Genomic DNA, 45,219 nt, shown 5'->3' with positions numbered 1-45,219 from the left:
GGCCTGCCGCCGCTTGCCGCCGATCCGGCGGCGAGCACTGCCGCCCTGTTCCAGGCGAAACGCATGGCGAGCGCCGGCAAGATGGCACATCTGATGGGGATGACCGACAGTTTCGGCGCGCGCGTCAAGGCGAGCGGCGTGCGGCTACCGGCGGCCGAAAACATCGCCTCCGGCCAGCAGAGCGTCGATGCCGTGGTGACGGCCTGGATCAACTCGCCGCATCACCTGGAAAACATGCTTGGACGTTATGACGGCCTTGGCGTCGCCGTCGCCCATAATACATCTTCCAGGAACCTGCCCTATTGGGCCATGGTGCTTTCCAGCTGAGGTGATTCCGCCTGCAGCAGTTCAAGTGATGCAGCGTCTTTTGCGCGTCTAACGACGCTTGGCGCTGCCGCGACGAGGCCGGCATGGATACACGCAGCAATCACAACGCGCTTGCTTTTGACGTGACGCACCGGCTGGTGCTGGCGATCGCCATTCCGATGACGCTCGGCTTCATGACGACGCCGCTGCTCGGGCTGACGAACACCGCCGTGGTCGGCCGTATGGGCAATGCGGAAGCGCTGGCCGGGCTGGCGATCGGCGCCATGCTCTTCGATCTGATCCTCGGCAGCTTCAACTTCCTGCGCGCTTCGACCACAGGCCTGACGGCGCGGGCCTATGGCCGGCGGGATCAGCACGAGCAGCAGGCGGTCTTCTCCAGGGCGATGATTTCGGCGCTCGGCTGCGGACTGGCGTTGCTCTGTCTTTCGCCGCTGCTGATGGCGGCGGGGTTGAGGTTGATGGGGGCGGAAGGAGCGATCGCCGAGGCAACCGGCACCTATTTCTCGATCCGCATGCTGGCAGCACCGGCGGCGCTGGCGAATTACGCCATCCTCGGCTTCGTGCTCGGGCGCGGACAGGGCAATATCGGACTGCTGCTGCAGGCCATCATCAACGGCATCAACATCCTGCTTTCGATCTATCTCGGCCTGACGCTCGATTGGGGCGTGGCGGGGGTCGCCTGGGGAACGATGGCCGGCGAAACCGTCGGCGCGCTCGCCGGGCTTTTCATCGTGCTGCGCGGCTTCGGCAAGGCAGCGCGGCCGGCATGGTCCGAGGTCTTTTCCCGGCACCGGCTGGCCGAGCTTTTTGCGCTCAATCGCGACATCCTGATCCGCACCTTCGTGCTGATCGGCGCCTTCACCATCATGACGCGGATCGGCACCAGCTTCGGCGCGGTGACGCTTGCCGCCAATGCCGTGGTGATGAATTTCTTCCTGCTATCAGGCTATTATCTCGACGGGCTTGCCAATGCCGCCGAACAGATCATTGGCCGGGCAATCGGCGCACATTACCGGCCGGCCTTCGACCGCGGGCTGAAGCTGACGACCTTGTGGTCCTTCGGACTGGCGGCGATCGGCTCCGCCTTCTTCTTCCTCGCCGGACCCTGGCTGATCTCGGTGCTGACGACCTCACCGGAGGTACGGCAGGCGGCCGAAACCTATCTGCCCTGGGCGGCGGTGACGGGACTGACCGGCGCGCTCGCCTTCCTGATGGACGGGGTCTTCATCGGCGCCACGTGGTCGGCCGACATGCGCAACCGGATGCTGATATCTTTTGCCGGCTATCTCTTGATGCTCGCGGTCTTCGTGCCGCTCTTCGGCAATCACGGCCTGTGGTTGGCGATGAATGCCTTCCTGCTCTTCCGCGGCATCTTCCTGGCGATGCTGGTGCGGTCGAGGGCCGATCAGACCTTCCGCGCCGCCCAATAATCCAGCCGGGTATCGCGCAGGTCGCGGATCGAGGCGGCTTTTTCGCGGTCCAGCAGTTTCGAGAGGCCGCGGACGATATCGCCGGCCAAGCCGGGGCCTTCATAGACCATACAGGAATAGAGCTGGACCAGATCGGCACCCGCCCTGATCTTCTCCAGCGCCGTCTCGGCCGACGAGACGCCACCGACGCCGATGATCGGCAGATCAGGGCCGACGCGCTTGCGCATCCTGGCGAGCACGGCCGTCGACTTTTCGAATAGCGGCACGCCGGAAAGGCCGCCCGCCTCCTTCGCCTGCCGCTGATCCTTGAGGCCATCGCGCGACAGCGTGGTGTTGGAGACGATCAGACCATCCAGCGCATGCGAGAGCACTTCCGCGGCGATATCGTCCATGCCTTCCTCGGTCAGATCAGGCGCGATCTTCAGAAAGACCGGGATCTTCCGGCCGGATGTCGCCGTCATCTCATCGCGCGCCGTGAGCACTGCGGACAGCAGTACCGCAAGGCTTTCGCGCCCCTGCAGGTCGCGCAGGCCGGGGGTGTTCGGCGAGGAGATGTTGGCGGTGAAATAGCGTGCGACGGAATAAAAGCGGCGGATGCCGGCGACATAGTCGGCGATGCGATCCTCGCTGTCCTTGTTGGCGCCGATATTGACGCCGATCATGCCACCGCCGCTTAGCGCGGCGAGGCGCCCGAAGGCGGCATCATGGCCTTCATTGTTGAAGCCGAGACGGTTGATGACGCCTTCATCCTCCACCAGGCGGAAGATGCGCGGGCGCGGATTGCCGGATTGCGGCTTCGGCGTCACCGTGCCGATCTCGGTAAAGCCGAAGCCGAGCTTCAGCAGCGCCTCCGGCACCTCGGCATTCTTGTCGTAGCCGGCGGCCATGCCGAGCGGATTTTCGAAGGTAAGGCCGGCAACGGTCTGGCGCAGGCGCGGATCGGGCGTGAGCTGGCAGGCGGGCACGAGGCCGGATTTCAAGGCGGCGATCGACATGCCGTGCGCCGTTTCCGGATCGAACAGGAAGAGACCCTTGCGGGCGAGACGCTTGAAGGGGTCGATCATGGCTGCAGCTCCGGGAAAATATGGGCGCTGACTTCGTCGAGAGGCAGCGGCGCCTCCCAGAGCACGGTTGCAAGCGGCAGGTCGGCGTAGAGATGTGGGAAGAGATCGCCGCCGCGCGAGGGCTCAAAGACCAGCTTGTCGCCAAAGCCGCGGCCATCGACGGCAATCAGCAGCAGGCCGGACTGGCCGGCAAAGTGCAGGGCAGCGGTCTGCTTCACCTGGTCCGCCGTCGAGAAATGGATGAAGCCATCTTGGAGATCGATGCCGGCGCCATGAAAAATGCCGGTTTGTCTGGCTTGCTGCCAGAGCGTTTCCGTCACGATCTTGTAAAGGGTCGGTGTCAGGGTCATCATGGCCTCACGATGGGCTGTTCCTTGGTCACGAGGGCTTTGCCGGAAAGAGGCGGCGATGTCCACGCCCCGGCGCGAAAAACGGGACCGCCACAAGCAAAATCCGGAGGATGAGACGATGAAGGTTTTGATTCTGACGCTTGGCGTTTTTCTCATGCCGTTGGCGGCCGCGGCGGCCGAACCCGATGCCGGCCGCTTCCAGCTGGAGAAGAGCGGCGATCATTTCGTCCGGCTCGACCGGCAGACCGGGGCCATGTCGATCTGCCAGGACAAGGACGGCGCCCTCGTCTGCCGGATGGCAGCCGACGAGCGGGCGGCCTATGAGGACGAACTCGACCGGCTGGCAAAGCGGGTGACGGCGCTCGAACAGGGCAATGTCGCCCAGCGCGCGCTGCCGAGCGACGCCGAGGTCGACCGTTCGATCAGCATCATGGAGCGGATGATGAAGAGTTTCATGGGGATGGTGAAGGAGTTCCAGGCTGAGGAAAACACCAATCCCCTTCCGCAGAAGACCTGATCTGATATAGTCATGTCAGCAAGCTGGCATGCAACGCGGAGGGATGGCGTCGCATGCAAGGCATGATCGGGCTCTTGGGAGGGAGTTTTCGATGCAGGAACAGACCATCATCATTGCGGACGATCATCCGCTTTTCCGCGACGCGCTGCGCCAGGCAGTGATCGGCATGGAAGGCCGGCAGTCGATCGTCGAGGCCGGCGATTTCGCTGCCGCACGCAGAGCGGCAGGCGCCCATGCGGACGCCGACTTGATGTTGCTCGACCTCGCCATGCCCGGGGTCAGCGGCTTTTCCGGCCTGATGGCGCTGCGCTCAGAATTTGCCAGCCTGCCAATCGTCATTGTCTCGGCAACCGATGACGCGACGACGATCCGCCGGGCGCTGGAACTCGGCGCTTCCGGCTTCATTTCGAAATCCTCCGGCATCGAGGATATTCGCCGCAGCATCCAGACGGTGCTTGCCGGCGACATCGCCACGCCGGAAAGCTATCGCGACGGCCAGGAGCAGGATCCCGATGTCGCCGACCTGATCCACCGCCTGCATACGCTGACGCCGCAGCAGAGCCGGGTGCTGACCATGCTTGGCGAGGGGCTGCTGAACAAGCAGATCGCCTACGAGCTCGGCGTCTCCGAGGCGACGATCAAGGCGCATGTCTCGGCGATCCTGTTGAAACTCGATGTCGACAGCCGGACGCAGGCGGTGATCCAGCTCGGCAAGATCAACATGGCGATGGTCGCCTGAGCGCAGCATGCCATAACAGGATTTTATTCCTCTTCTATCTTTACTCAGGCGGCGCGGTCGGTTAATATTCCGCCGGGTTGGAGCGCGGCGTTGAATGAGCCGCGACGGAATCGCGCATGCTGTCACACGACCAGATCTGGGAAGCGCTCGACAGGCTTGCCGAACGGCACGAGCTGACGCCATCCGGACTTGCGCGCCGCGCCGGCCTCGACCCGACCTCCTTCAACAAATCGAAACGGCTTTCCGCCGATGGGCGCCTGCGCTGGCCCTCGACGGAATCGATCGCCAAGGTGCTCGACGCCACAGGCGCGAGCATGGAGCAGTTTATGGCCTTCATGCGGCCGGATGCCGGCTCGGGACAGCAGGAAGGCGCATTTCCTCAGCGAGGCGGCTCCATTCCGCTGCTCGGCTTCGCGCAGGCGGGCGCGGGCGGCTTCTTCGACGATGGCGGTTTTCCGGCCGGCCAGGGCTGGGACGTGGTGGAATTTCCGGCGGCCCCGGCACAGAAATCGGGCGTCTATGCGCTGGAGGTGCAGGGCGAGAGCATGATGCCGCTCTACCGCGACGGCGATGTGTTGATCGTCGAGCCGGGGGCGCAGGTGCGCCGCAACGACCGCGTCGTCGTGCGCACAAACGAGGGCGAGGTGATGGCCAAGGTGCTGCTGCGCCAGAGCCCGCGATCGATCGAGCTGATGTCGCTCAATCCCGAACATCCCAACCGCATCCTCGAGCTTTCCGACGTCGCCTGGATCGCCCGCATCATCTGGGCCAGCCAATAGGAAGATATTCCATGCGCCCTGCCGCCTTCATTACAGGTATCACGGGGATGGTAGTGGTGGTCGGCCTGCTGATGGCGGGCGAAGCAAGGCTTGGTGGCGGCACGGCCGACGAAGAAACGGCGTCCGCAGGGGAGACGGAAACCGCACCGGCGAATGCTGCCCCGGACGCCGGCAAGCCCGCGACGATGTCGGACGACCGTGCCGAAATGATTGCTCGCTCGGTCGAACCGGCGGCCCCACCCGCTCCAGACCCGGGCGACGGGGTGACATCCAAACCGGCCGATCTGCCGCAACAAGCGGAGACGGCGACCGGGAAGACGGGAGGTCCGACGACGAAAAGGGCGATGGAGCTGGCGCGGCCGGCGGTCGACAATGCCGGCATCCTTTCCTTTGGCGAGCGGAGGCTTCAGCTTGCCGGCATCGTGCCGACGCCGGTCGACAGGATTTGCGGGCCGGCGGACCGGCAATGGCCCTGCGGCATGATGGCGAAGACGGCGTTGCGCCTGCTGTTGCGCAACCGCAGCGTCGCCTGCGACCTCGAGAGTGCGGAATGGAAGGAAACGGCGACGACTGCCTGCCGGCTCGGCACACAGGATCTCGGCTCATGGCTTGCCGAAAACGGCTGGGCGGAAGCAGCGGCGGGTTCGCCGCTTACGGAGATCGCCGAGACGGCCAGGCAGGCCAGAAAAGGCATTTACGGCGACGATCCGCGCCGCAAATGAACCGGCAGCCTTGGCAAGCGATCGGACAGCCCGGATCGGGCCGATCCCTTGTAATGGCTGTCGCCAATTCCTAATCTGGGCTGATCGAAAAAGGAATCAGAGATGAATAAGCCGCTTTCCGCCCATGATGCGCTGATCTACGTGATGGTGATGGCATCCGCCGTCGACAGCACGATGAACGACAGGGAACTGGAAAGGATCGGCCAACTGATCGGATTCCTGCCTGTTTTCCGGGATTTCGATGACGACAAGCTGATTGCGGTGGCGCGCGACTGCGCCTCGCTGCTCGCCGGGCCGGAGGGCCTCGACGTCGTGCTCGAAACCGTGCGCGACACCCTGCCCGCAAAACTTTACGACACGGCCTATGCGCTGGCCGTCGAGGTGGCATCGGCCGATCTCTCGGTCAAGGCGGAGGAGTTGCGGCTGCTCAGCCTGCTGCGCGACCGGCTCGGCCTCGACAAGCTCACCTGCGCGGCAATCGAGCGCAGTGCGATTGCCCGGTTCCGCAAGGGCTAGGGGCTAAAGCGCGTCTCGCGTCTTTTAGCGGCTTCAATAGAGCCCGTAGGGAAAGTAGCGCAGATAGATTTCCTGGAGGCGGCCGTTGCGCGACAGCGTGGCGAGCGCGTGGTCGATGGCGGATGTCAGCACACTGTCTTTCTGCCGCAGCATGATCGTCATGCCCTCGCCGAGAAATTGCTCGGAGAGATAGGGACCGTCGAACAGCGCGCAGCATTTTGCCGAGGCCGGCGAAGAGACCCAGAAGGAAAGCTGCAGCGCATCGGCAAAGGCGGCATCGACCTTGCGATCCCTGAGCGCCGCCAGCAGAGCGTCCTTTGTGTCGAATGGCTCGGCCTTGATCGCCGGGAAGAAGGCTGCCAGCATCGCCTCGTGCACCGTACCCCTGACCACACCGACCGGATGTTTCGACAGGGCGGCAGCGGTCTTTCCGTCGAGCGGCACGGCGAGATTGCGCACGAAGCGCGCCGGCAGCATCAGGTAAGGTCTGGAAAAGACGAATTGCCGGCGCAACTCCGGGGTCACGGCAAAACCAGCGATGACGGCATCGCCCTGCGAGGCGGCGAGCGCGTCCCTGAGGTCGGCGAAGGGGAGTGCCTGGATCTGGCACTTGTCTGAAATCTCCAACTCGCTGCAGATTTCGCGGGCGAGGTCGACATTGAAGCCGGAGAGCTTGCCGTTCTGATCGGTGAAATTGAAGGGCGGGAAATCGACCGACGTCAGGAAGCGCAAGCGCACCAGCGAGGAGAGATCGGGCCTCGCAAGACGTTCGCGTGCATCGAAGAGCAGCGGCAGCGAGGGGGACGCCTGCTGGGCGGATGCGGAAAAACTCGAAAGAAGCACGCCGAGAAACAGGCCGAACGCGAGAGAACCCTTCAGAGTCAGGGATGCTAGCTTGGATTGCATCATCGTGATCTTGGTCTCTGGGTTGAGCGCGAAGCATTGCGGCGTCGGCGAGATGTATCAGAGTCATGCGTGGTGGGGAATATGCGTGGAGGTGAGCCGGATCGTGCTGAGGGCACGTCCCCTCGCCCCGTTTTTTACGCGGAGAGGGTTAGGCTGTGGGCAGCCATCGGCGTGGACCGACAGCCGTGGCAACGCACCCGAGACGACAATTCAGCCCCTAAAAATCACAGTCATCCGCGGCCCTCTGTTAGCGCGGAATTAAAGAATATCGCCTTTATTTGTCGCGACGACATCGGACCCCGCCAGCCGATCGCATGATGCAAGCGTCAGCCCAAACGTAATCCCTAAACCGCAATATTGAAGCAGCGTTTTTCTGCAACAATTGATTTCAAAAGCACCGGGCGCGCAACACGCCCCGTCAATCGGGTGACATTTCCATGCTGAAACATCTGAAAATCCGCACAAAAATCATATCGGTCGTGGCGCTGCTCGGGCTGATCACCATGGCCGGGCTGATCTATGTCATCTCCGAGTTCCGCCGCGCGGATGCGGCCTACAGCGCCTTCATCGATCATGAGGCGCAGGCCTCGATGCTGAGCGCGCGCGCCAGCGCATCGGCGGTGGCCTCGGTGTTGCAGGTCACCCTGCTTGCCGACATGAAGCCCGATACGCCGGCATTCCAGACGGCGCTCGCCACACCGAGCAAGCTGCCGCAGGCGCGTGACCGCATGAAGCAGGCTCTGGCGCTGGTGCCCAGCCGCAAACCGGCGATCGATGAAATCCAGGCCGGAATCGATGAGATCGAAACCCTGGCAAACAAGATCACCGAACAGAGCAAAGCCAAGGACAGCGCCGGCGCGCTTTCGAATGTTGCCCTGATCAATGCCAAGCTCAATGCGCTGACGCCGAAAATGATCGCCAACAATGATGCGATGATGACGATGCTCAACGATGGCGGCGACGCGCTCTCGGCTTCCGTCAACGGGCGGATCGTCTTCTGTTTCGTGCTGATCGGCATCGCCGTTCTCGCCGCCGTCGGCTTCAGCGTTTTCGTCGCGCAGATAGGCATCGCCGGCCCGATGGCACAGCTGCGCCAGCGCATGACGCGGCTTGCCGAGGGTGACACAACAAGCGATGTCAGCGGCCTCGACCGCGGCGACGAAGTCGGACAGATGGCAAAGGCCGTTTTGGTCTTCCGTGACAATGCGATCGAGCGGGCCCAAATCGAGGCACGCGCCGAAGCCGACCGCAACGTCAGCGACAGCGAGCGCCGCGAACGCGAAGCGCAGAAGGTCCGCGAAGCATCCGAACTGGAACGCGCCGTCACCGCACTCGGCGACGGCCTGCGCAGCCTTGCCGCCGGCGATCTCGCCTCGCATATCGACGAACCCTTCGTCGCGCATCTCGATGCGCTGCGTGCGGATTTCAACAACTCGGTCGAGAAGCTCAACGAAACCCTGCATACGGTCGGCGCCAATGCCCGGGCGATCGGCGCCGGCGCCAATGAAATCCGCTCTTCCGCAGACCAACTTTCGCAGCGGACGGAACAGCAATCTGCCTCCGTCGAAGAAACGGCAGCGGCGCTGGAGGAGATCACGACGACGGTGCGCGACGCCGCCAAGCGGACCGAGGAAGCGAGCCAGCTCGTCGCCCGTACCCGCCTCGGCGCCGAGAAATCGGGCGAGATCGTCCGCAAGGCGGTCTCCGCCATGCAGCAGATCGAGAAATCCTCGGGCGAAATCTCCAACATCATCGGTGTCATCGACGACATCGCCTTCCAGACCAACCTGCTGGCGCTCAACGCCGGCGTCGAAGCTGCCCGCGCCGGTGAAGCCGGCAAGGGTTTTGCGGTCGTCGCCCAGGAAGTGCGCGAGCTCGCCCAGCGCTCGGCCAAGGCGGCCAAGGAGATCAAGGCGCTGATCACCACATCGGGCGAACAGGTCGTTGCCGGTGTCGGCCTCGTCGGCGAGACCGGCAAGGCGCTGGAGGTCATCGTCTCCGAGGTGCAGGAGATCAACCACCACGTCAACGCCATCGTCACCGCCACCCGCGAACAGTCGATCGGCCTGCAGGAGATCAACACCGCCGTCAACAACATGGACCAGGGTACGCAGCAGAACGCGGCCATGGTCGAGGAACAGACCGCGGCCAGCCATGCGCTCGCCCAGGAGGCAAACGCCCTCGACGAGCTGCTGCGCCAGTTCAAGCTCGGCCAGGCGGCCCCGGCGCCGCGCGCTGCCGTAGCTGGCACTAACGCCCGTCCGGTCGCCTCACCAGCCCACGCCCTGACCCGCACCGTCGCCAAGGCCTTCGGCGGAAGACAGGCAGCCGCTACGGCTACCGTTCAGGAGGAATGGACGGAGTTCTGAGAGGGCCCTTCGCAGGGACGTTAAATGAAGAGGGCGGTGCAGTGATGCGCCGCCCTTTTTTATTGGGCGGAACGGCATAAGTGGGAGCAAGTGGCTGCCCCTCACCCTAACCCTCTCCCCGCTCGCGGGGCGAGGGGACGTGCCCTGCGAGAGGTTGGTGGGGAACGGAGAGGGCCGCGACAGGTCCCCTTCGCCCCGTTTACGGGGAGAAGGTGCCGGCAGGCGGATGAGGGGCCCTCACACGGCACGCCCTCACATAATCTTATCCCGCAACCCCAACCGCAACGCCACGTCCCAGCGCCCTGAACACCGTCGAGACGATGCCGGCGCGGTCGAGGCCGGCGTGGGCGTTCATGGCTTCGGGCTTGGCCTGTTCCATCCAGATGTCGGGCATGACGAGCGAGCGCAGCTTCAGGCCGTTGTCGAGCAGGCCTTCGGTGGCAAGGAAATGCATCACATGGCTGCCGAAACCGCCGATCGAGCCTTCCTCGACGGTGATCACCATCTCGTGGTGGCGGGCAAGCTGGCGGATCAGGTCGTGGTCGAGCGGCTTGGCGAAACGTGCATCGGCGACCGTCGTCGAAAGCCCCGCAGCATCGAGATCCTCGGCGGCCAGCAGACAATCGGCAAGCCGGGTGCCGAAGGAGAGCAGCGCCACCTTGGTGCCTTCCTTGACGATGCGGCCCTTGCCGATCTGCAGGATTTCGCCGCGCGCCGGCATGTCGACGCCGACACCTTCGCCGCGCGGATAGCGGAACGAGATCGGCCCGCCATCATAGGCAACAGCCGTGCGCACCATATGCTTGAGTTCGGCCTCGTCGGCCGCCGCCATCACCACGAAGCCAGGCAGGGTGGTGAGGAAGGCGGTGTCGAAGGAGCCGGCATGGGTCGGTCCGTCGGCGCCGACGAAGCCGGCGCGGTCGATCGGGAAACGCACCGGCAGTCCCTGGATCGCCACGTCATGCACGACCTGGTCGTAAGCGCGCTGCAGGAACGTGGAATAGAGGGCGGCGAACGGCTTGTAGCCTTCTGCCGCGAGGCCGGCAGCGAAAGTGACGGCATGCTGTTCGGCAATACCGACGTCGAAACAGCGCGACGGAAAGGCCTCGGCGAGCTTGTCGAGGCCGGTACCATTAGGCATGGCGGCGGTGATGCCGACGATCTTATCGTCGAGAGCGGCTTCCTGCACCAGCGCTTCGGCAAAGACGCTGGTATAGCTCGGCGCATTCGGCTTGACCCTTGCCTGGGCGCCGGTGATGACGTCGAACTTGTTGACGCCGTGATATTTGTCGGCCGCGGCTTCCGCCGGCGGATAGCCCTTGCCCTTCTGAGTGACGACATGGATCAGCACCGGTCCGCGACCATTGTCGCGCACGTTGCGCAACACAGGCAGCAGGTGGTCGAAGGAATGCCCGTCGATCGGGCCGATATGATAGAAGCCCATCTCCTCGAACATCGTGCCGCCGGTGACGTAGCCGCGCGCATGCTCGACGGCGCGGGTGATCGCCCGGTCGATATTCTTGCCGAGATAGGCCGTCAGCTTCTTGCCGAAGTCACGGAAGCCCATATAGGTGCGCCCCGACGCGAGGCGGGCGAGATAGGCGCTCATTGCGCCCGTCGGCGGCGCGATCGACATATCGTTGTCGTTGAGGATGACGATGAGGCGGGCGTCGAGGGCGCCGGCATTGTTCAGCGCTTCATAGGCCATGCCGGCCGACATCGCTCCGTCGCCGATGACGGCGATGACGCGGCGGTCTGATTTGTCGAGGTCGGCGGCAATCGCCATGCCGAGGCCGGCCGAGATCGAGGTCGAGGAATGCGCGGCGCCGAACGGATCATATTCGCTCTCCGCCCGACGGGTGAAGCCGGACAGCCCGTCTTCCTGGCGCAGCGTCCGGATGCGGTCACGCCGGCCGGTGAGAATCTTGTGCGGATAACATTGATGGCCGACATCGAAGATCAGCCGATCATCAGGTGTGTCGAAGACGCTGTGGATGGCGATCGTCAATTCGACGACGCCGAGACCGGCGCCCAGATGGCCGCCGGTGCGCGACACTGCATCGATCATTTCGTCCCGGACTTCGCGGGCAAGCTGCGGTAGGTCGCGATCCTCGAGCTTGCGCAGGTCGGCGGGATAGATGACCTGGTCGAGCAGGGGGGTCTTCGGCAGTTGTGTCACGGGCGGGCGCTCTTTCTTGCTTTTCCTTGTTCCGCTTTATTCGATTAGATTGCGGCAAAACAAGTGCATTTCAGGAACCGAAGCTTTTCACCTTAGAGCATGATGCCGAAAAGTGTGAGCGGTTTTCGGGCAACATCATGCTCCCACTATTAAAGCATGGTGCCGGAAAGTGTGAGCGGTTTTAGGCGGATATCCTGGTCTATTTCGTTCATTTCGTGTCGTTCAGCCTTCCGGCAAAGGCACGAATTCCTCTTCGTCACCGGGAACGATATCGAACCGGCCGGTGCGCCATTCCTCCTTGGCCTGTTCGATCCGCTCCTTCGAGGAGGACACGAAATTCCACCAGATATAACGTTTCGAATTGAGCGCTGCCCCTCCGAAGAGCATCAGGTGACAGCCATCGCGGCCGGCTTCCAACGTGATCGCATCACCCGGCCGGAAGACCAGCAGCTGGTCGGCAGCGAAACGGTCGCCTGATATGACGACCTCGCCCGACAGCACATAGACGGCGCGCTCCTCGTGGCCCGCGCCGAAGGGAAATTTGGCGCCCGGCTGCAGGTCGAGATCGACATAGAGCGTGTCGGAGAAAACGCCGACGGGCGATGTCATGCCTTCGAACGAGCCGATGACCACGCGCCCGCGCACGCCTGCTGTCTCGATCAGCGGCATGGCGGACTTTTCCGTGTGGGCGAAGGAAGGATCGATCTCCTCCTTGTCGTCGGGCAGCGCCAGCCAGGTCTGCAGCCCCGACATCAGCAGCGGATGGCCGCGCAGATTGTCCGGGGTGCGCTCGGAATGCACGATGCCGCGGCCGGCCGTCATCAGGTTGATATCGCCGGGACGGATGACCTTTTCGGTGCCGAGGCTGTCGCGATGGCGGATCTCGCCGTCGAACAGATAGGTGACCGTCGACAGCCCGATATGCGGATGCGGCTTGACGTCGAGCGCCTCGTCCGGCTTCAGGATCGCAGGCCCCATGCGGTCGAAGAAGATGAACGGCCCGACCAGCCGTCGCTGCCGACTGGGAAGCGCGCGGCGCACCTGAAAACCGCCGATATCGCTGGTGCGCGGGATGATCAGGTTCTCGATCGCGTCGCAGGCGAAGGCATCGCCGGGCAGGGGATCTTTACCGGGAAAGAAGGACATCAGGGATCTCCGATCACTACAGTGCCGCGCGTCTTTCAGACGCACAAAGGATGCTATAGTTTTGAATTGCTGCATAATTTGTCCTTAAATCGACCTCGATTTAAGGAATGAGGCAGTCGCGCATCGACCAGGGATAGCAATTAGCGCGCCGCACGTCCAACGGGACGTGCCAAGGACGCCCTAACTTTGAAGCGCGCCGCACGGATGGCTCAGATTGCGGTGAAGCCATATCGACGAAGAGATGGGCGCCGTTGACGAAACTCGACTCATCGCTGGCGAGATAAAGGGCAGCCCGCGCCACGTCTTCGGGCTCGCCGATCCGCCCCTGCTGCGCGGCAATGGCGGCATCCGAAACGTCGACGCCGAGCGCCTGCAGATCGGCCACCTCGCGCAGGCCATGCGGCGTGCGGATGAAGCCCGGGCAAACGGCATTGCAGCGGATGTTGCGGTCACGGAATTCCACCGCGATGGCGCGGGCAAACATATGCACGGCACCCTTGGTCGTGTCGTAAAGCACTTCCATCGGCGTGGCGGCGACCGCCGAGATCGACGAGGTGCAGACGATCGATCCGCCGCCGCTCTCAATCATCTTCGGCAGCACGGCCTTGGTCATCAGGAACATCGAGCGCACATTGACGGCATGCAGCCAGTCCCATTCCTGAAGCGTCGTTTCCAGGAAAGGTTTGATGACGATGGTGCCGGCATGGTTGAAAAGCACGGTCACTGCGCCGTAGCGTTCTTCGACACCGGCGACGGCGGCAATGACGGCTGCTTCGTCCGAGACGTCGGCCGTCCAGTATTCGGCCTCGCCGCCGGCATCACGGATGGCTTGGACGGTCTCGGCTGCTGCATCACCATTGCGGTCGATGATCGCAACGCGCGCGCCTTCCGCCGCAAAAAGCTTCGAGGCGGCACCGCCCATGCCGGTCGCGCCGCCTGAGATAATGGCGACCTTGCCCTTCAACCTGTCCGTCATTTCCTTGTCCCCTCATCGTTTTGGATGGGGATCATAGATCGGTCTGAAGCCGATAGCCAAGGCCTTCGAAAGGGAGTTTGCTGCGCCTCAGGCGCCGTCCAGCGGCTCGACACCCTGCGGCTTGCCGGCGCGGTCGAGCCTGATCTTCTCGATGCGGTTCTCGGCGGCCGAAAGCAGCGTCTCGCAATGTTTCTTCAGCGCTTCGCCGCGCTCGTAGATCTCGATTGATTCATCCAGCGCCACATCGCCACGTTCCAGCCGGGCGACGATGCTTTCGAGTTCGGCGACCGCCTTTTCGAAGGAAAGGCCGGACACCTCCGGCTTGGCGCTGTCAGTCATTCTCAACCCTTCATCATTCTCAGAATATGCATGCCCGCCGATTCGGCGAGTCCCTCGAGATCATAACCGCCTTCGAGCAGGCTGACGACCCGGTTCTTCGCGTGCCGGTCCGCCAGTTCGAGCACACGCCCGGTCGCCCAGTCGAAATCCTCACCGGTCAGGTTGATCTGCGCCAGCGGATCGCGGTGATGTGCGTCGAAGCCGGCGGAGATGATGATGAGATCCGGCCGGAAATCGTCAAGCGCGGGCAGCACGCGTGATTTGAACGCCTCGCGGAAGTGGTCGCTGCCGACATTCGGCGAAAGCGGCGCGTTGACGATGGTGTTGTGCGTACCCTTCTCGTCCTTGGCGCCGGTGCCGGGATAAAGCGGCATCTGATGCGTCGAGCAGAACAGCACCGAGGCATCGTCCCAGAAGATATCCTGCGTGCCGTTGCCGTGATGCACGTCCCAATCGACGATGGCGATGCGCTCGGCGCCATGCGTCTTCTGCGCATGCCGGGCGGCGATTGCCGCATTGTTGAAGAAGCAGAAGCCCATCGCCGTCATCTTCTCGGCATGGTGCCCCGGCGGGCGGGCGGCGACGAAGACATTGTCGGCCCGGCCGGTAAAGACGTCGTCGACCGCCGCCATCGCCCCGCCGATGCCGGTCAGCGCCGCCTGCAAGCTCTTGCTGCTGGCATAGGTATCGGCTTCGATCTGGTTGATCTCACCCTCTTCCTCGGGAATCTCCCGCATGATGGCGATGAGATGTTCTTCGGGATGGGCAAGCAGCACCGCATCCTCGTTCGCCTGCGGCGCCTGCCGGCGCTCCAGCCGCTCGAAATTCGGATGTTCCAGCGCGACATTGATGGCGCGGATCCTGTCCGATCGCTCCGGATGGCCGGCGGGCGTCACATGTTCCAGGAAGATCGGGTGTTCATAAAGACGGGTGCTCATGAAGACACTCTATCGGTCGCTTATGTCATGTGCCACAGCAGATGGGGCATCATCGGTCGATTTCAACAAGCGCTCTGCCGCCGTCCAACCGTTCGCCTGTCACAACTGTCTCAGTTACGCCGTTTCCGTCGAACAGCTCCATTGCAACGGAGCCGCGCCTTTCCGGTGCGTGAAGGACACTGTAACACTTTGAACTATTGCGTAATTTTATCCTTAAGCCAGTTCCGATATAAGCTATTATGAAGTAGTGTTGCCATGGGAACTCTGTAAGGCAGATCTGTTGATGAGTCAGTCGAAACGTCCTGATGTGGCGGAAATACGTGTGCCGTTTCGCGATGTCGATATGACCGGCCAGATGTTTCTGGCCTCCTATATTTCCTATGCAGAGTCCGTTCTTGCGAGCTTCTGGTCCTCACGGCCCGATGTCGATGACGAACCGGTCTATAGCCCCAGCAAGGTTTCCTGCATGCTGCACCGTCCGCTGCACTACGATGAGCTGGCAACCTTCACCGCCACCGTCGACAAGATCGGCATGCATTCCATCGGCCTCCTCGTTGCGATCGACACCGGGGAGGAGCGTGCCGCCGAGGTCGAGATCATCTGGCAGGCCCGCACCCGCGAGGACCAGTCGCCGGCCTCGCTGCCGGAGGAAACGCGCGACTGGCTTTATCGGTTTTTGGATTAGGGGCAAAGCAGAGCCGATCGACCAGCCAGAATTGCCACTAGGTGCTTTTGCCTCGGAGGCGTGGCTCGCTGAGTATATTGATCTCGACGCTTGGATAAACGCGCTCTTCCAGCAATTTAAGGGATCCAACCTTCATTGCCTTGGGCAATAAGCCTGCGTCGAAGTTGACTGCTGGTAGCCTGTCTTCTGCAAAAAATCTGAACAGTGTTATGTGCGCTATTCGGGGCGGGGTGGCACGCCACTGTTCGAAGCAGATGGCATGTGAAATGGCCGAACGAAGCCTGCGCAATTCCGGCGGCTCCTCTGCCTTTACGAAGATAGCGGCTTCCGAAGCAGCCACCTCATGAAAATGGAGCTCAAATGGCGGGGTCTCTTCGACCAATCTCTCCACGATTTCCTTCCATCTTTTCCCATTCAGCTTCCAGACCTCATCGTTTGGAATACTGAATTGGGCCGCGGCGTTGACCAGGGTGACGACCGTCATGTGCAGGCTCTTAGCCGGGACGCGTGAGAGCGGCGCATCGCTGTCTCGCTCGATCCTGTCCTGCAAGTTGCAGAGCTTTGACAGAGCTTCGCCATCGGGAAAAAACTGCAGGTGAAACGCGCAGCACTGCTTAAACCACAGCGTATCGACCTTCGTGCGGATCACAGCAGCAGGTCCTTCTATCCAACACGGGCACGCCGCGCCGTGAGCGTGCAATTCCCATGTCTTGCTATCACATCACGAAACCGCTCGCCAATGATGGCAGGCGCCTGCCAGGCATCCGCGATGGTGATGGAAGTCTTGGAGACATTCGTTAAGATGGCGGCACCTTATCCGCCATCATGGACAGCAAACCAACGCGATCCGGCTTCGACAGCGTCTTCAGGATTCGACTCGCCCTCACAGGCCCAGGCGACAATTCCATCGGGACGGACGAGCAGGGCGGTCAATCCCAGCCGGTCCTTCACGTCGCCCCTGACATATTTGACCCGGTCACCCCAACGGCGTGCGATCGACCGGAGCGGTGCGCGGTCGCCGAAGTCGATCAGCAGACCGGTGCCGTCGGCGAGCAGGGCGGCGAGCCTGGTACCGTCGGTCCATTCGAAGTCGGAGGCGCTGCGGCCGGCCAGCGCGTGGCCGTCGCCGAGGTCGTAGCGCATCGACGCATTCCAGACCCGGTCGGCGAAATAGGTGGCCCCGTCGCGGGTGGCGATGAGATCGCGGATGATGGATTCCATCGCACGGGCGTGGGGGCTTGGCCGCATGATCGAGACCTGCGCCCGCGACCAGGCGAGAATCTGTTCACCGATCGGATGCCGTTCGCTGAAATAGCTGTCGAGCAGTCCGTCCGGCGCTTCACCGCGGACGGTGGCGGCCAGTTTCCATCCAAGGTTCATGGCGTCACCAAGTCCGAGATTGAGCCCTTGCCCGCCGAGCGGCGAATGAATATGGGCCGCATCCCCGGCAAGCAGCACCCGGCCTCTCCGATATTCTGTCGCCTGCTGGGCGCGGTCGGTCCAACTGGTGGCGACGTGCAGCGCGGTCAGCGTGACATCGGTCTGCGATATCCGCCGCAGCACCGCTTGCACATGCGCAAGCGTGATCGGTCCGGTGCGGTGAGATGCGCCGCCATCGAACTCCACCATGCCGAAATGGCCCGGCTGCGTCTGGAAATACATGCCGGTCGGCGTCAGCTGCCGGCCGAGCTTCAGCTTTTCCCGATCGGCCAGATCGACCTGCACGGAATAGCCGGTAAACTCGGGATCGGTTCCGACGAAGGAAAAGCCGCCCAGCTTGCGCACCACGCTGCGGCCACCGTCACAGCCGACCAGCCAACGGCCCTCAAAACTCTGATCTCCAGCTTGGATCGTGACCCCGTCGGCTGATTGTGCGAAGCCTTCGACGCGCACACCCCGCCTGATCTCGACGCCGATGGACTGCGCGCGGTCGGCAAGGACGGTCTCGACCCGTTCCATTTCTGCCGCCATATTGCTGTCGGCGGGGCTCGGCAGTCGGTAGGCCCACATCGAGGGATCGATCCTGTCATAATCGAAGGGGATGCCGGCGAAGTGTCCGGCCTGCTTGCGCGGTTTTCCCTCTGGCTTTGCCTGACGCCCGGGCGCTTCAAGGGAATCGAGCAGGCCGCGCCTGTAGAACGCTTCAATCGTCGGCAGCGTCAGGCCGCGCATGCCGAAGGGCAGCTTTTTCAACGGCGAGTGCGGGCTTTCCGCCTGCTCCAGCACCAGCACGGAGACACCTGCAAGCCTGAGCTCGCAGGCCAGCAACAAGCCGACCGGCCCGGCGCCCGCAATCACGACATCGAAGAGAAAAGACGTTGGGTGGCGATTATTCATGAACGGCTCCTTATGGTCGTTCGACCGGAGCAGTTCGTCATTCTGACAACCACACGGACGAACGGTGGGCGCTTTCAGCGTCCGACGTTCGTCGCGGGGTCTCATGCCTGGGGCAGGGGACAGAGCTTCCGTTTCCAGAAGGACTTGGGCTTACCAAACCAAGTCTGCCTTTTCCGACACCGGCAGCATATCGGCATGCGGCTCGATCGGCAACGGGTCTGTAACAATCCGCGCCTGGAGCCAGTCATTTCTCAAGGCGCGGCGCGGTCCGAAAGCGAGTGCAGATCGAGCACCGCCTCGGACGGTGCTTCCTCCTTCAATTGAACCACCCTCAAATTGTTTGTCGTTCCCGGTCGGCCGAAGGGGATGCCGGCAACCACCACGATATTGTCATGGGGTGAGGATAATCCGGATCTGCTCGCCATCTGCCGGGCGTAGTCGATCGTGTCTTCGTAGGTAACGATCTCCTTGGAATGGATACTGACAGCCCCCCAAAGAAGACAAAGTTGCCTGGAAACCAGCTCGTCAGGCGTAATGGCAAGAATGGGCAACGATGGTCGCTTGCGGGCAATTCGGGCGGCGGTTGTGCCGCTGGATGTAAAGGCCGCGATCAATGGCGCGTTGATGGCGGTTGCCAGGTCGGCAGCGGCGGACGCCACGGCGTGGGGCGGTGACGGTTCGATGTCCGGCTCCGACGCGGCAATCAGCGAGCGGTAGAGCTTGTGGCCCTCGGTACTCCGGATGATGCGGTCCATGATCTCCACCGTCTCGCGGGGAAATCTGCCAGTCGCGGATTCGGCAGACAGCATCACGGCATCTGCTCCGTCATAAATCGCCATGGCGACGTCGGAGGCTTCCGCCCGTGTCGGCGTCGGCGCGGCCACCATCGAATCCAGCATCTGGGTGGCGACAATGACGGGTTTGACGGCAAGGCGGCAGGCGCGAATGAGTTCCTTCTGACGGCCGGGAACCTCCTCTGGCGGAATTTCGACGCCGAGATCGCCGCGCGCCACCATGATGCCGTCTGAGAGACGAATGATATCGTCGATCTGATCGAGAGCCGAAGGTTTTTCGATCTTGGCGATCAGCCCGGCTCGTTGACTGACGAGCGCGCGCGCCTCGATCATGTCGCTGGCCTTCTGAACGAAGGAGAGGGCGACCCAGTCGACCCCGAGTTCCAGCCCGAATTCCAAGTCGCGCCTGTCCTTCTCAGTCAAAGGCGAGATATCGAGAATTGCCCCGGGAATATTGACGCCCTTGCGGTCGGAAATCACCCCGCCGACCACGACCTCCGTCGTTATCGTTTCAGCTCCGACGCCATCGATCCGAACCCTGACACGACCGTCATCAATCAGCAGGTCGTCGCCCGGTTTGACGGCTGCGAATATCTCGCGATGAGGGAGCGGAATGGAATCCGCTATGCCCTCGTCTGTTCCTAGAACGAAGCGGATCCGATCGCCTTTCGAAACCGAAATTGCGCCGTTTCGAATTCGCCCCACACGGATTTTCGGACCCTGAAGGTCCTGCAGGATACCGATCGGTCTTCCCGCTTCTCTTTCCAAGGCGCGGATCGATCTGAAGACAGCTGCATGATCCTCGTGTGAGCCGTGGCTGAAGTTGAGGCGAAACGTGTCGACGCCCGCTTCGAACAGTGACTTCAGCATGTCGGGAGACGCGCTTGCCGGCCCGACAGTCGCCACGATCTTGGCCCTGCGATTGCGATGCATCGAAATTTCCTCAGGCTTGGTCGCCGTTTCAGACGATGAGTATGGCTCGGATATCGTTGACATTGGTCAGGGTAGGCCCGGTTTTGACCAGATCCCCGATCTCGTCGAAGAATGAATAGCTGTCGTGCGAAGCGAGATAGGCTCGGGCATCAAGGCCCTTCTTACGGCCGCGCTCCAACGTGTCGGGCGTGACGACGGCCCCCGCTGCATCTTCGGTGCCATCGATGCCGTCGGTATCGCCAGCAATCGCCCATATTCCGGCATGTCCCTTGAGGGCCACCGCAAGGCCGAGAAGGAATTCGGTGTTGCGGCCACCGCGCCCCGCGGGCTCGCAGCCGATTGTAACCGTCCCTTCGCCGCCCGACAGAAGGACGGCGGGCCCGCGAACCGGAAGCCCCTTGGTCTTTGCGGATAAGGCGATGCCTGCCATCACCGTACCGAGTTCGCGCGCCTCTCCCTCGATGGCGTCGCCGAGGACAAGTGTTTGCAGGCCCGCGTTGGCGGCGGCTTTCGCTGCACTATCCAGGGCGAGCGAGGGGGCAGCGATGATGCGGACATCGCTTGCGAGATCGGCGGGTTTCGGCGTCTCGTCGCCGCTTTCGAGGACGGAGCGTGCCGTGTCGGGCAGAACGATCCTGTAGCGGGATATGATGCCGCGAACCTCGTCGATCGTGCTTTCATCGGCGATCGTCGGGCCGGATGCGATGGATGCAGGATCATCGCCCGGCACATCGGAAATGACCAGGGTAACGACTTTCGCGGGCTGGGCGGCCAGCGCGAGACGGCCTCCCTTGATACGCGAGAGGTGCTTGCGAACGGCGTTCATCTCGGTGATCGTCGCGCCGCTTGCCAGAAGCGCGCGATTGACGCTCTGATTGTCCGCCAAGGTCATGCCGCCCGCCGGAGCGACCAGAAGCGCCGAGCCGCCGCCGGAGACGAGAGCAACAACGAGATCGTCCGGTGTCAGCCCGCGAACGGCTTGCAACACATCGGCAGCCGCCCTTTCGCTCATCGCATCCGGAACGGGGTGCGATGCCTCGATGATGCGGATGCGACCGACAGGCACCGCGTGACCATAGCGTGTCACGACAACACCGGAGAGATCGACATCCGGCCAGGCGCTATCGAGAGCGGCCGCCATGGCCGCCGATGCCTTACCGGCGCCGACGACGATGCATCGGCCCTTTGGCTTGTCCGGGAGGTTTTCGAGAACCGCCCGCTGCGGACTGGCGCTTTCGACCGCTGCATCAAAGATCTGATGCAGCGTTGCCCATGCTTTCTGATCGGTCCAGGACATCGTCGGATCGTTCAGACGTTCGATGCGTGGATCGCATCGACGACCGCGTCGGTGACTTCCTTGGTATTGGCCGTTCCACCGACGTCAGGCGTCAATATGCCGGCCCCCGTCACGCGTTCGACGGCCCGCATCAGGCGTGCGGATGCATCTGTTTCACCGAGATGGTCGAGCATCTGCGCCGCTGTCCAGAAGGTCGCCACCGGGTTTGCGATGCCCTTGCCCGTGATGTCGAAAGCAGAACCATGGATCGGCTCGAACATCGACGGGAAGCGGCGTTCCGGATCGATGTTGGCGGTCGGCGCGACGCCGAGGCTGCCTGCGAGCGCGCCTGCAAGGTCCGAGAGGATGTCGGCATGAAGATTGGTGGCGACGATGGTGTCGAGGCTCCTGGGGTTGAGGGTCATGCGGACGGTCATGGCGTCGACGAGCATCTTGTCCCAGGTGACATCGGGGAATTCCTCGGCCACCTCGGCCGCGATTTCATCCCACATCACCATGCCGTGCCGCTGGGCATTGGACTTGGTGACGACGGTCAAGAACTTGCGCGGCCGGGACTGGGCGAGCTTGAACGCATAGCGCATGATGCGGGTGACGCCGACGCGGGTGAAGATGGCGACCTCAGTGCCAACCTCTTCCGGCAGCCCCCTGTGTGCACGGCCGCCGTGACCGGAATATTCGCCTTCGGAGTTTTCGCGGACGATAACCCAGTCCAGATCGCCCGGGCCGCAGTTGCGCAGCGGCGGCGTGATCCCGGGCAAAATTTTCGTGGGGCGAACATTCGCATACTGGTCGAAGCCCTGGCAGATAGGCAGCCGCAGACCCCAGAGCGTGACGTGGTCGGGAACATCAGGCGCTCCGACGGCGCCGAAATAGATGGCGTCGAATTTCTTCAGCTGCTTCAAGCCGTCGGTCGGCATCATGACGCCGTGCTTTTTGTAATAGTCGGATCCCCAGTCGAAATTCTCGAGATTGAACTTGATCCCGCCCTCGCGCTTCTCGATAGCAGCCAGGACACGTGTACCGGCGGCGATGACTTCAGGGCCGATGCCGTCGGCGGGGATGGTGGCGATTGCATATTCACGCATTGGTATTCTCCGATTGGGTCAGCTGTGGTCAGTGTTGACTGGCGGCGCGGGTATCAGCTGCTTTAGCGCCGGACCGTGCCAGGACGAGGGTGAGGATTGCCGAGATCAGCAGAAGCCCGGCGACGAAGTAGAGGCCACCGGCGAAACTCCCGGTCGTATCCTTGATCCACCCGATCATCGACGGACCGACGAAGCCGCCGAGGTTGCCGATGGAGTTGATGGTGGCGATACCGGCCGCCGCAGCCGGGCCGGAAAGGAAGAGGGTCGGCATGCTCCAGAGCGGCGGCTTCGAGGAGCTGATGCCGATGTTGACGAGGGTGAGAGCGATCAGAACGGTGAATACGCTGGTCGCACCCGTTGCGAAGGCCAGTCCTGCGGCTGCCAGCAGGCAGGCTCCGACGACGTGCCATGTCCGTTCGCCGGTCTTGTCGGAATGACGTGCCCAAAGAACCATGGCAATGACGGCGAAGATACCGGGAATAGCATTGATGAAGCCGACCTGGAGTGCCGATAGGCCGAACTGCTTGATGATCTGCGGAGCCCAGATGCCGAGGGTGTAAAGCCCGGCAGAGGTGCCGAAATAAACCAGGGCGAGGGCAATCACGCGGATGTCGGCCAGTCCTGCCAGGATGCTGTGGCTGGCCTTGCTTTTGCCTGCCTGCTCCGCATTCATCGTTTTGACGAGCCAGCTGCGCTCTTCGTCCGTCAGCCATTTCGCCTTTTCCGGACGATCGGTGAGATAGAACAGGACGACGACACCAAGGATGATGGCTGGGGCTGCCTCGATCAGGAACATCCACTGCCAGCCGGCAAGGCCGAGAAGGCCGTGCATTTCCATCAGCGCGCCGGAGATCGGCGAGCCGAGGACCGTGGAGAGCGGTGCTGCGGCCATGAAGATCGCGGTCACCGCGGCGCGGCGGCGGGCGGGGAACCAGAAGCTGAGATAGAGGATGATGCCGGGGAAAAAGCCCGCTTCGGCGACGCCGAGAAGGAAGCGCAGGACGTAGAAGCTGGTCGTCCCCTGCACCAGAGCCATGAGGCCCGAGACGATCCCCCAGGTGATCATCACCCGGGCGATCCAGATGCGGGCGCCGACCTTGTTGAGAATGAGGTTCGAGGGAACTTCGAAGAGGAAGTAGCCGACGAAGAAGATGCCCGCACCGATGCCGAAGACGGTCGACGAGAAGCCGAGGTCCTGGTTCATCGTCAGGGCGGCAAAGCCGATATTCACGCGGTCGAGAAACGCGATGAAATACAGCAGCATGATGAACGGTACGATGCGGAATGTGATTTTGCGCAAGACGCGCGTTTCCAAGTCGTGGGTCACGACGGTCTCCTCCCAGATTGGACGATAAACGAAGCGCACCTCCTGCGCTTGCGAATATCTATGACCACCGCCGGCTTGATCCTCAAGCGACACAAGAATATATAAAAATTTGATATAATCGAACTCTGGAGCAGACGTTCGTGGACCTGAACCAGCTTCGATGTTTCGTGTCGGTAGCGGACGAGCTTCATTTCGGGCGGGCTGCTCAAAAGCTTGGCCTCCTGCCGGCATCGCTATCTCGGCACATACGCCTGCTTGAAGAATCCCTCGGGACGCGGCTGATGGCGCGAACGACACGCAGCGTGTCGCTGACGGAGGACGGTCTCGTCCTCCTGGAGGGCGCGCGGGAGATCCTGGCCAAGACCGAAGCTCTTCAGCAACGGTTCAACATTTCCCGCCAGGCAAAAGCGGATGTGCTGCGGATCGGGGCGATCGACAGCGCGGCAGCAGGGCTCGTCCCCATGCTGTTGCACGATTTCCGCCAGCAGTGTCCCGACGTCTCGACGCAGTTGTCGGAAGACAAGACGATCAGGCTGATCCCGAAACTCCTGTCGGGTTCATTGGATTTGGCATTCATCCGCGCCCCCGATATCGTCGACCCCAAGCTGAAGACGATGTTTCTCTTCCATGAGACCGCGGTCGTCGCCATGTCCGAGAACCATCGACTGGCTTCGAGAGCCAGCGTGAGAATCGAAGACCTCGCCGACGAACCGTTGATCGTCCCGGAGCGCCGGTCGCGCCCGCATAGCCATGACCTGACGATGAAGCTGTTCATCGAGGCGGGACTGCAGGCACGGGTGGCCCAACTCGCGGAAGAAAAGCAGACGATTGTCAATCTCGTGGCCGCGGAGATCGGGCTGGCGATCGTACCCCAATGGACATCGCGGCTCGCCGTCAGCGGCGTCCGTTACATCGCTCTCGATATCGGAGGGACGGCGGCGATGAACAAGCTTCCCCTATCAGTCGCGTGGTTGAAGGGCGTCCGTGACCCGGGACGAGACCGCATTCTCGCCATGCTTCAAGACAAGCTGGCCCACTATGCCGAGCTTGCCTGACAATCGAATTCAATTGCCGCTGCGTGGTTTGACGATGGGCGCCAACGAGCACGCTTGTTCGAAACCGCCCTTGATGCTAGGAAAATCGCATGGACAAAACCGTGATCAGCACCTTCGTGATGATGATGCCGCGCTCATAGCGTGGCGGGTTTCTTGCGTCCAGAATGCACCAGCGACCGCCCTCGAGGCGGTCTTTTCATGGGTCGATCCGTCTCGCGGGCATTAACAGCCTTCGAAAGGAAACGCCGATGAACAAGATCTACATCACCACCTCCATCCCCTACGTGAATGCCGCGCCGCATGTGGGCTTCGCTCTCGAGCTCGTCCAGGCCGATGCCTATGCCCGCCATTTCCGGCTTCTCGGCCATGACGTGCGCTTCCAATGCGGAACCGACGATAACAGCCTGAAGAATGTCCGGTCGGCGGAAGCCGCGGGACAGGAGGTGAGGGACTTCGTCAATGCCAACGCCGACAGGTTCGAGCGCCTTGGCGGCCTGCTCGATATATCCAACGAGGAATTCGTCCGCACGTCGCGCGATCCGAGGCATATCGCCTGCGTCCACGCCTTGTGGAGGGCATGCGCTGAAAATGGCGACCTCTATCGCAAGGCCTATGAGGGCCTCTATTGCGTCGGTTGCGAGCAATTCTACGAGCCGTCGGAACTCGATGACGGGCGCTGCCCGGAACACGGCATTGCCCTTGAGACCATCCGTGAGGAGAACTGGTTCTTCCGCCTCTCGCGATACGGCGACCGGCTGCTTGAGCTCGTCGAGACCGGGGGGCTTCGGATCGTTCCAGCCCATCGTCGCAACGAGGTCCTTGCCCTTTTGCGGCGCGGCCTGACCGACATCAGCGTGTCGCGCAGCGCCGAACGGGCGCGCGGCTGGGGTGTGCCCGTCCCCGATGGGGATGAGGTCGTCTACGTCTGGTTCGATGCATTGGCGAACTACCTCACAGGTCTCAGCCATGGGTCCGATCCAACCCTGCTGCAGCACTATTGGAACGGCGGCCAACGCATCCACGTCGTCGGCAAGGGCATCTCGAAGTTCCACGCCATCTACTGGCCGGCCATCCTGCTTTCCGCAGGCCTGCCGCCACCTTCGTCGATCCTGGTGCACGGCTACGTCACGGTGGACGGCCGGAAGATCGGCAAGTCGGCCGGCAACGGCATCGATCCGGAACGCATCATCCAATCCTACGAAACGCCCGACGCACTGCGATATTACCTGCTCCGGCATATACGCTCGGGTGACGATGGCGATTTCTCAGACGAGCGTCTGGAAGCCGCCTGGTCGGGAGAGTTGGCAGGGCAGCTCGGAAATCTCGCCAACCGGGTCCTTGCCCTTCTGTCGACCTCGTTCAACGGCATCGTTCCGCCAGTGCCAGACAGCGAGCTTGTGGAGGAGGCTGCCCGCCTTCCGGAGAAGGTGGCTCGAGCCTTCGCGGCCTACGAGCTCCATGTCGGCCTCGCGGATATTTTCGAGTTCATCGGTGCGGCGAACAGGCGGTTTGCACAACGCGCGCCATGGGCCGATGCGAAAGCCCTGCTTGCCGATCTCACGCCGGACAATCGGAAGGCGACCGCTACTCGTCTTGGCGCTTCCCTGGCCGAGCAGGTCCACGGCCTTGCGATCATCGCCCGCTGCCTCCTGCCGTTCCTGCCAAGCTCGGCCGCAAAGCTGCATTCAAGGCTCGGAATACCGTCTCCTCGCCTCTATCGGGACCCCTTAATGGTGGCTGGAGTCAAAACCGCCCCGCAAGCCGTCCTCTTTCCGCAAAGGGCGGCGGCTTGAAGGGGACCAACCCGAGATGCTCTGCGCTGCAACCAGCCAGCGCAGAGTTTTGACGTGAACCAGAGTGTCATGAAAGTTTCATATTCAGGCTATTTCCGGAAGCGGGAAAATAATCTACTATTTTAGTCAGGAAACGAGATTTCCTGAAACATACGAAGGATACTGATTGGAGATATTTCTTGTGGTTACCGTGCTCGTTGGAGGCTTCGCACTGATCTTTGCGCTGATCGCAAGGGCAGAAAGAGGCGCCACCACCCAGACCACCGCAAACACCAAGCGCAGGTGGGGCAATTCGGAAGGCTCCGGCGATGGAGGTGGAGGCTGGTTCGATGCCTCAGGCGACGGCGGCTGTGATGGCGGTGGCGGAGATGGCGGAGGAGGAGACTAAATCAAACTGAAATCGATAGCATGCCCGACCGCCTCAAGGCGGTTTTTTGTTGCCCGGATTCCAGTCCGTATCGAGACGGCCATACCGCGGGACCATCAGACGGAGCTGTCGAAGGCTATTTGACGGGCAAGTGGACCAACTGACCCACAATCACAATTCCTACGCCAACTGCGAGTATCTTGCGCCAAAATCCAAGTCCAGGTAGTAGTGGATTTGATTTTGGGGGAAATCGCTATGGTAAAATCTGAAGCCGGCAGCCCGTATATTTACGGCGTCGACGCACTACGATTTGTATGTGCACTCATGGTAACGATGTTTCATCTTGGATTTGCTTCCTGGGCTTCGCCCTTATATCTAAGACCTTACAAAATGCCCCTGATAGAGAATATCGCCCAACCTGGATGGGTTGGTGTCGAATTGTTTTTCGTCATATCAGGGCTCGTCATCGTCAACTCTGCCGCTGCAGCCACTGCGATGTCGTTTCTCAAGGGGCGAATTCTGCGGCTCTATCCAGCAGTATGGATATGTGCGTCACTGACGCTGATCGTCATTGCAACTCAAGACGTTAATCGCCGCATCATCAAGAACTATCTGCGGTCGGTCACCCTCTACCCTGGCGGGCCATGGATCGATGGGCAATATTGGACCCTGGCATGTGAGATCTGTTTCTACGCCCTTGTCTTCATCATGTGTGCGATGGGTCAGAAGGCAAGGATGCCTGCTCTGGCGCTCGGCTTGTCACTGGCCAGCACGGTGTTTATCGCTCTGTTATACGCCCTTCCCGATTCAGACATCCTGGCCATATTCACGGAGACCGCCTGGCGGGCCATCCCTTTTTACTATGGCTGCCAATTTGCCATTGGCATCTACATCTGGCTTTTGTCTCAAGCTCGGATGAGCCGAATTTCCTGGGTGGGTTTGATCTGCGCCTTGGTGACGGGGGCGGCTCAGATATACATGGCAGGCGAAAATACCAGCGAGCGCACTCTTGCCGCAGCCGGTCATTCCTTCTCGCCGCTTCCCGCAGTCGCAATCTGGGTGGCGGGGCTGATATCAATCGTTGCAAGCGTGACCTATGCCAAGCAGATCAGTCGTCTGCCGACCGCCCTCCTTCAATCGGTCAAAACCCTCGGCTCGATGACCTACCCGCTCTATCTGTTGCATTTCGCGATCGGCGTCCAACTTCTCGACTGGCTGACTGATCTGGAGATGACACCGCTGTTGGCGCTGGCTTTGGCCGTTGCGATCGTCTGTGTAATGTCGCTGGCGGTGTGCAAATGGGGAGAGCCTCCCATCCGCAGCGTTTTGCGATTGGTCTTTGACAGGCTTGGGCAACGTGTTGCGGTCTTTCAGACGAAAGAGTCTCGGGTCTAGGTGCGCGAGCCCTTCATAGCGTCTGCGCTGTGAATGTGTCTTTCCGCCCACGTCGGCGCAGCTGTGCGGTCGGGTTCAATCCAAGGGCATCACAAAGGTGAAGCGTGTCTCGTTGTCACCGGAACTGACCGTGATCGCCCCGCCATGGGCGCGGGCGATTTCCGAAGCGATATACAAACCCAGCCCCAATCCTCTTTGACTTGTGCCGGCTTCGCCTTTGAAGAAAGGCTGGAAAAGCCGTGTCATCGCATCGCTGGAAATAGGAGCGCCGCCGTTGGCGATCCAAAGCTCCAGTCTTCCGTCGACGGTTGCCGCAGATAGCCGCACCGGTTCGTCCGGCGTCCCATGGGTCAGGGCATTTCCCAAGAGATTGGACACCAGCTGGCCAATCCGGCTGCTGTCGCAACTTATAGGGCCGTCTAATTCGATGCTCACTTCAATCCTGCGGTCGAGGTGACTATAGCGGAGTTCTTCGATGACCTGCCGCAGGATCGGCTCGACCTCCTCCGCTCGCCTGTCGAGCACGATGCCGCCACCCAATCGTGCACGCGCGAAGTCAAGCACGTTGTCGATCAGGCCAGACATGCGAACGACGCTGCCCTGCATCAAATCGAGAACTTTAGTCGAGCGATCGGTCTGCTCTTCCTTTCGCAACATACGCCCCGCAGCGGCAATCGAGGCAAGCGGGTTGCGCAGGTCATGCCCAAGGATGGCGATGAACTGCTCCCGCAACTCGGCGGTTTGCTGTTCGAAGTCGAGCTGGGATTTGACGATGGCACCGGCCGTGTCCGCCGCCGCGCGCGCTTCGACCAGTTCCCGTTCATAACGGCGACGCTCGGCAGCCTGGAACATCGTCACACGGGTGAAAAGCAGGGCGCCGTCTTCTGCACGTCTTTCCATGGCATTGGCGAGCACAGGCAGTTTTCTACCGTCCGCCGCCACAAGATCGAGGGCAACCTCGTTGAAAAACCCTTGCATGCGCAGCAAAGGCGCAAAATGGGTTTCGTAGAATATACGGCCCGAGGTGTTGAGCAGGTCGTGAAGTCGTTTGCCGAGGAGTTGCTCGGCAGGGATGCCGATCCAGGTCGACAGCGTTTTGTTCACCTTGGCGATGCGCCCGTCCGGCTGCAGCGAAAGATAGCCGCATGGCGCGTTTTCGTACAAGTCCTCAAGGTCTTCCGCCGGCATGGAGATCTGCGTGTCGGGACCGCTCATCAGACGAACCGCCGGATTGCAGAGATGACCTCGTCGGGAGCGCTGAGGTTAGGGCAGTGGCCACTTGCGTTCAGCACGACCAATTGACTATTCGGGACCTGCTGATGGACGAATTCGCCGACCTCTTCGGAGGCGATGATATCATCGCGGCATTGAAGGACCAGCGTTCTGGCGGTGACGCGCGGAAGGTCGCGGCGATTGTCTGAGGTGAAGGTCACCCGCGCGAACGCCTTGGCGATCTCAGGATCGGTGCGGCAGAAACTGTTTGTCAGCTCTTCGCTAAGTTCCGGTCGATCCGGATTGCCCATGATGGCGGGCGCCATGGCGGCAGACCACCCCAAGTGATTGTCGTCCAACGATGTCAGGAGTTCGTCTATCTCGGCCGCGCTGAAGCCGCCGATATAGTCATCGTCGTTGATATAGCGCGGCGACGGCCCGACAAGGATCAGGCTTTCAAACAGGTCCGGTGCCTTAAGCGACGCGATGACGCCAATGATCGCGCTGACGGAGTGCCCGACGAAGACTGTTTGTGTCAGGCCAAGCGCGCGGCAAATTTCCACGAGGTCATCGGCATAACCAGACAATGAAGAATACTTTCCGGCATCATAGGCCGTGAGATCGGATCGTCCCGCGCCAACATGATCGAACAGCACTGTCTTGAAGTCGCCTTCAAAAGCCGGAGCCACGAAGCGCCACATATTCTGGTCGCACCCGAATCCATGCGAAAAGATCATCGCACGCTGGCCATCGCCCCGGACTTGAACATGATTTCGATCGATGACGGTCATCTCGCCCTCTTCCCTGCTTTCATAGCATGTTCAGCCTGTTTTGGATTGAGGAAAGATTATCCAGGCGCCAGCCGTTTGCTGCATACCTCAGTCCGTCACTTTCCGGAGCTTGAAGAAGAACCGCCGAGGGTCGTCGCGAACGCACATCATTCCGGCAATCTCGCCATCGTCAATCCTCCGGAAGTAGTCCACGATCGGCTGTTTGTCGTAGATCATCGCAGCCGTTTCGATGCCGTCAAAGGCCTGAAGCCGTAACGAAGCGGTCGTGCCTCTCGCTCGAAGCATCTTCTGCAGGTATGAGAACCAGCTGCGCGCGACGAATGTCCGGCCAAAGGGCGCTATCTTGATCGCCAGCCTGATGGGTAAGAAGCTTGGCTCGAGCGCCACCAGTCGGCCCGGTCTCCACGTGAAGAGCAGGGCGTCCGCCCGCATGTCGGAATGGAAGCGCTTGCCAAACCAGTTGAGATTCTCGAGCACGCCGTCCAGTGGATGATCCGACGGAATGCCGACGCCGCTCCAAAGGCCGACCAGGTCCTTCGGCTGGACAGGATTCAGCGAGCGGAACCAGGCAGCCATCTCCTCCTGCTGGTCGCCTCGCATGATTTCTCCTTCACGGATGTTCGTTGCGACAAATGAAAAGAAGGTTTGGAAGTTCCCGCATTCATCCGGACCGGAAGCGACTTCTGGTGAAGGGCTCCATGTCTTTAAGCGCAACGGCCCCCGAAGGGGCCGTTGGGGTATTCCCAGACAAGACCGGTCTATGCGTCAGGCGCGCGACGGCAGCAGGGGATAGCCGACCATGACGGCGCGGCCAAGCAGGGCTGCGACGAATGCCTTGATCACATCGCCGGGAATGAAGGCCATCGAGCCGACGAAGGCTTTCGTGAAGCCGAGGCCGGCGACGGTGGCGAGATAGGTGATGCCGAAAGCGTAGAGCACGACGATGCCGCCGGCCATGGCGGTGAGGAAGAAGCTCACCGTCTGTACCAGGCCGGATTGCTGTTCGTTGACCAGCCGTTCGCTGAGATAGCCGGTGACGAAGGCGGCAAAGATCCAGCCGACCAGGAAGCCGGCCGTTGGCGACGCGAAGATGGCAAGCCCGCCGCGGCCGCCGGAAAGCACCGGCAGGCCGATCGCGACCAGAACCAGCACGATCAGCACGGCAATCGCGCCGCGCCGGGCGCCGAGCACGACGCCGGCCATCATGACGCCGAGGGATTGGGCGGTGATCGGCACCGGAATGAAGCCGAGCGAGATCGGCGGCAGCAGGCCAAGCGCCACGATGATCGCGGCAAAGAGGGCGGTAAGAACGAGGTCGCGAGTGCTCATCATGAATTCCGTGTTTATCAATCGTTAACTCACATGCCGCCGAATTCCGCGCGCGTCAATCGCCGCGGCGATATTATCCGCATCCTTAAGGGTCAGGATGATCAGCGGCGCAAGCAGCGTCGTCGGCCGGACCTTCAGCCCGCGTGCCTTATGCGCCTCGCGGATCGCCTGATAACGGCCGACGATCTCCGGCACGAAACGCAGCACCAGCCCCAGCGCCAGGCCGATATCGTCGGCCTGCACCCAGCCGGTGCGTTCGAGCGGGCGGGCAAGCGCCGTCACTTCGTCGATGAACGCGGTGATCGACGTCGTCGCCGTCACGGTGGCGGCAAGCAGCATCAACGCCGTCAGCCGCAGCAGCGGCACGAGCGCCTGCTGCCAGGGATTGAAGATGAGGTTGAAAAGCGCCACGACCGCGATCGTCAGGAAGACCGGCCGCAGCCGCCTGAGCCCATCGGCAAACGGCAGGCCGATCATCCGGTAGAGAACCGCCGTCAGCAGTACGGCGATCGAAAGCAGCAGGATGTTGTCGCTGATGAACAGCACGACGCCGAAGACCGTCAGCGACAACAGCTTTACCCGCGGCGAAAGCCGGTGCATCACGCTGTTGCCTTCGACATAGAGCGATTGCATCAGGCGGCGATCTCCTTGTAGCGGGCGATCGCCTCGGCAGCCGGCGCATCGGCGGCAAGCCGCCCTTCATGAAACAGCAGCACCCGCTCGAAACCGGCGATCAGTTCCAGGTCGTGCGTGATGATGACGGCGCTTTCCGGCAGCCCGGCGATAATCCCTTCGACCAACGCCCGGTTCTTGAGGTCGAGCTGGTTGGTCGGTTCATCGAGGATGAGAATGCCCGGTCCCGTCGCCAGCACCGAGCAGAGGGCCGCCACCTGCAGCTCGCCGCCGGAAAGCTCATGCGCGCGGCGATCGGCCAGCGCCTCAGCGCCGAAGCGGGCCAGCACGCCCTCGACCTTCGCCTCGATTTCCGCCTTGGTTAAGCCGCGCCGCTTCAGCCCGAAGGCGATGTCGTCTTTGACGATCGGCAGGATGATCTGGTTCTGCGGCGACTGGAAGATGAAACCGACATCGGCCACAGCAGCCTTCTCATCGCTCGTGTCGCGGCCGTTGACGGTGACGCGGCCGACCGATGGTTTGGTCAATCCGTTGATCAGCCGCGCGAAAGTGGTCTTGCCCGAACCGTTCAGCCCGATGACACCGATGCGTTTTCCACTGATGCCAAGCGTCAGCGGCTGCAGCGCCACCCGTGCCCCGAAACTGACCCCGGCGCCTTCGAAACGAATATCCAAACCCATCCCTCGCATCCTCGCGATCCCGCTTCTATACGGGGAATCTCCGGTGATGAAAGAGTAAATCTCCTTGTCGATATCGGGTGGCTAGGAAGATTTTCCGGATTATGATGCAGTCATGACGAATCTGCTTTCCAATTCCGACGCCCGCCGTGTCTTTCTTGCCAAGCAGGGCCTCAGCGCCCCGCCGAACCGCGCCTTGACCAAGGCCGGCCTGTTGCAGCTCATCCATGAACTGGGTTTCGTCCAGGTCGACAGCATCCAGACGGTGGAGCGGGCGCATCATCAGATCCTGTTTTCCCGCAACCAGACCTACAGGCGCGAGCATCTGACCGCGCTGCTCGAAAAGGACGGCGCGCTGTTCGAGCACTGGACGCACGACGCCTCCATCCTGCCGAGCGCCTTCTTCGTCTATTGGAAGCACAAGTTCCGCCATCAGGAGCAGGTGATCGTCGAGCGCTGGCGCAAATGGCGCGGCGAGGGCTTCGAGGCGGCGTTCGCGGAGACCTATGAGCGCGTTGAGCGCGACGGCGCGATCCTGGCGCGCGACATCAAGGCCGACGGCCACGTTTCCGGCGGCTGGTGGAACTGGCATCCGAACAAGACGGCGCTCGAATATTTCTGGCACACCGGCAAGTTCGCCATCGCCGGCCGCTCGAATTTCCAGAAGATCTATGACCTGGCGGAACGAGTCATCCCGGCCGAGTTCCGCGAGCCGGAGGTGAGCCGCGAGGAGTTCGTCGACTGGGCCTGCCGCAGCGCGCTTACCCGGCTCGGCTTCGCCACCCATGGCGAGATATCAGCCTTCTGGAACCTGGTCTCGCCCGATGAGGCCAAGGCCTGGGTATCAGCCCATCGCGACGAACTGATCGAAGTGTTGATCGAACCGGCGCTTGGCGGCAAGGCGCGCCCATCCTGGGCTTTTACCGATTTCCTGTCGACACTCGACACTTACCCCGGCGCTCCGCCGCGCGTCCGCGTGCTCAGCCCCTTCGACCCGATGATCCGCGACCGCAACCGCACCGAACGCCTGTTCGGCTTCTTCTACCGCATCGAGATCTTCGTGCCCGAGCCGAAGCGTGAATATGGCTATTACGTCTTCCCGCTGCTCGAAGGCGACAGGCTGATCGGCCGCATCGACATGAAGGCGGATCGGAAAAAGTCGACGCTCGACGTCAAGCGGCTGTGGCTGGAGCCCGGCGTCAAGCCGTCGGCTGGGCGGCTGGAGCGGCTGGAGGCGGAGCTTGATCGGGTTGCGCGGTTTGCGGGTGTGGAGAAGGTCGTGTTTTTGGACGGCTGGAGGGCATGATTCCGCTAGACCGGTGCAAAGCCTTGCGAGGCTACATTAGTCACGCGATCGCGCAAACCAAGCTTGTTCCCGTCGACACATTGCCACTACTGCGCATCAACAAGACACCTCCTGTGCATAGATCCTTGCAAAGCAATCACAAGGAAGCTCTTGACCCTATTGGGTCTAGCGGTGGCGCAATCTCATCGCAGGTTCTGCGGCAAACTCAAGCAACATGAGGCATCGCCACTCGCCGCGACAAGTCCTCGCGCGATCGTCAAATCGCAGTCAACAGCGTCTGAATTAGGTCGCAATGTGTCCACGCACTAATCCCCGAGTTGTGGCTTCCATCGTCCAGCAACATCAGCGAAGCGATGAATGGTCAATGCGAAAGAGTTGAAAATCTGTCTTTGACGGAGATGGAATACGCTGAAGTCCCGGCCAAGAGCCGCCTCTCGCCAACTCCGCGTAAAGTGGCGCCTCACGTGGATCAACGGACAACGGAAATCTGCAGACGGCGACATAGTCGAAAGGCGCGAGTGCCGAGCGGCGAACCTCGCTGGCGTGCGACGTAAAGGCCTCAAACATCCGTTTCATTCCTGGCGAGGCGCGGTGGAATGGAACGGCAGCGACAGAAAATCCGTCGGGCGCCGCAAATACAACCGGCAACGCCAACCCCTGCGGCACCGCTATGCGCCCGGGTTGCTGGCTCGAAAGAACGGAAAAGTCCTGATCAGCGCAGTCACTGTAAGCCATATAGTCGATGGCATCGTAATGGGATTCCTGCTGCGGTATTATGAATCGCAATGCGGCAGTCGTTCCAAGGACAAGAATGACGGCTGCCGCAACAAGGGTGCGAACCTGTTTGAGCCTGCCGGACGCGTCTGCGGCCGACATTGTGACGAGTTCAAGCGCAAGCGGCAAGAACAGTGGAATAAATGCGAACGCGAAGCGTATGTTTCGCGTCTGAAGCAGCGTCAGCACGAGGCTTGCGACGGCGATGGCAAACATGATCGCAATACCCGCATGCTGCTTGCGCGCCCCACCAATCACGGCCGGCAGCGCCATGATTGCGATGCAGGCAAGGACCGCGAGCATGAAGACGATGAAGAACTGGCCTTGCTGGAGAAAATAGACGAAGCTGTGCTCCTGCCCGACCCTGTCCAGCCAATCCGCCTTGGAGAGAGGGTCGATCATCCAATAGGGACCGGACAAGCAACGGGGGAACAAGATGGCAGTTGCTGCTGCGACGAATGCTGTCGGAAGGGCAAGCCCAATCAGCTTCACATTAAAGGTTTGCTTTGCCAGCAAGGCTGTTCCTGTAGCCAGAGAAAGGGAGCAGCCGATCGCGAGCAGAATATAGGGAGCAGAAACGGCGTCGCACTGCATCGAGAGAATTCCCGATGGCCCAATGAAAGCGAATGCGGCAGGCAACGTCAGAACCAGAATTGTTACTGCCGCGGCAAAAAGCACCTGGCGCGTGCCGCGGACATCGAAGACAAAGCAAAGAACAAGGCCGAGAAAACCGAGCGTTACAAACGGCAGCCCCTCGAGACTGACGACGAAGCAGATGAGCGTACCGGCTCCGACAAGGATTCCGCCCGCCCTGTCCCATCTTTGAAGGCCCGCCATCATAATCAAGAGCCCGATGATCTGCATATTGTGGTGGTCGATGCGACCCGGAACGAATTCCCACACGGCAAGGGCCATCAGGAAAACGCTGGTAACCACGATTGTGTAATTCAATGCGCGTGATACTCTCAGTTGCGGGCGAAAAATCGCCGCGACCAAAAGACAGAATATCGAGAGCATCACCGGCGGCCAGATGTCGAAAGAAATTGGGATTGATTTTTCGAGACCGAGCAACGGCGCCAATATGGCCGCTATGGTCATATATGGAAGATCGATCAACCGCGACCATGGCGACGCATAGGTCTCCGGCATCGCGATCATCGGCAGCGTCAGATCATACCAACGCCCATTTGCCGAGAAAAATTGGCGAATCTGCAATTCACGCATGCGGTCATCGATATCGCCGAGAAAGCTGCGCGCATCGGCAAAATCGAGAAGGGCGATAGACAAAGCAGCGAAGTATATAACCGAGAAAATCCGCCATGTCGCCAGAGGTTTATTCTTGGCGCAATTTTCCTGTGTCTGCGACGCATTGATTGACAGATCGACCTGCATGATTCCGCTCCAATCCCACATCGGATCAATAGACGGAAGATATTTAAATTATGGTTGGTTCCGGGACTAAACATCTAGAAACGGAGCGGCGGCAGCATGAGCGTAGTCAGCAGATCTCCGTCGTGCTGATCTTGATGCCGAAACCTTCGAGGCCGACATAGTGGCGCTCGCGGCTGGTGAGCAGTTTGATCGAGCTGACGCCGAGATCCCTGAGGATCTGGGCGCCGAGGCCGATTTCCAGCCACTCGCTGTCGCGCGTCTGGGCTTCGGCATGGGCTTCGCGGCCCTGGTTGCGGGCCTTGCGGCCGTTGTCGTGGTGGCCGACGCCGACCGAGCCTTCGCGCAGATAGACGATGACGCCGCGGCCTTGCTCGGCAATCTTCTGCATGTAGAAATCGACCGGGCTGTTCTTGCCGAAGAGATCATCGGCGACATTCTCCGGATGCAGGCGCACCGGGATGTCGACACCGTCGCGGATGTCGCCGAAGACGACGGCGAGATGCTGCATCGGGTCCCAGGGCAGGGAATAGGTATGGGCCTTGGCTTTGCCGAACGGCGTCTCGATGTCGAAGCTGGTGCCGAGCTCGATCAGCGTTTCCTTGCGCTGGCGATAGGCGATCAGATCCGCGACGGAAACGAGCTTCAGCCCGTGCTGTTCGGCAAAGTCCACCACCTCAGGGCCGCGGGTGACGGTGCCGTCGTCGTTGACGAGTTCTGAGATAACGCCGATCAGCGGCAGGCCGGCGAGCTTGCAGAGGTCGACGGCAGCTTCCGTATGGCCGGAGCGCATCAGCACGCCGCCTTCGCGGGAAACCAGCGGGAAGATGTGGCCGGGACGGACGAAATCGGAAGCGCCGACATTCGGATTGGCGAGGTTGCGCACCGTCAGCGTCCGGTCGTCGGCGGAGATGCCGGTCGATGTGCCGTGCTTGAAATCGACCGAGACGGTGAAGGCCGTCGTATGGGCCGAATCGTTTTCCGCCACCATGGCGTTGAGGTTGAGGCGCTTGGCCTCTTCCTTCGGCATCGGCGCGCAGACGATGCCGGAGGTGTGGCGCACGATGAAGGCCATCTTCTCAGGTGTGCAATGCACGGCAGCGACGATCAGGTCGCCTTCGTTCTCGCGGTCATTGTCGTCCATGACGACGACGATCTCGCCGGCCTCGAAGGCCCGGATGGCGTCGACGACACGCTTCTGGTCATAAGACATGGGACGAGCGCTCCTATTTCAGACGGCCGGTCTGGCCGCGGTCGCGAAGATAATGGTCGGCGACGGCGCAGGCGACCATCGCCTCGCCGATCGGCACGGCGCGGATGCCGACGCAGGGGTCGTGTCGGCCCTTGGTGCGGATATCGACATTCTTGCCCTCCGCATCGATCGACTGGCGTTCGGTCAGGATCGAGGAGGTCGGCTTGACGGCGAAACGCGCCACCACCGGCTGCCCGGTGGAGATGCCGCCGAGAATACCGCCGGCATTGTTGGAAAGGAAGATCGGCGTGCCGTCATTGCCCATGCGCATCTCGTCGGCATTGTCTTCGCCTGACGTTTCGGCGGCGGCAAAACCATTGCCGATTTCGACGCCCTTGACGGCGTTGATCGACATCAGCAGCGAGGCGATATCCTGGTCGAGCTTGGCATAGATCGGCGCGCCGAGGCCGGCCGGCACACCTTCGGCGATCACCTCGATGACTGCGCCGATCGAGGAGCCGTTCTTGCGGATGCCGTCGAGATATTCCTCCCAGACCGGCACGATCGCGGCATCGGGCGAGAAGAACGGGTTCTGATCGACCTGGTCCCAATCCCAGTTGCGGCGGTTGATCTTGTGTTTGCCGATCTGTACCAGCGCGCCGCGCACGGTAACACCTGGCACGACAAGGCGGGCGATGCCGCCGGCGGCAACCCGCGCGGCGGTTTCGCGCGCCGAGGAGCGGCCGCCGCCGCGATAGTCGCGAATGCCGTATTTGAGGTCATAGGTATAATCGGCATGGCCGGGGCGATATTGTTTGGCGATCTCGCCGTAGTCCTTGGAGCGCTGGTCGGTGTTTTCGATCAGCATGGAGATCGGCGTGCCGGTGGTCGTCATCGTCGCGCCGTCGGCGTCCAGCATGACGCCGGACAGCACCTTCACCAGATCGTCCTCGCGCCGCTGCGTCACGAAGCGGGATTGGCCAGGCTTGCGCTTGTCGAGCCAGACCTGCAGGTCTTCGAGCTTGAAGCGCAGCCCCGGAGGGCAGCCGTCGACGACGCAGCCGAGCGCCGGACCATGGCTTTCGCCCCAGGTGGTTACGCGGAAAAGGTGACCGAATGTATTGTGCGACATGTGTTCCCACGGTGGCGCGCCAAAGCCGGTCGCTGCCGGCCGCGCCATTGCTTGAAAAGGCGCGACACTCATAGGCCAAAAACCCGCCGAGGCAAAAGCCTTTCTTTGCGCCAAACCACCAGCTCAGGAAATGCTGTTTCCGTTCGTTGTCGGGGATGGACGGCGCATCCTGCCGCCACTCTCTCTGCGCGGGCGGGGAGGGGTCAGGACGAGGTCGATCGGCAGGCGGCGATCACGAGGCCAGCCGCCACCCCGTTCCTGTGGCTTCGTTGGTGAAATCGTCGAAGGAGAGCGGCCGCGAAAAGGCATAGCCCTGCAGGATATCGCAGCCGAGATCGCGCAGCAGTGCGGCATGTGCTGCCGTCTCCACCCCTTCGGCCACCGTCTCGACGCCGAGCGAGCGGGCGATCTCGATGATCGAGCTGACGAGTGCGCGCTCCTGCGAGGCATTGACGATCGGCTGCACCAGCTGGCGATCGATCTTCAGGCGCTTGGGCTTCAGCTTCAACAGGCTGACGATCGAGGTATGGCCGGTGCCGAAATCGTCGATCTCGATATCGATGCCGAGCGCCTTGATGCGCTCGAGATTCTGCGAGACGACGTCCTCGCTCTCGTCGAGGAAGATCGATTCCACGAGTTCGAAGGAGATTTCGCCCGGACGGATATGCAGGTCGGCGAGCGATTCCAGCAGGCTGCCGTCATGCAGCCGCCGGGCCGAAACATTGACCGAGACCTTGGGCACGGCAATGCCGCGCGCGGTCCAGCGCATCTTGTCGTGCAGCGCCGTTTCCAGCACGATCCGGTCGAGCATCTGCACGACATTGATCTCGTCGGCGATGCGCAGGAACTTGTCGGGCGTCAGCAGTCCCTTGGACGGATGCTGCCAGCGCACCAGCGCCTCGACGCCGGTCAGTTCCATCGTCCGGGCGCAGAATTGCGGCTGATACCAGGCGGTGAATTCGCCATTGTCGATGCCGGCGAGGATCTCGTCGGCCGTACGCTTGGTGTTGATGATATCGGCCTGGAGATTGTGATTGAAGAATTCGAAGCGGTTGCGGCCCATGCTCTTGGCGCGGTAGAGCGCGATGTCGGCATTGATCAGCACTTTGCGCGCATCGACATGGATGCCGTTGGCGAGCGCAATGCCGATCGACACGCCGCAGCGGCAGGAAAAGCCCTGGAAATCGATCGGCTGGCGCATCTCCTCGATGATCCGTGTCGAAAGCTGCGCCATCTCCTTGTCGCCGACGTCGAGGGCGAGGATGACGAACTCGTCGCCGCCGATGCGCGCGACGATATCGCTGCCGCGGACATTCTTGGCGAGCACCTTCGAGGCGTGCACCAGCATCGCATCGCCGGCGGCATGGCCGAGCGTGTCGTTGATGTCCTTGAAGCGGTCGAGATCGATGTGCAGGATCGAGAATTTCTGCCGCTGCTGCCGGCCGTCATGGGTGAGATTTTCGAGTGCGATGTCGAGCTTGCGGCGATTGGCGAGTGCGGTCAGCGGGTCGTGCAGCGAATTGTGCTCGATCCTGTTCTTGACAAGTTCGAGCTCGATATTCTTGGCGACCGCCTCGTCCTTGGCGGCCTTCAGCCGGATCGTCATCAGCACGTCTTCGGTGGCATCGAAGGCGATGCCCATGATCTTCATCTCGCCGGTCCCCGTCTGGTGGACCTTGCCGACCGAGCGCACATAGCGCACCGAGCCGTCGTCGACGATCACCCGGCAGACGAGGGTGTGCGTATCGCCGTTGCGCTTGAAGTGACGCGCGCTTTCGAGCGCCAGGCTCCGGTCCTCGGGGTGGATGCGGCTAAGCCAGATCTCCTCGGTCATGAAGCCGTTGCGCGGCGCAAGCCCGTAGAGCTCGTGCATCCGCTCGTTCCAGATCGAGCCGCCGAGGCCAGGCCGCGCCTCCCATATGCCGCACTGATAGGAGTTGAGCGCCAGGTCGAGCCGGCTGGAAAGCTCGGCGAGCTGCCCCTCGCGGCTTGAGAGCTCTTCAAGCGCCAGCTCCAGCTCGGCATTCTTGACCTCGCTCATATCCTTGGCCTTGCGCAGCGTGTCGGTGGTCACCGCATCGGCGGTCACGTCCCAGACGATGCCGATCGTCTTGCTGACGCCGCCGGCATCCGTATAGAAGGCGCCGACCGAGCGCAGGTGGCGGATGCCACCGTCGCCAAGCAGGATGCGGTACTGCGCCGTGCAGGCAGCGCCGGCAATGCTGCAGCTGAAGAAATGCACTTCGGCGGTTTCACGATCCTCGGGCAGGATCGCCGCCAGCCATTCGTCGAGCGGCCGGCTTCCTTCTGCCGCCGCTTTGCCGTGCAGAGCCGCGGCGCGGGCGTCCCAGAGCAGGCTGCTCGAATGATCCTCCAGCTCCCAGATGCCGATATTGGAGGATTCCAGCGCCAGATTGAGCCGCTGCGACAGTTCCAGCAATTTCGCCTCGCGCCTCTCCAGCGCGGTAATATTGCGATTGCGCTCGCCGAGCAGAAGGGTCGCGAAGAAGATCGGCACGATGATGATGAAGCCGGCGGCAAGGATGATCAGACGCAACTCGGTGCGGTTTTCGGGTATCGCGTTCCAGCCGCTGTTCGGGACCGCGGAAAGCTCCCACTTGCCGCCGGCAAAGCCGATCTTCTGGCGCATCGGATGCTTGTCATCGATATCGGACGAACCGAAGAACGGCGGCGGCAGAGCCGCATTGGTCGCGGCCGCCGCGCCGATATCGCGGATGGCGATCGAAAGATGGTCGAGATGCGGATAGCGTTCCCGGTTCTCGCGGTCGCGTGCCGGCATCAGCCCGGTCGCCTGGTAGAACATCGTCTGGTCGATCGCGACCTCGACTGCTCCCCAGAGCCGCCGCTCGCCGTTCTCCCTGACGAAAACCGGGAAGAAGATGGCAAAGGCGTCGCGGCTATCAATGCTGATCGGGCCGTAGAAGCGCGCCGACTGGTCGCCGGCCGCGCTGGTCATCACCTGGCGGAAGAAGAGAGTTTCGCGCACGTCGCGGCCGATCCGCTCATTGCCGGATTGCGGCGGTTGGATGTCGCGGACGATGAAATCAGGGGCGACGGCGATATGAATGAAGGACGGGTTCTGGATCAGCAGCCAGTTGATCTGGCGCTCCATCTCCTCTCCGTTGGCCGCGCTGAGGGAGATCAGGTTCGAAAGGTCGCGGACGACGCTGAGGTCCAAATTGATCTCGGCCATGACCCGGGCGCGGATCAGGTTCGTCTCGTTTTCGGTGCGGATATGAAGTTCGCGCACATAAGACGCAGTATTGGCCCGGTCGAGGCCGAAGCCGACCATGATGACGACGAGGGCGACAAGCGACGAAACCAGAAACGAAACGCGAGTATTCTTCAACACGCGCCGCAACTGCTTGCTGTCGCTGAGCCTGGATAGCAAAATGAAACTCCCCTGTTGGCGAGCAACTGTAGGACGCGCGGGTTAATTTACGATTGCCCGCCGGCGATGCCGAAAAATCGTGTGAAGGGAAAAACCGCGGGTTAACGCGGTATCTTGATTATATTTAAAATCCTATTCATCAATTGGGCGGGAAAAGCCATTCTTACGGGCAATTTTCGCCATATTCAGGAGCTTATCTGTGGCCAGTCATGTTCTCGTGCAGCGTCTTAAAAGGATTGTCGCCATGCGTTTCGTCGTCGCCACGCTTTTGGCAACAGCAAGCTTCCTGTCACCGATGAGCGGTTTTGCCGAGAGCGCCGATGTCGAGGCGACGATCAAGAAGGTCGACACAACAAACCTCGTGCTGACGCTCGATGACGGCAAGACCTATCAGGCGCCTGAGGAATTCAATTTTGACGGCCTCGAAGCCGGCGTGAAGGTGATCGTCTTCTATACCGAGGTCGACGGCAAACGCGTCATCAACGATCTCGACATCGTCAAATAGGCAGTTCTCTGGAGACTGATCGGGTGAGGTAAGCGCCGATGGCTGCAACCTCCCTGGACAGCACAGGCCAAACAGCTCGTTCGCATTCCAATCCGACCTGTTGAGCGCATCGCTGACTGGCACTGCCTAGAGCCAGACGATCGTCCGCTCAGTGGTTTCGATCCTGATGATTCGATCCTGCGGGATCGCGCCTTCCGCAGCAGTGCTTTTCGGCAGGTCGGCGATTGTCTGGAAAAGCGTGCGGATGACGCCGCCATGTGTCACGCAAACCGTCGGGCGATCGACGGAGTTCAGCCATGAGCCGGTCCGCCAGGAGAGAATTTCATAGCTTTCCGCATCATCGCCGGGCGGGATGAAATCCCATTTCGAGGCATTGCGTTCCGCCACCCGCTCACGCTGCGTCGCCTTCAGCTCCTTGATCGTCGAGCCCTCCCAGTCGCCGAAGGAAATTTCCACCAGCCTCGGATCGGTACGATAGGCGAGCGGTGGCAGGCCCATGGCGGTGCGCATGATCTCCATGGTCGCGCGTGTGCGCCCGAGCGGGCTGGCGACAAAATCGAATTGGTCGATCGTGTCGCCGAGAATCCCGGCAAGCGCGATGCCGTTCTGCCGAGCCTGTTCGAGGCCCGTGGCATTCATCGGGATATCCTTCTGACCCTGCAGGCGGCGCTCGGCATTCCAGGCGGTCTGGCCGTGTCTGATCACGTAGATAAGCACGGTCTCAGCTCCGCTCGAAATGCTCTAGTCCTTGATGACGGAAATGTCGGGCGCGTCGACCGCCTTCATGCCGATGACATGATAGCCGCTGTCGGCATGGTGCACTTCGCCGGTGACGGAGCGCGACAGGTCCGACAGGAGATAGAGGCCGACATCGCCGACTTCCTCGATGGTGACGGTGCGGCGCAGCGGTGCGTTATATTCGTTCCACTTCAGAATATAGCGGAAATCGCCAATGCCTGAGGCGGCAAGCGTCTTGATCGGTCCGGCCGAGACGGCGTTGACGCGGATGTTCTGCGGCCCGAGGTCGACGGCGAGATACTTGACGCTCGCTTCGAGCGCGGCCTTGGCCACACCCATGACGTTATAGTTCGGCATGACCTTTTCGGCGCCGTAATAGGTCAGCGTCAGCATGGCGCCGCCATCCGTCATCAGCTTCTCGGCGCGGCGTGCGACCGAAGTGAAGGAATAGACGGAGATCTGCATCGTCTTGGCGAAGTTGTCGGCCGAGGTGTCGACGTAGCGGCCGGTCAGCTCGTCCTTGTCGGAAAAGCCGATCGCATGCACGAGGAAATCGATCTTGCCCCACAGCTTTTCGACGTTCCCGAAAACCTCATCGATGGTGGCTTCGTCGGCGACATCACAGTGGCCGACCAGTGTCGCGCCGATTTCGGCGGCGAGCGGCTCGACACGCTTCTTCAGCGCATCGCCCTGATAGGTGAACGCGACTTCTCCACCCTGCGCATGAATGGCCTTGGCAATACCCCACGCAATCGAACGATTGTTGGCGACACCCATGATGACGCCGCGTTTGCCTGCCATGAGGCCGGATGCTTGAGCCATATTTCGCTCCCTAGGATTCTGATCGATCCTGCCTATGGCATAGGCCGTTAATCGGTTCAAGCTTGGCCGGGATCATCAACTGTTAGGGATCGTAATAAAGGGTGCGAATGTCATAAAAATTTCATAGGAACAGGCCTTCGCGCATGCTCCGCATGAGATCGGTGATTTTATCGTCGGGTTTTTCCCACAAGATAATGCGCAATTCGACAACGAGATCGCCTCTGCCGCCCTCTTCGCGGGGCAATCCCTGGCCGGGAATTCTAATCGTCTTGTCCGAGCCGGACCATGCCGGGATCGTCACGTTCAGCGGCCCGCTCGGTCCTTCGATGCGGGCTTCGGTGCCGAGCACGGCATTTTCGATGCTGAGCGGCAGCACGGCGTGCAGATCGAAACCGTCGACCGTGAAGCGCGGATCTGGCGCAATGCGAATGTTGATGACGGCGTCGCCGCGCTGCAGGCCCGGCAGTTTGAAGCCCTGTCCCTTGAGCCTGATCTCGTGACCGTCGGTCGTGCCGGCCGGCAATGCGAAGCCGATTTCGCGGCCCTCCGGCAACGATGCAGTGATCCAGCCGCTCTTCAACACGTCGTCGATCGTCACCGTCGCCGTCGTCACCTCATCCGGTGCCTTTTCGAGGCCCGTATCCTTGGCGCCGGTGAAACGGCGCACCAGATTTGTCAGGATGCTGAGCGGCAGCGACAGGTTGGCGGCGGCATTTGCCGCAGCTTCGCCTGCTTCCTCGTCGCCCCTGCTGTCGGCCTCGGCGGCATCGCCATCCATGCGCTTGCCGGCGTCGCCCTGGGCGTTTTGTGTCTGTTGATTTTGGGCCTGCTGGTATTGCGTCTGCTGGGCGCGACCCTGCGCTTGGCCACTGGCAGCTGCGCGGGCCTGGGCGCCGAAAATGCGATCCACCATCTCGTCGGCGGCCTCAGCGGAACCTGCCT

The 45,219-nt window shown here is 61.6% G+C and carries 41 protein-coding genes and 1 pseudogene; 15 read left to right on the top strand and 27 right to left on the bottom strand.

Annotated features, from left to right (window positions below):
- Together MOV76_RS20870 and MOV76_RS20865 are read left to right on the top strand one after the other, a co-directional pair.
- Positions 1-327: CAP domain-containing protein (locus tag MOV76_RS20870; RefSeq protein WP_247265195.1), on the top strand; the 327-nt coding region annotated here is incomplete at its 5' end.
- Between the two features lie 83 nt (positions 328-410).
- A complete protein-coding gene (locus tag MOV76_RS20865; RefSeq protein ID WP_247265194.1) occupies positions 411-1,757 on the top strand; it encodes an MATE family efflux transporter in 1,347 nt (448 codons plus the stop codon).
- Here the strand turns inward: MOV76_RS20865 and MOV76_RS20860 are convergent.
- A complete protein-coding gene (locus MOV76_RS20860; RefSeq protein WP_247265193.1) occupies positions 1,733-2,821 on the bottom strand; it encodes a quinone-dependent dihydroorotate dehydrogenase in 1,089 nt (362 codons plus the stop codon). The two genes, MOV76_RS20865 and MOV76_RS20860, sit on opposite strands and share 25 nt — an antisense overlap.
- The gene (locus MOV76_RS20855; RefSeq protein ID WP_168318798.1) at positions 2,818-3,171 is read right to left on the bottom strand and encodes a DUF952 domain-containing protein; all 354 of its coding nucleotides are present in this window, start codon (positions 3,169-3,171) and stop codon (positions 2,818-2,820) included. Before MOV76_RS20855 ends, MOV76_RS20860 begins: the two co-directional genes overlap by 4 nt.
- A gap of 118 nt (positions 3,172-3,289) precedes the next feature.
- On the opposite strand from MOV76_RS20855, the gene MOV76_RS20850 reads away from it, so the two are divergent.
- The 5 genes from MOV76_RS20850 (at position 3,290) to MOV76_RS20830 (ending at position 6,444) form a co-directional block, all read left to right on the top strand.
- The gene (locus tag MOV76_RS20850) at positions 3,290-3,688 is read left to right on the top strand and encodes a hypothetical protein (protein ID WP_047617687.1); all 399 of its coding nucleotides are present in this window, start codon (positions 3,290-3,292) and stop codon (positions 3,686-3,688) included.
- Positions 3,689-3,779: 91 nt separating this feature from the next.
- A complete protein-coding gene (locus tag MOV76_RS20845; RefSeq protein WP_003545225.1) occupies positions 3,780-4,427 on the top strand; it encodes a response regulator transcription factor in 648 nt (215 codons plus the stop codon).
- Between the two features lie 116 nt (positions 4,428-4,543).
- On the top strand, positions 4,544-5,206 hold the full coding sequence (locus tag MOV76_RS20840) for a helix-turn-helix transcriptional regulator (protein ID WP_018244658.1): 663 nt from the start codon (positions 4,544-4,546) through the stop codon (positions 5,204-5,206).
- An 11-nt stretch (positions 5,207-5,217) separates the two neighbouring features.
- Complete coding sequence (locus MOV76_RS20835) at positions 5,218-5,928, top strand: thermonuclease family protein (RefSeq protein ID WP_247265192.1); 711 nt, start codon at positions 5,218-5,220, stop codon at positions 5,926-5,928.
- Positions 5,929-6,030: 102 nt separating this feature from the next.
- Complete coding sequence (locus MOV76_RS20830) at positions 6,031-6,444, top strand: tellurite resistance TerB family protein (RefSeq protein WP_018072434.1); 414 nt, start codon at positions 6,031-6,033, stop codon at positions 6,442-6,444.
- 33 nt (positions 6,445-6,477) lie between these two features.
- On the opposite strand, the gene MOV76_RS20825 is transcribed toward MOV76_RS20830, so the two are convergent.
- Entirely contained in the window at positions 6,478-7,353 is an 876-nt protein-coding gene (locus MOV76_RS20825; protein WP_168331423.1) for a transporter substrate-binding domain-containing protein, read from the bottom strand.
- A 434-nt stretch (positions 7,354-7,787) separates the two neighbouring features.
- Between MOV76_RS20825 and MOV76_RS20820 the strand changes: the two genes are divergently transcribed.
- Complete coding sequence (locus MOV76_RS20820) at positions 7,788-9,719, top strand: methyl-accepting chemotaxis protein (RefSeq protein ID WP_247265191.1); 1,932 nt, start codon at positions 7,788-7,790, stop codon at positions 9,717-9,719.
- Positions 9,720-9,981: 262 nt separating this feature from the next.
- Here the strand turns inward: MOV76_RS20820 and dxs are convergent, their stop codons facing one another.
- The 5 genes and pseudogenes from dxs to MOV76_RS20795 form a co-directional block, all read right to left on the bottom strand.
- Positions 9,982-11,898: a 1-deoxy-D-xylulose-5-phosphate synthase gene (dxs, locus tag MOV76_RS20815; RefSeq protein WP_018449327.1), complete on the bottom strand. Its 1,917-nt coding sequence runs from the start codon at positions 11,896-11,898 to the stop codon at positions 9,982-9,984.
- A gap of 222 nt (positions 11,899-12,120) precedes the next feature.
- Complete coding sequence (locus MOV76_RS20810) at positions 12,121-13,044, bottom strand: pirin family protein (protein WP_018449326.1); 924 nt, start codon at positions 13,042-13,044, stop codon at positions 12,121-12,123.
- A gap of 209 nt (positions 13,045-13,253) precedes the next feature.
- Positions 13,254-14,020, bottom strand: a pseudogene (locus tag MOV76_RS20805) (SDR family NAD(P)-dependent oxidoreductase).
- A gap of 87 nt (positions 14,021-14,107) precedes the next feature.
- Entirely contained in the window at positions 14,108-14,359 is a 252-nt protein-coding gene (locus tag MOV76_RS20800) for an exodeoxyribonuclease VII small subunit (RefSeq protein WP_003545921.1), read from the bottom strand.
- Between the two features lie 2 nt (positions 14,360-14,361).
- The gene (locus MOV76_RS20795) at positions 14,362-15,297 is read right to left on the bottom strand and encodes a histone deacetylase family protein (protein WP_166480511.1); all 936 of its coding nucleotides are present in this window, start codon (positions 15,295-15,297) and stop codon (positions 14,362-14,364) included.
- Between the two features lie 283 nt (positions 15,298-15,580).
- Here MOV76_RS20795 and MOV76_RS20790 point away from each other — a divergent pair, with 283 nt between their 5' ends.
- Complete coding sequence (locus MOV76_RS20790; protein ID WP_018245058.1) at positions 15,581-15,982, top strand: thioesterase family protein; 402 nt, start codon at positions 15,581-15,583, stop codon at positions 15,980-15,982.
- A gap of 37 nt (positions 15,983-16,019) precedes the next feature.
- Here the strand turns inward: MOV76_RS20790 and MOV76_RS20785 are convergent, their stop codons facing one another.
- The 6 genes from MOV76_RS20785 to MOV76_RS20760 form a co-directional block, all read right to left on the bottom strand.
- A complete protein-coding gene (locus tag MOV76_RS20785) occupies positions 16,020-16,631 on the bottom strand; it encodes a 2'-5' RNA ligase family protein (protein WP_018449322.1) in 612 nt (203 codons plus the stop codon).
- A 164-nt stretch (positions 16,632-16,795) separates the two neighbouring features.
- On the bottom strand, positions 16,796-18,319 hold the full coding sequence (locus MOV76_RS20780; RefSeq protein WP_247265190.1) for an FAD-dependent monooxygenase: 1,524 nt from the start codon (positions 18,317-18,319) through the stop codon (positions 16,796-16,798).
- Positions 18,320-18,570: 251 nt separating this feature from the next.
- Positions 18,571-20,046: a pyruvate kinase gene (gene pyk / locus MOV76_RS20775; RefSeq protein WP_247265189.1), complete on the bottom strand. Its 1,476-nt coding sequence runs from the start codon at positions 20,044-20,046 to the stop codon at positions 18,571-18,573.
- 28 nt (positions 20,047-20,074) lie between these two features.
- On the bottom strand, positions 20,075-21,343 hold the full coding sequence (locus MOV76_RS20770) for a glycerate kinase (RefSeq protein ID WP_247265188.1): 1,269 nt from the start codon (positions 21,341-21,343) through the stop codon (positions 20,075-20,077).
- An 11-nt stretch (positions 21,344-21,354) separates the two neighbouring features.
- Positions 21,355-22,428: a tartrate dehydrogenase gene (locus MOV76_RS20765; protein ID WP_018449318.1), complete on the bottom strand. Its 1,074-nt coding sequence runs from the start codon at positions 22,426-22,428 to the stop codon at positions 21,355-21,357.
- A 28-nt stretch (positions 22,429-22,456) separates the two neighbouring features.
- On the bottom strand, positions 22,457-23,848 hold the full coding sequence (locus MOV76_RS20760; RefSeq protein WP_028734885.1) for an MFS transporter: 1,392 nt from the start codon (positions 23,846-23,848) through the stop codon (positions 22,457-22,459).
- 47 nt (positions 23,849-23,895) lie between these two features.
- On the opposite strand from MOV76_RS20760, the gene MOV76_RS20755 reads away from it, so the two are divergent.
- The 4 genes from MOV76_RS20755 to MOV76_RS20740 all read left to right on the top strand — a co-directional run bounded on the left by MOV76_RS20755 (position 23,896) and on the right by MOV76_RS20740 (position 28,365).
- Complete coding sequence (locus MOV76_RS20755; RefSeq protein WP_247265187.1) at positions 23,896-24,810, top strand: LysR family transcriptional regulator; 915 nt, start codon at positions 23,896-23,898, stop codon at positions 24,808-24,810.
- Between the two features lie 248 nt (positions 24,811-25,058).
- Positions 25,059-26,603, top strand: coding sequence for a methionine--tRNA ligase (locus tag MOV76_RS20750; protein ID WP_247265186.1), 1,545 nt, complete (start codon positions 25,059-25,061; stop codon positions 26,601-26,603).
- A 166-nt stretch (positions 26,604-26,769) separates the two neighbouring features.
- The gene (locus tag MOV76_RS20745) at positions 26,770-26,991 is read left to right on the top strand and encodes a hypothetical protein (protein ID WP_104891238.1); all 222 of its coding nucleotides are present in this window, start codon (positions 26,770-26,772) and stop codon (positions 26,989-26,991) included.
- Between the two features lie 234 nt (positions 26,992-27,225).
- A complete protein-coding gene (locus MOV76_RS20740) occupies positions 27,226-28,365 on the top strand; it encodes an acyltransferase (protein ID WP_247265185.1) in 1,140 nt (379 codons plus the stop codon).
- A gap of 75 nt (positions 28,366-28,440) precedes the next feature.
- On the opposite strand, the gene MOV76_RS20735 is transcribed toward MOV76_RS20740, so the two are convergent.
- From MOV76_RS20735 to MOV76_RS20710, 6 genes are all read right to left on the bottom strand, one after another.
- Positions 28,441-29,580, bottom strand: coding sequence for a PAS domain-containing sensor histidine kinase (locus tag MOV76_RS20735; RefSeq protein WP_247265184.1), 1,140 nt, complete (start codon positions 29,578-29,580; stop codon positions 28,441-28,443).
- Positions 29,580-30,368 carry an alpha/beta fold hydrolase gene (locus MOV76_RS20730; protein ID WP_247265183.1) on the bottom strand — a complete coding sequence of 263 codons (789 nt, stop codon included), beginning with the start codon at positions 30,366-30,368 and terminating at the stop codon, positions 29,580-29,582. Before MOV76_RS20730 ends, MOV76_RS20735 begins: the two co-directional genes overlap by 1 nt.
- An 87-nt stretch (positions 30,369-30,455) precedes the next feature.
- A complete protein-coding gene (locus MOV76_RS20725; protein WP_247265182.1) occupies positions 30,456-30,968 on the bottom strand; it encodes a GXWXG domain-containing protein in 513 nt (170 codons plus the stop codon).
- A gap of 165 nt (positions 30,969-31,133) precedes the next feature.
- Entirely contained in the window at positions 31,134-31,697 is a 564-nt protein-coding gene (locus MOV76_RS20720; RefSeq protein ID WP_027685745.1) for a biotin transporter BioY, read from the bottom strand.
- 24 nt (positions 31,698-31,721) lie between these two features.
- Positions 31,722-32,330, bottom strand: a complete 609-nt coding sequence (locus tag MOV76_RS20715) for an energy-coupling factor transporter transmembrane protein EcfT (protein WP_130715744.1) — start codon at positions 32,328-32,330, stop codon at positions 31,722-31,724.
- On the bottom strand, positions 32,330-33,004 hold the full coding sequence (locus MOV76_RS20710; RefSeq protein WP_130718772.1) for an energy-coupling factor ABC transporter ATP-binding protein: 675 nt from the start codon (positions 33,002-33,004) through the stop codon (positions 32,330-32,332). Before MOV76_RS20710 ends, MOV76_RS20715 begins: the two co-directional genes overlap by 1 nt.
- Positions 33,005-33,122: 118 nt before the next feature.
- Here MOV76_RS20710 and MOV76_RS20705 point away from each other — a divergent pair, with 118 nt between their 5' ends.
- The gene (locus MOV76_RS20705; RefSeq protein ID WP_247265181.1) at positions 33,123-34,313 is read left to right on the top strand and encodes a winged helix-turn-helix domain-containing protein; all 1,191 of its coding nucleotides are present in this window, start codon (positions 33,123-33,125) and stop codon (positions 34,311-34,313) included.
- 342 nt (positions 34,314-34,655) lie between these two features.
- Here MOV76_RS20705 and MOV76_RS20700 read toward each other — a convergent pair whose 3' ends face one another.
- The 4 genes from MOV76_RS20700 to MOV76_RS20685 all read right to left on the bottom strand — a co-directional run bounded on the left by MOV76_RS20700 (position 34,656) and on the right by MOV76_RS20685 (position 42,212).
- Positions 34,656-36,479 carry a hypothetical protein gene (locus MOV76_RS20700; RefSeq protein WP_028734874.1) on the bottom strand — a complete coding sequence of 608 codons (1,824 nt, stop codon included), beginning with the start codon at positions 36,477-36,479 and terminating at the stop codon, positions 34,656-34,658.
- A gap of 106 nt (positions 36,480-36,585) precedes the next feature.
- A complete protein-coding gene (gene ribB / locus MOV76_RS20695) occupies positions 36,586-37,689 on the bottom strand; it encodes a 3,4-dihydroxy-2-butanone-4-phosphate synthase (protein WP_130715746.1) in 1,104 nt (367 codons plus the stop codon).
- Between the two features lie 13 nt (positions 37,690-37,702).
- Entirely contained in the window at positions 37,703-38,800 is a 1,098-nt protein-coding gene (aroC, locus tag MOV76_RS20690) for a chorismate synthase (protein WP_026231122.1), read from the bottom strand.
- A 232-nt stretch (positions 38,801-39,032) separates the two neighbouring features.
- Positions 39,033-42,212: an EAL domain-containing protein gene (locus MOV76_RS20685; protein WP_247265180.1), complete on the bottom strand. Its 3,180-nt coding sequence runs from the start codon at positions 42,210-42,212 to the stop codon at positions 39,033-39,035.
- A 244-nt stretch (positions 42,213-42,456) separates the two neighbouring features.
- Between MOV76_RS20685 and MOV76_RS20680 the strand changes: the two genes are divergently transcribed.
- Positions 42,457-42,717 (top strand): DUF1344 domain-containing protein, encoded by a 261-nt coding sequence (locus tag MOV76_RS20680; RefSeq protein WP_018449305.1) that lies wholly within the window; start codon positions 42,457-42,459, stop codon positions 42,715-42,717.
- 126 nt (positions 42,718-42,843) lie between these two features.
- Here the strand turns inward: MOV76_RS20680 and MOV76_RS20675 are convergent, their stop codons facing one another.
- The 3 genes from MOV76_RS20675 to MOV76_RS20665 all read right to left on the bottom strand — a co-directional run.
- Positions 42,844-43,434, bottom strand: a complete 591-nt coding sequence (locus MOV76_RS20675) for a histidine phosphatase family protein (RefSeq protein ID WP_130715748.1) — start codon at positions 43,432-43,434, stop codon at positions 42,844-42,846.
- A gap of 24 nt (positions 43,435-43,458) precedes the next feature.
- Positions 43,459-44,277: an enoyl-ACP reductase FabI gene (gene fabI, locus MOV76_RS20670; protein WP_018245080.1), complete on the bottom strand. Its 819-nt coding sequence runs from the start codon at positions 44,275-44,277 to the stop codon at positions 43,459-43,461.
- 121 nt (positions 44,278-44,398) lie between these two features.
- Positions 44,399-45,219 (bottom strand): DnaJ C-terminal domain-containing protein (locus MOV76_RS20665; protein ID WP_247265179.1); only part of this gene is annotated, 821 nt, incomplete at its 5' end.

The organism is Rhizobium sp. PRIMUS64, assembly GCF_023006465.1.
In the GTDB taxonomy this organism is placed as follows: Bacteria; Pseudomonadota; Alphaproteobacteria; order Rhizobiales; family Rhizobiaceae; genus Rhizobium; species Rhizobium leguminosarum.
This window is presented reverse-complemented; position numbering and strand designations above follow the sequence as displayed.

What these genes read in the sequence shown, in the direction of transcription:
- MOV76_RS20865 (WP_247265194.1), top strand. Translation starts at nt 411, where the DNA reads ATGGATACACGCAGCAATCACAACGCGCTTGCTTTTGACGTGACGCAC.
- MOV76_RS20860 (WP_247265193.1), bottom strand. Translation starts at nt 2,821, where the DNA reads ATGATCGACCCCTTCAAGCGTCTCGCCCGCAAGGGTCTCTTCCTGTTC.
- MOV76_RS20855 (WP_168318798.1), bottom strand. Translation starts at nt 3,171, where the DNA reads ATGACCCTGACACCGACCCTTTACAAGATCGTGACGGAAACGCTCTGG.
- MOV76_RS20850 (WP_047617687.1), top strand. Translation starts at nt 3,290, where the DNA reads ATGAAGGTTTTGATTCTGACGCTTGGCGTTTTTCTCATGCCGTTGGCG.
- MOV76_RS20845 (WP_003545225.1), top strand. Translation starts at nt 3,780, where the DNA reads ATGCAGGAACAGACCATCATCATTGCGGACGATCATCCGCTTTTCCGC.
- MOV76_RS20840 (WP_018244658.1), top strand. Translation starts at nt 4,544, where the DNA reads ATGCTGTCACACGACCAGATCTGGGAAGCGCTCGACAGGCTTGCCGAA.
- MOV76_RS20835 (WP_247265192.1), top strand. Translation starts at nt 5,218, where the DNA reads ATGCGCCCTGCCGCCTTCATTACAGGTATCACGGGGATGGTAGTGGTG.
- MOV76_RS20830 (WP_018072434.1), top strand. Translation starts at nt 6,031, where the DNA reads ATGAATAAGCCGCTTTCCGCCCATGATGCGCTGATCTACGTGATGGTG.
- MOV76_RS20825 (WP_168331423.1), bottom strand. Translation starts at nt 7,353, where the DNA reads ATGATGCAATCCAAGCTAGCATCCCTGACTCTGAAGGGTTCTCTCGCG.
- MOV76_RS20820 (WP_247265191.1), top strand. Translation starts at nt 7,788, where the DNA reads ATGCTGAAACATCTGAAAATCCGCACAAAAATCATATCGGTCGTGGCG.
- MOV76_RS20810 (WP_018449326.1), bottom strand. Translation starts at nt 13,044, where the DNA reads ATGTCCTTCTTTCCCGGTAAAGATCCCCTGCCCGGCGATGCCTTCGCC.
- MOV76_RS20800 (WP_003545921.1), bottom strand. Translation starts at nt 14,359, where the DNA reads ATGACTGACAGCGCCAAGCCGGAGGTGTCCGGCCTTTCCTTCGAAAAG.
- MOV76_RS20795 (WP_166480511.1), bottom strand. Translation starts at nt 15,297, where the DNA reads ATGAGCACCCGTCTTTATGAACACCCGATCTTCCTGGAACATGTGACG.
- MOV76_RS20790 (WP_018245058.1), top strand. Translation starts at nt 15,581, where the DNA reads ATGAGTCAGTCGAAACGTCCTGATGTGGCGGAAATACGTGTGCCGTTT.
- MOV76_RS20780 (WP_247265190.1), bottom strand. Translation starts at nt 18,319, where the DNA reads ATGAATAATCGCCACCCAACGTCTTTTCTCTTCGATGTCGTGATTGCG.
- pyk (WP_247265189.1), bottom strand. Translation starts at nt 20,046, where the DNA reads ATGCATCGCAATCGCAGGGCCAAGATCGTGGCGACTGTCGGGCCGGCA.
- MOV76_RS20770 (WP_247265188.1), bottom strand. Translation starts at nt 21,343, where the DNA reads ATGTCCTGGACCGATCAGAAAGCATGGGCAACGCTGCATCAGATCTTT.
- MOV76_RS20765 (WP_018449318.1), bottom strand. Translation starts at nt 22,428, where the DNA reads ATGCGTGAATATGCAATCGCCACCATCCCCGCCGACGGCATCGGCCCT.
- MOV76_RS20750 (WP_247265186.1), top strand. Translation starts at nt 25,059, where the DNA reads ATGAACAAGATCTACATCACCACCTCCATCCCCTACGTGAATGCCGCG.
- MOV76_RS20740 (WP_247265185.1), top strand. Translation starts at nt 27,226, where the DNA reads ATGGTAAAATCTGAAGCCGGCAGCCCGTATATTTACGGCGTCGACGCA.
- MOV76_RS20735 (WP_247265184.1), bottom strand. Translation starts at nt 29,580, where the DNA reads ATGAGCGGTCCCGACACGCAGATCTCCATGCCGGCGGAAGACCTTGAG.
- MOV76_RS20730 (WP_247265183.1), bottom strand. Translation starts at nt 30,368, where the DNA reads ATGACCGTCATCGATCGAAATCATGTTCAAGTCCGGGGCGATGGCCAG.
- MOV76_RS20725 (WP_247265182.1), bottom strand. Translation starts at nt 30,968, where the DNA reads ATGCGAGGCGACCAGCAGGAGGAGATGGCTGCCTGGTTCCGCTCGCTG.
- MOV76_RS20720 (WP_027685745.1), bottom strand. Translation starts at nt 31,697, where the DNA reads ATGAGCACTCGCGACCTCGTTCTTACCGCCCTCTTTGCCGCGATCATC.
- MOV76_RS20715 (WP_130715744.1), bottom strand. Translation starts at nt 32,330, where the DNA reads ATGCAATCGCTCTATGTCGAAGGCAACAGCGTGATGCACCGGCTTTCG.
- MOV76_RS20705 (WP_247265181.1), top strand. Translation starts at nt 33,123, where the DNA reads ATGACGAATCTGCTTTCCAATTCCGACGCCCGCCGTGTCTTTCTTGCC.
- MOV76_RS20700 (WP_028734874.1), bottom strand. Translation starts at nt 36,479, where the DNA reads ATGCAGGTCGATCTGTCAATCAATGCGTCGCAGACACAGGAAAATTGC.
- ribB (WP_130715746.1), bottom strand. Translation starts at nt 37,689, where the DNA reads ATGTCTTATGACCAGAAGCGTGTCGTCGACGCCATCCGGGCCTTCGAG.
- aroC (WP_026231122.1), bottom strand. Translation starts at nt 38,800, where the DNA reads ATGTCGCACAATACATTCGGTCACCTTTTCCGCGTAACCACCTGGGGC.
- MOV76_RS20680 (WP_018449305.1), top strand. Translation starts at nt 42,457, where the DNA reads ATGCGTTTCGTCGTCGCCACGCTTTTGGCAACAGCAAGCTTCCTGTCA.
- fabI (WP_018245080.1), bottom strand. Translation starts at nt 44,277, where the DNA reads ATGGCTCAAGCATCCGGCCTCATGGCAGGCAAACGCGGCGTCATCATG.